The 55776-nt window shown below is 66.1% G+C and carries 51 protein-coding genes, 3 tRNA genes and 1 pseudogene (1 of these 55 only partly in view); 27 read left to right on the forward strand and 28 right to left on the reverse strand.

The window, feature by feature from the left end; translation table 11 throughout:
- On the forward strand, window positions 1-268 hold the 3' portion of the coding sequence (locus ACUSIJ_RS09730; protein WP_449308188.1) for an FAD-dependent monooxygenase. Its footprint begins 983 nt before the window's first position; the window shows 268 of its 1251 coding nt (coding positions 984-1251); the start codon falls outside the window, past its left edge; it ends in the stop codon at window positions 266-268.
- Between the two features lie 13 nt (window positions 269-281).
- Here the strand turns inward: ACUSIJ_RS09730 and ACUSIJ_RS09735 are convergent, their stop codons facing one another.
- Window positions 282-1910 (reverse strand): phosphoenolpyruvate carboxykinase, encoded by a 1629-nt coding sequence (locus ACUSIJ_RS09735; RefSeq protein ID WP_449308189.1) that lies wholly within the window; start codon window positions 1908-1910, stop codon window positions 282-284.
- 134 nt (window positions 1911-2044) lie between these two features.
- Entirely contained in the window at window positions 2045-2857 is an 813-nt protein-coding gene (locus tag ACUSIJ_RS09740) for a HugZ family pyridoxamine 5'-phosphate oxidase (protein ID WP_449308190.1), read from the reverse strand.
- A 312-nt stretch (window positions 2858-3169) separates the two neighbouring features.
- Here ACUSIJ_RS09740 and ACUSIJ_RS09745 point away from each other — a divergent pair, with 312 nt between their 5' ends.
- From ACUSIJ_RS09745 to ACUSIJ_RS09760, 4 genes are all read left to right on the forward strand, one after another.
- Window positions 3170-3871, forward strand: a complete 702-nt coding sequence (locus ACUSIJ_RS09745) for a response regulator (RefSeq protein WP_449308191.1) — start codon at window positions 3170-3172, stop codon at window positions 3869-3871.
- A gap of 607 nt (window positions 3872-4478) precedes the next feature.
- Window positions 4479-4886, forward strand: a complete 408-nt coding sequence (locus tag ACUSIJ_RS09750) for a hypothetical protein (protein WP_449308192.1) — start codon at window positions 4479-4481, stop codon at window positions 4884-4886.
- Between the two features lie 242 nt (window positions 4887-5128).
- On the forward strand, window positions 5129-5410 hold the full coding sequence (locus ACUSIJ_RS09755; protein ID WP_449308193.1) for a hypothetical protein: 282 nt from the start codon (window positions 5129-5131) through the stop codon (window positions 5408-5410).
- A 230-nt stretch (window positions 5411-5640) separates the two neighbouring features.
- Window positions 5641-5717, forward strand: a tRNA-Pro gene (locus ACUSIJ_RS09760).
- Window positions 5718-6133: 416 nt separating this feature from the next.
- Here the strand turns inward: ACUSIJ_RS09760 and ACUSIJ_RS09765 are convergent.
- Window positions 6134-6715 carry a hypothetical protein gene (locus ACUSIJ_RS09765; protein ID WP_449308194.1) on the reverse strand — a complete coding sequence of 194 codons (582 nt, stop codon included), beginning with the start codon at window positions 6713-6715 and terminating at the stop codon, window positions 6134-6136.
- Between the two features lie 348 nt (window positions 6716-7063).
- Here ACUSIJ_RS09765 and ACUSIJ_RS09770 point away from each other — a divergent pair, with 348 nt between their 5' ends.
- From ACUSIJ_RS09770 to ACUSIJ_RS09805, 8 genes are all read left to right on the forward strand, one after another.
- A complete protein-coding gene (locus ACUSIJ_RS09770; RefSeq protein WP_449308195.1) occupies window positions 7064-8806 on the forward strand; it encodes a CocE/NonD family hydrolase in 1743 nt (580 codons plus the stop codon).
- A 291-nt stretch (window positions 8807-9097) separates the two neighbouring features.
- Entirely contained in the window at window positions 9098-10018 is a 921-nt protein-coding gene (locus tag ACUSIJ_RS09775; RefSeq protein ID WP_449308196.1) for a LysR family transcriptional regulator, read from the forward strand.
- A gap of 251 nt (window positions 10019-10269) precedes the next feature.
- Window positions 10270-11442, forward strand: a complete 1173-nt coding sequence (locus ACUSIJ_RS09780) for a hypothetical protein (protein ID WP_449308197.1) — start codon at window positions 10270-10272, stop codon at window positions 11440-11442.
- Window positions 11443-11615: 173 nt separating this feature from the next.
- Window positions 11616-13403: an ABC transporter permease gene (locus ACUSIJ_RS09785; protein ID WP_449308198.1), complete on the forward strand. Its 1788-nt coding sequence runs from the start codon at window positions 11616-11618 to the stop codon at window positions 13401-13403.
- Window positions 13404-13411: 8 nt separating this feature from the next.
- Window positions 13412-14539 (forward strand): ABC transporter ATP-binding protein, encoded by a 1128-nt coding sequence (locus ACUSIJ_RS09790; protein WP_449308199.1) that lies wholly within the window; start codon window positions 13412-13414, stop codon window positions 14537-14539.
- 72 nt (window positions 14540-14611) lie between these two features.
- On the forward strand, window positions 14612-15367 hold the full coding sequence (locus ACUSIJ_RS09795) for an SDR family NAD(P)-dependent oxidoreductase (protein WP_449308200.1): 756 nt from the start codon (window positions 14612-14614) through the stop codon (window positions 15365-15367).
- Window positions 15368-15419: 52 nt separating this feature from the next.
- Window positions 15420-16802, forward strand: coding sequence for an MmgE/PrpD family protein (locus ACUSIJ_RS09800; protein WP_449308201.1), 1383 nt, complete (start codon window positions 15420-15422; stop codon window positions 16800-16802).
- A gap of 72 nt (window positions 16803-16874) precedes the next feature.
- Window positions 16875-17423: a carboxymuconolactone decarboxylase family protein gene (locus ACUSIJ_RS09805; RefSeq protein WP_449308202.1), complete on the forward strand. Its 549-nt coding sequence runs from the start codon at window positions 16875-16877 to the stop codon at window positions 17421-17423.
- A 97-nt stretch (window positions 17424-17520) separates the two neighbouring features.
- Here ACUSIJ_RS09805 and ACUSIJ_RS09810 read toward each other — a convergent pair whose 3' ends face one another.
- The 4 genes from ACUSIJ_RS09810 to ACUSIJ_RS09825 form a co-directional block, all read right to left on the reverse strand.
- Window positions 17521-18471 (reverse strand): D-2-hydroxyacid dehydrogenase family protein, encoded by a 951-nt coding sequence (locus ACUSIJ_RS09810; protein WP_449308203.1) that lies wholly within the window; start codon window positions 18469-18471, stop codon window positions 17521-17523.
- A 328-nt stretch (window positions 18472-18799) separates the two neighbouring features.
- Entirely contained in the window at window positions 18800-19975 is a 1176-nt protein-coding gene (locus ACUSIJ_RS09815) for an ABC transporter substrate-binding protein (RefSeq protein ID WP_449308204.1), read from the reverse strand.
- A gap of 453 nt (window positions 19976-20428) precedes the next feature.
- Window positions 20429-21073, reverse strand: coding sequence for a 3-oxoacid CoA-transferase subunit B (locus ACUSIJ_RS09820; RefSeq protein ID WP_449308205.1), 645 nt, complete (start codon window positions 21071-21073; stop codon window positions 20429-20431).
- 18 nt (window positions 21074-21091) lie between these two features.
- Window positions 21092-21796, reverse strand: a complete 705-nt coding sequence (locus ACUSIJ_RS09825) for a CoA transferase subunit A (RefSeq protein ID WP_449308282.1) — start codon at window positions 21794-21796, stop codon at window positions 21092-21094.
- A gap of 225 nt (window positions 21797-22021) precedes the next feature.
- Here ACUSIJ_RS09825 and ACUSIJ_RS09830 point away from each other — a divergent pair.
- Window positions 22022-22106, forward strand: a tRNA-Leu gene (locus tag ACUSIJ_RS09830).
- A 202-nt stretch (window positions 22107-22308) separates the two neighbouring features.
- Window positions 22309-22863: an N-acetyltransferase family protein gene (locus tag ACUSIJ_RS09835; protein WP_449308206.1), complete on the forward strand. Its 555-nt coding sequence runs from the start codon at window positions 22309-22311 to the stop codon at window positions 22861-22863.
- Window positions 22864-22974: 111 nt separating this feature from the next.
- On the opposite strand, the gene ACUSIJ_RS09840 is transcribed toward ACUSIJ_RS09835, so the two are convergent.
- From ACUSIJ_RS09840 to ACUSIJ_RS09870, 7 genes are all read right to left on the reverse strand, one after another.
- Window positions 22975-23739: a methyltransferase domain-containing protein gene (locus tag ACUSIJ_RS09840; RefSeq protein WP_449308207.1), complete on the reverse strand. Its 765-nt coding sequence runs from the start codon at window positions 23737-23739 to the stop codon at window positions 22975-22977.
- 95 nt (window positions 23740-23834) lie between these two features.
- Entirely contained in the window at window positions 23835-24347 is a 513-nt protein-coding gene (locus tag ACUSIJ_RS09845) for a TIGR00645 family protein (RefSeq protein ID WP_449308208.1), read from the reverse strand.
- Window positions 24348-24576: 229 nt separating this feature from the next.
- Window positions 24577-25128, reverse strand: a complete 552-nt coding sequence (locus ACUSIJ_RS09850) for a class I SAM-dependent methyltransferase (protein WP_449308209.1) — start codon at window positions 25126-25128, stop codon at window positions 24577-24579.
- 133 nt (window positions 25129-25261) lie between these two features.
- Window positions 25262-25336 (reverse strand) — tRNA-Gly (locus ACUSIJ_RS09855).
- 419 nt (window positions 25337-25755) lie between these two features.
- Complete coding sequence (locus tag ACUSIJ_RS09860) at window positions 25756-25959, reverse strand: hypothetical protein (RefSeq protein ID WP_449308210.1); 204 nt, start codon at window positions 25957-25959, stop codon at window positions 25756-25758.
- A gap of 360 nt (window positions 25960-26319) precedes the next feature.
- Entirely contained in the window at window positions 26320-27324 is a 1005-nt protein-coding gene (cysP, locus tag ACUSIJ_RS09865; RefSeq protein WP_449308283.1) for a thiosulfate ABC transporter substrate-binding protein CysP, read from the reverse strand.
- A gap of 151 nt (window positions 27325-27475) precedes the next feature.
- Window positions 27476-28615, reverse strand: coding sequence for a 2'-deoxycytidine 5'-triphosphate deaminase (locus tag ACUSIJ_RS09870; RefSeq protein ID WP_449308211.1), 1140 nt, complete (start codon window positions 28613-28615; stop codon window positions 27476-27478).
- A 238-nt stretch (window positions 28616-28853) separates the two neighbouring features.
- Between ACUSIJ_RS09870 and argE the strand changes: the two genes are divergently transcribed.
- Window positions 28854-30014 carry an acetylornithine deacetylase gene (argE, locus tag ACUSIJ_RS09875; protein ID WP_449308212.1) on the forward strand — a complete coding sequence of 387 codons (1161 nt, stop codon included), beginning with the start codon at window positions 28854-28856 and terminating at the stop codon, window positions 30012-30014.
- A 144-nt stretch (window positions 30015-30158) separates the two neighbouring features.
- Here argE and ACUSIJ_RS09880 read toward each other — a convergent pair whose 3' ends face one another.
- Window positions 30159-30482 carry a YnfA family protein gene (locus ACUSIJ_RS09880; RefSeq protein ID WP_449308213.1) on the reverse strand — a complete coding sequence of 108 codons (324 nt, stop codon included), beginning with the start codon at window positions 30480-30482 and terminating at the stop codon, window positions 30159-30161.
- A 184-nt stretch (window positions 30483-30666) separates the two neighbouring features.
- Here ACUSIJ_RS09880 and ACUSIJ_RS09885 point away from each other — a divergent pair, with 184 nt between their 5' ends.
- Both ACUSIJ_RS09885 and ACUSIJ_RS09890 read left to right on the forward strand, forming a co-directional pair.
- Window positions 30667-31263, forward strand: coding sequence for a biotin transporter BioY (locus ACUSIJ_RS09885; protein ID WP_449308214.1), 597 nt, complete (start codon window positions 30667-30669; stop codon window positions 31261-31263).
- Window positions 31264-31298: 35 nt separating this feature from the next.
- The gene (locus tag ACUSIJ_RS09890; RefSeq protein ID WP_449308215.1) at window positions 31299-31739 is read left to right on the forward strand and encodes a DUF1284 domain-containing protein; all 441 of its coding nucleotides are present in this window, start codon (window positions 31299-31301) and stop codon (window positions 31737-31739) included.
- Between the two features lie 36 nt (window positions 31740-31775).
- Here ACUSIJ_RS09890 and msrB read toward each other — a convergent pair whose 3' ends face one another.
- Window positions 31776-32201, reverse strand: coding sequence for a peptide-methionine (R)-S-oxide reductase MsrB (msrB, locus tag ACUSIJ_RS09895; RefSeq protein WP_449308216.1), 426 nt, complete (start codon window positions 32199-32201; stop codon window positions 31776-31778).
- Here msrB and ACUSIJ_RS09900 point away from each other — a divergent pair.
- Window positions 32194-32349 carry a hypothetical protein gene (locus tag ACUSIJ_RS09900; protein ID WP_449308217.1) on the forward strand — a complete coding sequence of 52 codons (156 nt, stop codon included), beginning with the start codon at window positions 32194-32196 and terminating at the stop codon, window positions 32347-32349. The two genes, msrB and ACUSIJ_RS09900, sit on opposite strands and share 8 nt — an antisense overlap.
- Window positions 32350-32383: 34 nt before the next feature.
- Here ACUSIJ_RS09900 and ACUSIJ_RS09905 read toward each other — a convergent pair whose 3' ends face one another.
- The 6 genes and pseudogenes from ACUSIJ_RS09905 to ACUSIJ_RS09930 all read right to left on the reverse strand — a co-directional run.
- Window positions 32384-32977 (reverse strand): ABC-type transport auxiliary lipoprotein family protein, encoded by a 594-nt coding sequence (locus ACUSIJ_RS09905; protein WP_449308218.1) that lies wholly within the window; start codon window positions 32975-32977, stop codon window positions 32384-32386.
- A gap of 65 nt (window positions 32978-33042) precedes the next feature.
- On the reverse strand, window positions 33043-34158 hold the full coding sequence (locus ACUSIJ_RS09910) for an MlaD family protein (RefSeq protein ID WP_449308219.1): 1116 nt from the start codon (window positions 34156-34158) through the stop codon (window positions 33043-33045).
- Between the two features lie 65 nt (window positions 34159-34223).
- Window positions 34224-35066, reverse strand: a complete 843-nt coding sequence (locus ACUSIJ_RS09915) for an ABC transporter ATP-binding protein (RefSeq protein ID WP_449308220.1) — start codon at window positions 35064-35066, stop codon at window positions 34224-34226.
- Window positions 35067-35088: 22 nt separating this feature from the next.
- Window positions 35089-36237, reverse strand: a complete 1149-nt coding sequence (locus ACUSIJ_RS09920; protein WP_449308221.1) for an MlaE family ABC transporter permease — start codon at window positions 36235-36237, stop codon at window positions 35089-35091.
- Between the two features lie 138 nt (window positions 36238-36375).
- Entirely contained in the window at window positions 36376-37410 is a 1035-nt protein-coding gene (locus tag ACUSIJ_RS09925; RefSeq protein WP_449308222.1) for a glycosyltransferase family 4 protein, read from the reverse strand.
- Between the two features lie 176 nt (window positions 37411-37586).
- A pseudogene (locus ACUSIJ_RS09930) lies at window positions 37587-38414 on the reverse strand (UDP-2,3-diacylglucosamine diphosphatase); the annotation flags it as partial.
- A gap of 410 nt (window positions 38415-38824) precedes the next feature.
- Here ACUSIJ_RS09930 and ACUSIJ_RS09935 point away from each other — a divergent pair.
- Window positions 38825-39874 carry a DMT family transporter gene (locus ACUSIJ_RS09935; protein ID WP_449308223.1) on the forward strand — a complete coding sequence of 350 codons (1050 nt, stop codon included), beginning with the start codon at window positions 38825-38827 and terminating at the stop codon, window positions 39872-39874.
- Window positions 39875-40011: 137 nt separating this feature from the next.
- Complete coding sequence (gene aat, locus ACUSIJ_RS09940) at window positions 40012-40779, forward strand: leucyl/phenylalanyl-tRNA--protein transferase (RefSeq protein ID WP_449308224.1); 768 nt, start codon at window positions 40012-40014, stop codon at window positions 40777-40779.
- A gap of 36 nt (window positions 40780-40815) precedes the next feature.
- Here the strand turns inward: aat and ACUSIJ_RS09945 are convergent, their stop codons facing one another.
- The 3 genes from ACUSIJ_RS09945 to ACUSIJ_RS09955 form a co-directional block, all read right to left on the reverse strand.
- Window positions 40816-41487 (reverse strand): DUF2155 domain-containing protein, encoded by a 672-nt coding sequence (locus ACUSIJ_RS09945; protein WP_449308225.1) that lies wholly within the window; start codon window positions 41485-41487, stop codon window positions 40816-40818.
- A 14-nt stretch (window positions 41488-41501) separates the two neighbouring features.
- Window positions 41502-41912, reverse strand: coding sequence for an NADH:ubiquinone oxidoreductase subunit NDUFA12 (locus ACUSIJ_RS09950; RefSeq protein WP_449308226.1), 411 nt, complete (start codon window positions 41910-41912; stop codon window positions 41502-41504).
- A gap of 147 nt (window positions 41913-42059) precedes the next feature.
- A complete protein-coding gene (locus tag ACUSIJ_RS09955; protein WP_449308227.1) occupies window positions 42060-48296 on the reverse strand; it encodes an apolipoprotein A-IV repeat region-like domain-containing protein in 6237 nt (2078 codons plus the stop codon).
- Between the two features lie 351 nt (window positions 48297-48647).
- Here ACUSIJ_RS09955 and ACUSIJ_RS09960 point away from each other — a divergent pair, with 351 nt between their 5' ends.
- Together ACUSIJ_RS09960 and ACUSIJ_RS09965 are read left to right on the forward strand one after the other, a co-directional pair.
- Window positions 48648-48968, forward strand: coding sequence for a 2Fe-2S iron-sulfur cluster-binding protein (locus ACUSIJ_RS09960; RefSeq protein WP_449308284.1), 321 nt, complete (start codon window positions 48648-48650; stop codon window positions 48966-48968).
- Window positions 48969-49077: 109 nt separating this feature from the next.
- On the forward strand, window positions 49078-49503 hold the full coding sequence (locus ACUSIJ_RS09965; RefSeq protein WP_449308228.1) for a universal stress protein: 426 nt from the start codon (window positions 49078-49080) through the stop codon (window positions 49501-49503).
- Window positions 49504-49586: 83 nt separating this feature from the next.
- Here ACUSIJ_RS09965 and ACUSIJ_RS09970 read toward each other — a convergent pair whose 3' ends face one another.
- The gene (locus tag ACUSIJ_RS09970; protein WP_449308229.1) at window positions 49587-50123 is read right to left on the reverse strand and encodes a Spy/CpxP family protein refolding chaperone; all 537 of its coding nucleotides are present in this window, start codon (window positions 50121-50123) and stop codon (window positions 49587-49589) included.
- A gap of 335 nt (window positions 50124-50458) precedes the next feature.
- Here ACUSIJ_RS09970 and ACUSIJ_RS09975 point away from each other — a divergent pair, with 335 nt between their 5' ends.
- Complete coding sequence (locus tag ACUSIJ_RS09975; protein WP_449308285.1) at window positions 50459-51997, forward strand: YifB family Mg chelatase-like AAA ATPase; 1539 nt, start codon at window positions 50459-50461, stop codon at window positions 51995-51997.
- Window positions 51998-52165: 168 nt separating this feature from the next.
- Window positions 52166-52423, forward strand: a complete 258-nt coding sequence (locus ACUSIJ_RS09980) for a hypothetical protein (RefSeq protein WP_449308230.1) — start codon at window positions 52166-52168, stop codon at window positions 52421-52423.
- Between the two features lie 40 nt (window positions 52424-52463).
- Here ACUSIJ_RS09980 and galE read toward each other — a convergent pair whose 3' ends face one another.
- Window positions 52464-53441, reverse strand: coding sequence for a UDP-glucose 4-epimerase GalE (gene galE / locus ACUSIJ_RS09985; RefSeq protein WP_449308231.1), 978 nt, complete (start codon window positions 53439-53441; stop codon window positions 52464-52466).
- 142 nt (window positions 53442-53583) lie between these two features.
- On the opposite strand from galE, the gene ACUSIJ_RS09990 reads away from it, so the two are divergent.
- Window positions 53584-53928, forward strand: a complete 345-nt coding sequence (locus ACUSIJ_RS09990) for a DUF1491 family protein (protein ID WP_449308232.1) — start codon at window positions 53584-53586, stop codon at window positions 53926-53928.
- Between the two features lie 209 nt (window positions 53929-54137).
- Here ACUSIJ_RS09990 and ACUSIJ_RS09995 read toward each other — a convergent pair whose 3' ends face one another.
- Entirely contained in the window at window positions 54138-55058 is a 921-nt protein-coding gene (locus ACUSIJ_RS09995) for a LysR substrate-binding domain-containing protein (protein WP_449308233.1), read from the reverse strand.
- A gap of 224 nt (window positions 55059-55282) precedes the next feature.
- Between ACUSIJ_RS09995 and ACUSIJ_RS10000 the strand changes: the two genes are divergently transcribed.
- The gene (locus ACUSIJ_RS10000) at window positions 55283-55702 is read left to right on the forward strand and encodes a DoxX family protein (protein WP_449308234.1); all 420 of its coding nucleotides are present in this window, start codon (window positions 55283-55285) and stop codon (window positions 55700-55702) included.
- Window positions 55703-55776 lie beyond the last annotated feature (74 nt).

Here is a 55776-nt window from a genome sequence, read left to right on the forward strand (position 1 = left end):
CGACAGCGTGCGGCTCGGCCTCGATCCGGCGGCGGCGCGGGTGCTGGAGACCTTCGAGCGGGCGCGCCGCTTCGATGTGGTGAGCACGGGTGCGGCCATGGATGCCATGAACCGGCTGTTCGCCAACGACATCCTGCCGGTGCGGCTCGCGCGCGACCTCGGCGCGCGCGTGGTTGACCGGCTGCCCGGCCTCAAGCGGCTGCTCGCCCGCGAGGCGGCGGGCCTCACCGGCGCGCCGCCCCGGCTGCTGCGGGGCGAGGCGCTCTGACCGGCAGCGCAGACTACGCCGCGAGCTGCGAACGCGGCCCGGCGGCGCTGACGTCGGGGTCGACATGGGCCTCGAACGCGGCGAAGTTCTCGCGGAACATGGCGACGAGGCGCGCCGCCGTCTGCGCGAACTCGGCCTTGCTGGCCCATGTCTTGACCGGGTAGAGGAGGTGCGGCTCGACGCCGGGCACGGAGGTCGGCACTGCGAAGCCGAAATAGGGATCGAGCCGGTAGTCGGCCCGGTTCAGCGAGCCGTCGAGGGCCGCCGTCAGCAGCCGGCGCGTGACGCGGATGGGCATGCGCCGGCCGACGCCGTACTTGCCGCCTGTCCAGCCCGTGTTGACGAGCCAGCAATCCACGCCGTGGCGGGCGATGAGGTCACGCAGCAGGTTGCCGTAGGCGGACGGATGGCGCGGCATGAAGGGCGCGCCGAAGCAGGTGGAGAACGTGGCTTCGGGGTCGGTAACGCCCTTTTCGGTACCCGCCACCTTCGCCGTGTAGCCCGACAGGAAGTGGTACATCGCCTGCGATGGCGTGAGCTTGGCGATCGGCGGCAGCACGCCGAAGGCGTCGCAGGTCAGCATGATGATGTTCTTGGGCACGCCCGCCCGGCCGGTGGCGCTGGCGTTGGAGATGAAGTCGAGTGGATAGGCGCAGCGCGTGTTCTCGGTCCGCGAGGCGTCGTCGAAATCGGGCACGCGGGTGGTGTCGTCGACGACCACATTCTCCAGCACGGTGCCGAAGCGCTCGGTGGTGGCGAAGATCTCGGGCTCGGCCTCGCGCGACAGGCGGATGGTCTTGGCGTAGCAGCCGCCCTCGAAGTTGAAGATGCCTTCCGGAGACCAGCCGTGCTCGTCGTCGCCGATCAGCGTACGCACCGGATCGGCGGACAGCGTGGTCTTGCCGGTGCCCGACAGGCCGAAGAACACGGCGGCGTCGCCGGCGTCGCCGACATTGGCCGAGCAGTGCATCGGCATGACGCCCTGGTCGGGCAGCACGAAGTTCAGGTAGGTGAAGACGGATTTCTTCATCTCGCCCGCATAGGACGTGCCGCCGATAAGCACGATGCGGCGGGTGAAGTCGCAGGCGATCACGGTCGGGCTGCGCACGCCGTGGCGCGCCGGATCGGCCTGGAAGGAGGGCAGGTCGATGATCGTCAGCTCGGGCGAGAACGCGGCCAGCTCGCGCTTGTCGGGCCGGATCAGGAGATTGCGGATGAACTGCGAGTGCCAGGCGTATTCGGTGTAGACGCGCGTGCGCACGCGGTAGGCCGGGTCCGCGCCGGCGTAGAGGTCCTGGGCGAACAGTTCCCCGCCCTGCGCGTGGGCGAGGAAGTCCTGCAGCAGGGTATCGAAATTCTCGCGGCTGATGGCGCGGTTGTTGTCCCACCACACCGTGCCGTCGGTGAGCGCGTCGCGGACGACGAACTTGTCCCGGGGGCTGCGGCCGGTGTGCACGCCGGTATCGGCGAGAAGCGCGCCGCCGGCCGCGAACGTGGCCTCGCCGCGTCGCACCGCTTCCTCACTCAGCACCGGTGCTTCGAAGTTCCAGTAGACGCGTTTGAGGCCGGTGAAGCCCGGCAGTCCGTCCGGGCCCAATGTCTGCGCGCCTGCGGCGCTGTTGAATACACCAATGTTCTCCACGGCATGCTCTCCCTGATCGTGCAATCGCGCGAGGTCGTCCGTTCCGGCATTGTGAGTGTGACCGGTTGGCTACAGTAGTTACTGATGTGACGACACTTTGCAATTCGCGATTGGCTTGACGTCGGCCATACCGTCTATGCGCCGGACGCATCCCGCTCGCGGGCTTCGCGCGCGAGCGCCACCAGCGCCGGGCGCAACTGGCCGGCTTCGGTGAGCGGCTGCGGGTACCAGACGCGGGCGGCGTGCGCGCCGTCGAAGAGGTCGATGCCCTCCGCGTCGAGCCCCGTGGCGCGCCATGGGCCGGGCGGCGCCCCCGCCAGCACGGTGGCGTAAAGGCCGAGCGCATCGGCGTGATCCTCGTTCATATGCGCCACCGCCCCGGCCTCGATCGGCGCCAGTTGCGCGGCGACGCCCGGTTCGCTCAGCACCTCTGCCGGCGACAGACCGGTGATGCGTCCAAAACCCGCGACGAGGTGGATGTGTTCCGGCGTCAGGCGGTAAAACGCGAAATCCGCGAAATCGGCATAGGCGGCCGCGTGCGGGTGGCGGGCGAGGAAGCGGCGCCGGTCGTCCGGATCGGCGGTGACTTGCGCCCGTCCGGTCAGGCTGATGCGCGGGTGGTTGGCCGGATCGTCCGCGCTGTCGGCGCCGACGGGATGGGCGAGCAGCAGCGACACCCGCGTATCGCGGGCGATGTTCTGCGTGTGCACAGCGAGCCGGGAGATCAGCGTCACCGGCGTGCCGTCGAGGCCCGATGCGACATTGACCAGCGAGGCGAAGGGTGCGCCGTCCTCGCGCAGCGTGGCGAGCGAGCCGAAACGCAAGCCTCGCAAAAGCTGTCTCGTGCAGAAGAGAGGATCGAAGGTGTCGCTGCCGGACAGGCCGGGCGCCTGCGGCGCGGTCGCAGGTGTCGGGTCGGGCGCGATCGATTGTATCCTGTTCGGCAACGGTGTACCCTTAAGTGCCTGATCGGGGAGGCCGTATCCCAGTGAGCCGGCGATATGCGACTAAGTAAAGGATAGAGCGTTTTCGGAAAAAGTGCATGTCCCTTTTTCTGTGCGTGAATGCGCCGGGCGCATGGACGCGAAACAGGGTGAGCGGTTCGATGAAACGTAGGAATGCCCTGGCGTACGGAAGCCGAAGCTGCTTCGCCGGCGCGGCCGGAGCGAATTAACGGGTGTGCAAGTGGTCGTGATGCCACAATTTGACCTTGCTTGGTCGCAAAAAATACAAGCCCGTTTCGAGGAGAGCGACATCGTATGCCAACCATCGCCCTTGTAGATGACGACCGCAACATCCTGACATCTGTATCCATCGCGCTGGAGGCGGAAGGATACCGTATCCAGACTTATACCGATGGCGCGGCGGCGCTCGAAGGATTGGCCAACGATCCGCCGGACGTCGCCATTTTCGATATCAAGATGCCGCGCATGGACGGCATGGAGCTGCTGCGCCGCCTGCGGCAGAAGTCCGATCTGCCGGTGATCTTCCTGACCTCGAAGGACGAGGAGATCGACGAGCTGTTCGGGCTCAAGATGGGCGCCGACGATTTCATCCGCAAACCGTTTTCCCAGCGCCTGCTGGTGGAGCGCGTGCGTGCCGTGCTGCGCCGCTCCGCGCCACGCGATCAGGCCGTCCCGCGCGAGGCCGACACGTCGCGCGTGCTGGAGCGCGGCCTGCTGAAGATGGATCCGGAGCGCCACACCAGCACATGGCGCAACGAGCCCGTGACCCTGACGGTGACGGAGTTTCTCATCCTGCAGGCGCTGGCCATGCGGCCTGGCGTGGTGAAGAGCCGCAATGCGCTGATGGACGCCGCCTATGACGACCAGATCTATGTCGACGACCGCACCATCGACAGCCACATCAAGCGGCTGCGCAAGAAGTTCAAGGCGGTGGACGACAGCTTCGACATGATCGAGACGCTCTACGGCGTGGGCTATCGCTTCAAGGAAGCCTGACGCTTCAGTAAACCTGACATTTGCGCCAATGGTGACAGCCGCTTCGATGGAACCAAGCTCCCGGCCCGTGAATTATCCCCCTGCCAGAGCGGCTGCCCCGCGGCGGGGGATATTGTCCGTTCCGGCGGCTTTCGGCCTGATGCCGGAGCGTGTCCATGGCGGGCATGTCACGTTGATGACGTTTCGCCTGGTTGATGGAACAAGATTCATGGGGATATGATTCGATCGTTGTGGGTAAGATGCTTTAATCCGGGGAGCGTTTCATTAGGTTAACCGGTGCGGTATCGAATAATATCGCAGGCTGTCTATTTCGCCGGATGTATGGCGGTATTCCGATCGACGCTTCAAACCGTCGATTTCATATCGGCGCGGATGGCGAGGTGCAGCCTGGATAACGGTAGAGCATTGAGTTGACGTTCTTTTTTGGAAGCATGTCTTCTTGTCGAAACGAGTCCTGGCGGGCCTTCACACCGGTCCGTGCCTGCAACCATCCGGGCGGTTTGCGCCCCGAACCTCATTGTCGCCGCGAGGGTTCGCCCGGATGGCGCGGCGATGGCGGGAGCGAACCGGATCGGACGACTGGCCGCAACGAATTCGGAGCATCAGAATGACTTCTCTTACATCGCACGCCGAGCATGACCAGCAGAACACGGTATCGTCTTTCGGTTTACGCTGGGCGGCGCTGCGCGGCATGCTCGATTCGCCGCTGATCAACGCCGAGGATCAGCGTTCTCTGCGCGAGGAACTGCTGCGCGAGCTGAAATCGATCGAGCGGGCAGTCGGCGGTCTGGCGGCGCGCAACGAATACGAGGTCGCCGCCAAGCTGGAGATCATCCGCCAGAGCGTGACCGAGTCGGTGGGCAAGGAGCAGGTCTGGCTCGTCGATCTGCTCGACAGTGTCGGGCAGGACGTCACCTTGCTGTCCAAGCGTTACCGTGCCGCTGCTTCCGGGGGCACGAGCACGCCGGCCCAGCAGCCCGCTTCCGCCTCGCGCTCCGCGTCGGGCGCGGCGTGAGCGTCGGCGCGGTCCCGGACGCTTCGCTTTCGGGATGGGCCGGTCCGGTGGAGGCGAACAGGAGAGCGGTTTGCGCCTGTCGGCGTGTCCTGCCGCCTTTCTGTTCGGGGGCAGGTTCGGATGTCGGACGATTGGCGTCGCGAGAATCGCGGACTTGCTGTATGAGAGGCCACGTGTGGCCCCGCCGCGATCCCGAGAATGGTGCTGGGATTGGAGTGGCGCAGGGATTGAGGTGAGGAGGCATGATGATGCGCAAGACTTTGCTCAAACTTTCGATTGTTTCGCTGATGGCCGCTGGCCTGGTTGCCTGTAACACGAGCAACCCGACGGACAGGGCCGTGGGCGGCGCGCTGATCGGTGGCGCCGGTGGTGCGCTCGTCGGCGGTCTTGCTTCGGGCAGGGCCTCCGGCGCTCTCGCCGGCGGTGCGATCGGCGCCGCGGGCGGCGCGATCGTCGGCGCGGCGACGGCGCCGCGTTGCGAGGAATACTGGTACAGGGGCCGCCGCTACCAGCGCTGCAACTGACGACATCGGGCCGCGGTTCGGCGCATTCATGCAACGCCGGACTGCCCTGTTTTCTCGAAGGCCCGCACGGTTTTACCGTGCGGGCCTTCGGCTTTATACAAGGGATTTCGACCGTCCACCGGTCTTTGAATAATTTTCCCGCAGACGCTTGCGGAGCCGAAATCCGGGCGTTATAAGGCAAACTCTGTCGGGTGCCGGCGACGATTGGTTGTGGCAGGCGGCTGGAGTGTCGGAGCGTAGCGCAGTCTGGTAGCGCACCTCGTTCGGGACGAGGGGGTCGGAGGTTCGAATCCTCTCGCTCCGACCATTAAAACCAACATCTTATCACAGTCCGGTTATCCCTCACTCCGCGGACCTGACGGTTTCGGTGCCGTGCTGATATTGCGGCCGGTGCACCTTTCTGGTGGTTGGGCGAATGGTGCCGGTAAATCCGATCCCGCGTCTCCACTGACATGCCGCCGAATCCGCACCCTCGGAGATAGATGCGCCGTTTTGGGGGATCCACGTTGCGGCGGTATGTCTCAGGGTGTGGGGCACAACATCTGGGCTGAAGCCGGCTGCCGCGTGGAACGCCTTGTTGATTCGCGTGACTGGTTGCCCGTTCCATTCCACGACATGCCGCTTGGATATGCCCATCGTTCCCACCGCCGCAGATGCACGAGCAGACGGTCCGGGAGGGTGACACGGGGCTGCCGTTTCTTGGTCTGTCTCGCGCCGGGTACCTTACGGTAGAAGATGCAGTCCGATCGCATGGCGTCGCGGTACGGCCCGCCTTTGCCCCGCTTGACCTGGATCAGCATCCCCTCGCTGTCGACGTCGCGCACCTTCGATGCCGGGCACTTCGCCCGCAAGGGTGCCCAATACCAGCGGTGCGGCAACGCTTGCGACGCCCATCCACAGGTTGATGCAGATCGCGTGGATCGTGCGGTTGAAGACGTCGCGGCCGAGATGATCGCGTGGCGAAGGGGTGCTGGGCGGAAGGCGCGACGAGCAGCGCCTCGAAATCGATCGCGCTCGGATCGAACGGCGAGACGTGCGGCGGTGCTGACGGGAGGCAGGAAGAGGTGGTGCAGGTAGCCGAAAAAACCCTTCGCCGTCGTAGCCGCTGACCGGGAGCCAACCCAATTCCACCCCGAAATAGCGCGACATCATCAGCGCCAGCCAGAAGACTGGGAAGGTCATGCCGACGATGGCACCGAAGCGGGTGGCCTGGTCGAGACAGCGGCTGGAATTGGCGATCTCGATGAATTCGGCGCCCGCGTTCTTCGGATAGCGCCTCCTTCCATCTCTGCGAAAAGACCGCACCGTCAGATCCCGGGATCAAACACCCGCGCGGCCAAGCCCATGCTCGATCGCGCCGCGTGGCTCAGAATCACAGCCCCCGCAGGTCGGAGCCGCTATCGCATAATGCCGCGATTGTATTGGAATGCCCGGCGCTTCTTCTCTTAAGTAGCGAAAATCCGAGCGGGAAATCTGAAGTGCGTCCCAATTCTGCATGAAGGCTGCCAGCAGAACCATGGACCTCACGCCATGGAAGAGCATGGACCGCGAGCCCATCCCGGGAGCACTGCAAGCCGCTTCCACCGCAAATAACCTGTGTTCGGCAATGAACTGATCACGGATCCAGGAATCGTGTCACAGAGGAGACGCAATGTGACAGAGAAAAGCGAAGTCAGGGATGGCATGAGGATCGACTGGGACGTGATGATCACCATGGAGGACGGCGTCGTTCTCCGGGCAGATGTCTTCCGCCCCATCGCAGACGGCCGCTATCCCGCAATCCTGACTTATGGCCCTTATGGAAAGGGGCTCTCGTTCCAGGAAGGATACAAGACGGCCTGGAGTGTCATGGAAAATGACTATCCTGACGCTGTCGCAGGCAGTTCCAACAAGTACCAGAACTGGGAAACGCCTGATCCGGAAAAATGGGTTCCGGACGGCTATGTCTGTGTCCGGGTCGACAGCCGCGGCGCGGGTCGCTCCGAAGGGTTCCTGGAGGTCCACAGTCTCCGCGAAACCCGTGACTTCTATATCTGCATCGAATGGGCTGCGGCCCAGCCATGGTGCTCCGGCAAGGTGGGGCTGAGCGGAATTTCCTATTATGCGGCCAATCAATGGCGCGTAGCCGCGATGCAGCCGCCGCACCTCGCGGCAATCTGCGTCTGGGAAGGCTTCGCTGACAACTACCGCGACGCGACGCATCATGGCGGCATCCTGTCTGTGTTCCGCAAGAACTGGCAGGACATGCAGGTGAAGACGGTGCAACATGGGCTTGGCGAACGCGGGCCAAGAAGCGCGGTCACCGGCGAACTGGTCTGCGGCCCGGATACCCTGACGGACGAGGAACTGGCTCGCAACCGCGCCGACATGCCGGCGGACCTGTTGCACCACAATCTTGATGGCGAGTACTACTGGTCGCAGGCTGGCGACCTGAGCAAGATCGTGGTGCCGCTGTTCAGCGCGGGCAACTGGGGCGGCCAGGGTCTGCATCTCCGCGGCAATATCGAAGGCTATCTCGGCGCTGCATCGAAGCAGAAATGGCTGGAAATGCACGGCGGCCCGCACTGGGTCGAATACTATACCGACTACGGCGTTGACCTGCAGAAGCGGTTCCTCGGCTATTTCCTGAAAGGCGAGGAGACCGGCTGGGACAAACAACCCAAGGTGCAGTTGCAGATCCGCCGCCCGGGGCAGACACGCTTTCCCGTACGCGCCGAGAACGAGTGGCCGCTCGCCCGGACGCAATGGACCAGATTCTACCTTGATGCTGAGACCAAGGCGCTGACACGCGAACCCGTTCGGGCCGAGGCTGCTATCGAGTACGATCCCATGGGCGAAGGCGTGACCTTCCTGACAAAACCGTTCGAAGAGGATACCGAAATTACTGGGCCCTCCGCCGCGAAGCTGTTCCTGTCATCGGCCACCACTGATGCCGACGTCTTCCTGGTGCTGAAGGTGTTCGATCCCGCCGGCGAGGAAGTGGTCTTCCATGGTGCGCTGGACCCGCATACCCCAATTGGGCAGGGGTGGCTGCGGGCCTCGCACAGGAAAGTCGATCCAGTCCGATCGACCCCTTATCGGCCCTATCATCCGCATGATGAACTATGGCCGCTGCGGCCGGGCGAGCCGGTCGAACTCGACATCGAGATCCTGCCGACCTGCATCGTGGTGCCAAAGGGCTACCGGGTCGGTCTCAACGTGCGCAGTCGCGACTATCAATGGTCTGGCGCGCCGACGCAGCTTTCGAACATGAAGAATCCGATGACAGGCTGCGGCCCCTTCGTCCACGACGATCCGGACGATCGCCCTCCTGCCATTTTCGGCGGACCGAACACATTGCATTTCGGTCCCACAGGGCAACCCTTTCTCCTTCTTCCGATCGTCCCGGAGAAATAGCACCAAGGCTCGACCACCACGCTGGCGAATGGTGTGTCAAACGAGATGGCTGGGAGCCACCTGATCCCGGCCTTCTGGTCTTTTCCGTCCGGACTCCCCTGTGTCTGGGATGCCTCTCCGGCGGCGGAATGATTTTCTCCCGTTTCGTCGAATTGCTTCCCCATTTTGCAGCCGAGGACTACAATAAACAGGCCTTTGCGCCTCGTTTGGCGTCGGGCGGCATCGCGGGCGACGCTTTGGGACTGCGGCCGGATCGGCCGTCCGGCTCAGGGTCTCATGGCGGAGGTGGGCTTGAACGGCAAGCAGCTTGAATATTTCGCGACGATCGCAGACCTCGGCAGCTTCCGTCGTGCATCGGAAGAACTGCGGATAGCCCAGCCAGCCCTGACGCGGCAGATCAAGAAGCTCGAGGACGAACTGGGCGTCGAACTGCTCAATCGCGGTGGGCGGACGATCACCCTCACCAATGCGGGAACGACCCTGTTGGACCGCGCCAGGTTCATCTTGCGCCAGATCGAGCAAGCCAAGGCGGATGTGATCGCCGAGGGAACGGTGCCTACCGGTATTGTCGGCTTTGGCGCCCCGGCCTCCATCGCGCAAATCCTATTCAGCAACGTCGCCAAGAGCTATCTCGGCCAGTACCCTCAGGTTGGCCTTCGTTTCTTCGAGGGTGTCGGCCATCTGTGGAAATGGTTGCAGGCCGGAGAGATCGATCTAGCAATCCTGCCGGATACCGGCCTGCTCGCCGGCGGCAATCTGGGATCGCATAAGTTTGTCAGCGAGCCTGTTTATCTGGTCGGCCCGCCGGAGGATCCGACGCTGCAGACCGGCTGTTTGTCCGATGAGTTGTTCGCTCGGCCGCTGATCCTTGCCAAGCCGCCGAGTGCGGTACGGGCTTGGCTCGATGCGACGGTGTCCAAGGCCGGACGGCAGCCGACGATCGTGGCCGAGGCCGAAGGCGTGCAGATCCAGAAAGACCTGGTGAGGGCCGGACTCGGGTATGCTCTGCTGCCGCATTCCGCCGTCTATCGCGACTATGAGGCCGGGCTGCTGACGTTGTCGCGCGTGCGCGAGTGGAAGCTGGGTCGGATCCTCGCTTGGCGCATCGATCGGCCCCTTACCCCCGCAGCGCGGGAAATGGTCCGCGTCGTCCGCATCGAGATGCAGAAACTGAAGCAGCAGGGGGCGTTCGGTGCGCCGGACCGCGACTGATAGAAAGATGAAGATCCCGCAGACGCCGCTCCAGTCTGCCTAAAACGGGTACTGTGTCGGGCCGCCGATACCTTCTCGCGAGCAACATCGGCAGGTGCCGGCACAGGCATCGCATAATGCCGCGATTGTATTGGAATACGTCGTTTAAGTAGCGAAAAATCTGAAATGCCTTCTGACTCCACCGGAGCGGGCCAGACGTACCGGCGAGGGCCTCCATGTCCGCCGGTTCAAATAATAACAGGGAGGTTCAGATGACTGCACATTTGTTGGGAAGCAGTATCCTGAAACGGGCACCGATCGGTGTGTTGGCGTTGACGCTGTTCGCCGCCTTGGGCGATGCGGGGATTGCCCAGGCACAGCAGCCGACGCATACGGCCGCACACGATCCGGCGGATGCCGGCTTCAAGACCGATTATGCCTCTATCGTGGCCGCGGCCGAGCAGGAGCCGCCCCTTCACTTCTGCCAGACTTTCACCGATGAGGAATGGGAGGCCTTCATCGCCGGCTTCGAGGCGATGTTCCCGAAAATCCCCCGGATCGAAATCTCCAACTGCAATGGTACAGAGCCGCGCGAGCGCGTGATCGTGGAGTGGCAGGCGAACCGGAACGATGTCGACATCATGAATGTCGGCGAGGACCTCATGAAGCGTATTGCCGATGAGAAGATCGGCGCGGCACCGGACTGGTCGGTGTTCGACGGAACGCCTCTGCAAATCGATCCGGGCGACATCGCTCCTGGCGGTCGCGTCGTCGGCATCGGCAGTTCGACCGACGCGATCGTCTTCAACAAGACCCTCGTCAGCAAGGACAAGGTTCCACGTAGCTTCAAGGAATGCGCCGAACCGCAATACGCCGGCCAGTTGATCGTGGACGTCCGCCCGGGCACGCGCTTCGCGATGATGCCGCATTTCCTGGGCGATGAAGGCATGATCGAATGGGCCAAGGGCGTTGCCGCCAACCGCCCGCTGTGGGCACGCAGTTCCGCGCCAATCACCACTGCCCTGATGCAGGGCGAGCGTCCGATCGCCTGCGGCGTCCAGATCCACGGCATTCTGCGCGGTTTCGCGCAGGCGGCGCCTGGCGGCGTGCTTGCCGAAGGATCCATCCTCGACTTCGTGGTGCCAACCGACCACAGCAATTCCCCGGGTTATGTCGCGCCCGTGATCTCCAAGCACCCGAATGCACCCAATACCGCCCTTCTCTTCGTTGCCTATGCCGCCTCCAACCCCAAGGCGATCGACGCCGTGAACCCCGGCTACGGCTCGCCTTTCATCAAGGGAAGCTGGAAGTCCGAATATTTCGCGACAGCCGAAGTCAAGCCGAACGAGCCGCCGGAAGGCCGTTGGGCGGTGCCGCAGCACGCGGAGCGCGCCGCGGAACTGACCCTCGGCGCGTGGGGATACCCGCAACCCGCGGTCCAGTGACCAGCATCGCGCTTTGCGGTGCAGATGCGTTGCGCCGGTGCATCACAATCCTCGCATGATAATCCTCGCATGATCATGAGACGTCGTGCCCAGGCAAATCGTTCGGGCGCGGTGAACTTTCCGGCAGCAGACCGGGGCGAGACGGCAAGCCGGAAGGGAGGGAACGAAAACGAATGAGTTTCAGGCAGAATCTAACCACCGGGTCAGGCGTCGATCAGGGGGCGATGCGCGGATCGGAGCATCGCTCGCTCCAGGAGAGACTCCGAACCCTCCGCCGCAACTGGCCGTTCATCCTGGCGGTCGCCATACTGCTCCTTCTGGTGCTGGTTCCGCTGGCGCTGCTCGTCGTGTCGAGCCTCAAGACCGGAACCCCGGGCAACCTCGGCGCCTGGACGCTCGACAACTACGCCCGCGTCTTTCAGACGGAGGAGACTTATCGGGCACTCAAGAACACACTTTTCGTGGCGGCCGTCAGCACCGTGATTAGCCTTTTTTTCGCGATCGTCTTCGCCTGGCTGATCGAGCGGACGGACATGCCGTTCCGCAATCTGTCCTGGTCTATCATGCTGCTGCCGATCGCCGTTCCAAGTATCATGTTCGTGCTGTCATGGACGGTGCTACTCTCGCCGAGAGCCGGCCTGCTCAACGTCTTCCTGCGTGAAAACCTCGGACTGTTCGAGGGCGACACGGGTCCGCTGCAGCTCTATGGATTGGGGGGCGTCATCTTCCTCGACAGCGTGCGCGGCGTCACTACCAGCTTCCTGATGCTGATAGCGGCGTTCCGGTTGTTCGATCCCTCGCTTGAGGAAGCCGCCAAGGTTGGCGGCGCCAACGTGATCCAAACGCTCTGTCGGGTGACGCTGCCGGTGCTGACCCCCGCGATCCTCTCCGCGGCAATGTATTCGTTTATCTCCAGCATGGACCAGTTCGAAGCGGCCCTCGCCGTCGGTCTGCCAGGCGGGGTCTTCCTGCTGAGCACCCTGGTCTATTTCAGCGTCTCGTTGCGAATCCCGGTCGACTATGGCCTCGCCGCCGTCTACTCGGTCCTTTTCATGGCGATCATGCTGCTGCTGGTGGTGGTATACCGGCGGATCATCCGGCATTCGGAACAGTTCGCCACGGTCTCCGGCAAGGGCTACCGCCCCCAGCGTGTGTCCCTCGGACGTTGGCGATATCCCGCTTTTAGTCTCGTCGCCCTGTTCGGCATAATCACCGTATTCCTTCCGATAGCGGTGATGGTTTGGTTGTCAGTGCGGCCGCTTTATGCCCCGATCGGGCTCAACGTGGACGTGCCGCTCACTCTCAAGAACTACGACAATCTCTTTAGCGGCCGCGCGCTTTGGAAGGTCGCCTGGAACACCGTGACCATGACGCTCGCCACGGCGACTGTCACCATGGCGCTGGCATTCCTGGTTTCCTGGTGCATCGTGCGCGGATCGGCGCGGGGCCGCGCCCTGCTCGACGGGCTGACCTTCCTGCCATATGCGTTCCCGGGCATCACCATCGCCATCGCGATGATCTTTGTCTTCCTCAATCCGCCACTGAACATCCTGCCTGTCTATGGCACGGTGGGCATGCTCGTCATCGCGCTGACCACCCAGTACATCGCCTTCGGCACACGGCTTCTGAATGGCGCGATCGTGCAGGTCAAGAAGGAGCTGGAGGATGCAGGCAATGTCGCGGGGGCAAAGCCCTTCGCCGTCATGCGTCGGATCACGTTTCCGCTGCTCATTCCGGCGGTGGTGTCCGGCTGGATCTGGGTTGCCGCCAGCTCCATGCGCTCCTTCTCGGTCCCTGTCATTCTCGCGTCCCGGAACAACGAGGTGTTTGCTTCGCAGATCTGGGGCCTTTGGCAGATTGGCAGATTCAGTGAAGCAGCCGCCTACGGGACCATGCTCGTCCTCGTGCTTCTGCCCATGACGCTGCTGCTGCGGCGGCTGATGTCGCGTACCGGAAATTAGGATCTACCGTGAGCACGCTAACCGTTACTCATCTCAGAAAGAAATTCGAGGCCGAAGGCCGGCGGGTCAACGCGGTCGACGACGTGTCGTTCGAGATCGGGGAAGGAGAGTTCTTCACCCTGCTCGGCCCGTCCGGATGCGGCAAGAGCACAACCTTGCGCTGCGTCGCGGGGCTTGAAGGGGTTGATGACGGCGAGATCGCGATCGACGGACAGGTTGTCGCCTCGAAATCGCATTTCGTCACAGCCAGCGATCGTCCGATCGCCATGGTGTTCCAATCCTATGCGATCTGGCCGCATATGACGGTAATAGGAAACGTCACGTTTCCCCTTTCTTATCGCGGCGGTGCCAGAAACAAGGGGGGCATCCCCCGCTCCGAGCGCCGCGATCGCGGAATGGAAGCGCTGAAAATGGTCCAGCTCGATCATCTGGCCGACCGGCGCGCTCCCTATCTTAGCGGCGGCCAGCAGCAGCGGGTGGCGCTGGCGCGCGCGCTGGTCGTGCGGCCGAAGCTGCTGCTGCTCGACGAGCCGCTCTCCAATCTCGACGCCAAGCTGCGCGAGGAAATGCGCTTCGAGATCAAGGAGCTGACCAGCAAGCTCGGCATCGCGACAATCTATGTGACGCATGACCAGGGCGAGGCGCTGTCAATGTCGGACCGCATCGCGGTGATGTCGGACGGCAAGATCATGCAGCTCGGCACGCCACGGGAGATCTACCTGACCCCGGTGACGGGCCGCGTCGCCCGGATCGCTGGTGCGGCGAACCTGCTGCGCGGCGAACTGGTGAGCCGGGGCGACGGCCTCGGCATCGTCAAGACGGGCAGCGGTCAGGTGCTGCGCTGCCTGGTGGTCGGGGAACATGGCGTCGGCGGCAGTCTGGATGTGATGTTCCGCCCGGAGCTCGTGCGGGTCATTGCACGCGGCAAGGCTGCTTCCGGCGCTCCGGACGGTGAAGACTCGGACAACATCCTCCCCGGCGTGGTGCGCGGCGTCGTGTTCACCGGCGACCATATCGCGTGCCACTGCGAAACTGGCGACGGTGTGATCGCCGCCAAGCTCCCGCCCGACAGTCTGATCGCACAGGACGATCCGGTGGACGTAGTGATTTCTGCCAGGAGCTGCATCGCATCCTGATCATTTTCCGGTGGCCGGCGTCGGTCGGCCGTCGGTGTAGTTGCAGCAAAAAGAAGAGAGGGAGCGCATCGCATGGATCGGACAGTTCTGGTGACGGGAGCGAGCAGGAACATCGGCCGCTTTCTCGCGCAGCGCTACGCCGCGGACGGCTACCGCGTCGTCATCTGCGCCCGCACGGGCAAGGCGGTCGAGGACCTGGCCCGGGAGATTCGTGCGGCCGGCGGCCAGGCGTTTGGCATGGCGGCCGACGTCACCCGGCCGGATCAGGTCGCGGCTCTGATCGATGCCGCCGAGAAGGAATTCGGCGGCATCGACATCCTGGTCAACAATGCCGTGGTCCGGGTGGTGCGGAAGTTCGACGATATGACGTTCGAAGAGTGGAAGCTCGCGTTGAACGTCATCCTCGATGGCGCCTTCCTCTGCACCAGGGCAGTGGTCCCGGGCATGCGGGCGAAGAAGTGGGGCCGCGTCGTCAACATGAGCGGCATCTCCGCGCTGATCGGCGCTCCGGACAGGATCGGTGTGGTTACGGGGAAGTCGGGGCTGATCGGCTTCACCCGAAGCGCCGCCCGTTCGACGGCCGCGGACGGCATCACCGTCAACGTGATCGCCCCGAGCCAGATCGATACCGAGCGGGGCGAATGGACGGCCATCGGCAATGTCGAAAAGGTGCTCGAGAACTACGCCCACGGACGCTCGCAGATCCCCGTCGGCCGCATGGGGACCCTCGACGAATTCTATGCGCTGGTCAGCTTCCTGACCTCGGACGCCAGCGCCTTCATCACCGGCCAGACCATCGCCATCAACGGCGGCCTCTACATGTACTGAACCGACCCTGCGCCGGCCGGTGGATTGAGCACGGCCACGGAGAACAAGCGGAATGACGATATCCGAGACGACGCCCACAGCGGCGCTGGCTGACTACATGGTCCGCGCGCGGGCGGTCGACCTGCCTGGCGACGTCACCATGCGGGGAAAGCTCCATATCCTCGACACGCTCGCCGCCATGGTATCGGGCACGACTTTGCCGGTCGGGCAAATGGCTCTCAGATATGCAGGGCTCCAGGGCACCGGTTCCGATGCGACGGCGCTTGGTCTCAGGGGACTCTGCAACGGGACCGTCGCGGCACTGGCGAATGGCATGCTCGCCCACGCCGACGAGACGGACGACTCCCATGCTGCGGCAGGCATGCATCCCGGCTGTGCGATCGTGCCCGCCGCCCTTGCCATGGCGGAGAAGAACGGCAAGAGCGGCGCCGACCTGTTGAAGGCGGTGGTGCTCGGCTACGACGTCGGCGCCCGGCTGATGCGGGCGATCGGCGCCAGCCTGCGCGAAAAGAACCGCCGCTATGACTCTCACGCGGTCGGCGGCGTATTCGGGGCTGCCGCCGCCGCCGGTGCGTGCACGGCGTCCCCGCTGAATGTGCTGCAATCCCGGTATCTGCTCTCCTATGCCGCGCAACAGGCGTCGGGGCTCGCGTCCTATCCGATGGATTCATCCCATGTCGAGAAAGGCTTCATATTCGGCGGCATGCCGGCCCGTAGCGGCATGACCGCCGCTGCCATGCTGGAGGCCGGCTTCACCGGCATCGAGGACGACCTCGAAGGCTACAACGGCTTCCTTCCCTCCTATGGGGCCGAAAAGGCCGATGCCCGGCAGCTTTCCGCCGGGCTCGGCGAGCGCTTCGAGATCATGGCCACCAACATCAAGAAATATTCGGTCGGATCTCCCATTCAGGCGCCGGTTGATTGCCTCGCGAACATCATCCGCCGGGATGGTGTCGGGCCCGACGACTTCGCCGAGATGATCGTCCACACCCATCATGGCGAGGACAGGATCACCCGGTCCGACCAGCACATGAGCAGCCTCAACCTGCGCTACCTGCTCGCCGTCACCCTTCTCGACGGCGGGCTCTCGTTCCAGGCCGCGCACGACGATGCGCGCGTGCACCGGCCGGAGGTGGAGCGGATCAGCAGCCGGATCTCGATCAAGGCCAATCCCAGCCTGTGGTCGGCGGAAAGCCCGCGTCAGGGGATTGTCGAGTTCGTCACCCGCGACGGCCGCACGCTGACCGACCATGTGGTCGCCGTGCGTGGTGCAATGGAAAATCCGATGTCCACTGACGAGGTCGCGGCGAAGGCGCGTGAACTGTTCGAGGTGGCGCTGCCGGCCGACCGGGCCGACAGGGCGATCACCGCGATCCTGGATCTCGAATCCCTGCCGGATATCGGTCGCCTCATGCGGCTGCTGAATCCGGGCTGACGGAACGGCCCTCCGCTCGAAAGAACCTTTCAACTTCTCCTATCCCCAACAGCCATCGACAAGGAGCAAACAATGGCCCGTCTCGAACTCCCCGTCCGCGAAAAGCTTTCCACCGAAGAACAGTCGGCCTATGACCACATCATGGGCAGCCGCGGCCATATCGGCGGGCCGTTCACCGTGCTGGTCTACAGCCCGGAACTCGGCAAGCGCGTCTGTGATGTGGGCGCCTACGTCCGCTTCGAATCTGACCTGCCCGCGGATCTGCGCACTATCGCGGTGATGACCGTCGCGCGCGAGTTCAACTGCCGTTTCGAATGGGCGGGCTGGACCAAGCAGGCGCGTGAGGCTGGCGTCTCCGAGCGTATCATCGAAGCGATCCGGGACCGCCGGCCGCTGGAGAACCTGACGCCCGACGAGCAGTTGGTCGTCTCCTTCGGCGCCCAGCTGATGAGCCCGAAGCACCGGGTTGACAAGGATGTCTACGACGCCGCCATCGCGCGCTTCGGCGTCAAGGGTACGGCCGACCTGTCGGCGACCTACGGCTATTTCGCCATGCTCAGCTTCACGATGAATGCGTTCGAAGTCGACGTGCCGGAAGGTGAGGACGTCCTTCCCGACTGATTTCGGCAGAGCCCGGGCGACTTCCTGAGCTTGGAAGACGCTCCTGGCGATCTGATACCAACGGTCGGGAATGCTGACGCACTCCCGACCGTTGGTATTACGACAGTGCAGAGACGATGCGGACTGGCGCTCCCTTTAGCCAGGCAGCGATGTCTTCCACCACGTCGCGGTAGAATACGGCAAAGGTTTCCTCGGTCACGAAGCCGACATGGGGAGTACCGATCAGCCGGGCAACACGTCGAAGCGGACTGTCGGCCGGCAGTGGTTCAACATGAAACACGTCGAGGGCCGCCCCGGCGAGCCGATTTCCGTCTAGCGCGTCAATCAATGCGTTCTCATCGACCAGAGGCCCGCGCGAGGTGTTGACCAGGAAGGCGGTCGGCTTCATCAGTCCGAGTTCGCGCGCGCCGATAATACCGCGCGTCTCCTCGTTCAATCGAAGGTGAACTGACACGATATCCGACGTTCGAAGAAGGTCGTCGAGCGACGCCGCGGCGGTTGCGCCTTCTGCTCTCGCCCGCTCCTCCGTGATGTTCTTGCTCCAGACCGTGATCGGCATGCCAAAAGCGGCGGCCACACGTGCGACACGAACGCCGAGCCGGCCGAAGCCGAGCACGCCCAGCCGGCGACTGGCGAGGCTGTGGCCGAGCCGCGGCTGCCACGTCCCGCCGGCCTTGAAATCCCTGACCTCTGCCGGAATGTGGCGGGCCAACGCGAGAATGAGCGCCCAGGTCAGTTCCGCTGCCGCACCGTGAACATCCCCCGTCGAGCAAACCGTGATGTCACGCGCCGCGCAGGCGTCCATGTCGATCGCCGCATTGTAGCGCCCGGTGGTGACGATCAGCCGGAGCTTCGGCAATGCAGCGATCACTTCGGCATCGAGGCGGGTACGTTCCCGCATGCAGACCACGATGTCAAAATCACGGAGCGTGGCGATGCGCGCTTCGCGTGTCGGGAGAAAATCATGAAACGCAACGACTTCGACTTCGGCTGTGATCGGGCTCCAGTCGGCGATCGAGAGGGCAATCTTCTGGTAGTCGTCGAGCACTGCGCAGCGTAGCACCACTTCCTCCAATATCTTTCAAACATTATCTTCTCGGAAATCTGCCTCGCGATCTGTCGCGATGAGCCATTCCGGTCGACTGGTCTGAAGTTGCGTTGTCATTCCCGGGCGAAGCAAAGCGTGCCTCGCCGGGAACGACTGTCGGGTCGGCTGCGGCGGACCGAGAAGTCCATCGCAGCCGAAGTACTCATGCCAATGGCCGGGAATATTGACGCATTCGGCCGTTGCAGTCATCATGGATGTCCTATTGGCGCCAGAGGCATGCGACATTCGCAAGCGGGATGCCAAGGGGCATTTTCAATGCCTCTCGGTATCACTTGACAGCGGGTTGCGGATAACCCCAGGCGCCGAGAATCAGTTCAGCTGCGCGTTCCGAATGTTGCGGAACCGCCCAGCGGCCTTCCGGCGGCTGGTTCGGCGTGACGCCCGCGTGCGCATAGTAGTCGGCCTTCCAGCTTCCCTTGGTATAGGGCGAGCCATAGCCGGGATTGACGGCGCTGATCGCGTCTGGGCTCGACGCGGCATAAGCGACGAGAAGCAGTGCCGTGTTCGGCGCGGCGGGATGCTTGCCGATCAGCGGTGCGACATAGCCTGGCGAGTTGCTCTGGTCGGTGGGCACCACGAAATCGAGATCCGTGCCCTCGGCCAGCACGCCGCTGGGCGCGGCCGTCGCAAATCCGCGCAGGACGCCGTGGATCTGCAGGCCGCAGGCAATCGGGCGTTCGCCCTGCAGCAGCGCGGTGGTGACGGGTGCGGGGCTGCGCGCCCAGAGCGGGTCGTTAGCGGCGAGCGCCTTCGCCCATTCGACCGCGCCTTCGTCACCCAGGATCATCGGCATCATGGCAAAGGCGATGCCGGGCCGCACGTCGACGATGATCTTGCCCTTGTACTTCGGATCCGCGCATTCCTTGAAGCTGTGCGGCACCTGATCGGCGCTGACCATCTTCTTGTTGAAGACGATCGCAGCGGTTGCGCTGCCAACGCCGACGATCCGGCCGCCGGGCGCGATATCCTCCTTATCGATCTGCAGCGGCGATCCGTCGAACACGGACCAGTCCGGCGTGGCGCCGATGTCCTCATCCTCGATCCGCTTCATCAGGTCTTCGCCGACATTCATCATGTCGACGTCGTTCCGGTTCGCCTGCCACTCGACGATCACGCGCTCGCGCGGCTCGGTGCCGAGGCAGTTGGACGTCTCCACGTCCTTGATATTCGGGAAGGCCTTCTTGAAGCCAGCGATGAAGAGGTCCCACTCTTCCTGGCTGAAGGTCTGGCAGAAGTGCAGCGGCGGCTCCTGTTCCGCAGCGGCGACGATCGAGGCATAGTCGGTCTTGAAGCCGGCATCCGCCGGCTTATGGTTTATGGTCCGCGCTGGCTGGTTGTTCTGGGCTGACGCGTCTGTGGCGCCGAACAACGCGATCGGCGCAAGAAAAACTCCCTTCAGCGCAGCTTTTCTGATTGCGCTCCTCAAGCAGACATGCCTGGCCATCCGCACTCCTCCCTGTTACAGCCCATTGTTTCCGCTTGACGGTCCGATAGGACCGAAGCGGGGGCGCTGGTTCGGATCGAACGCGCCTCAGGCTTTCTACTACTTAGTGGGAGGAAGGATGCGCACTCCAATATAATTGTGGCATTACGCGATATCACGTCGCGTATCTGGAGGCGCCGGGTAGGGCGCGGTCTCGATCATGGTCAGACGCGTCCGCGAACAGCGACCAGATCGCGGATGGTCGCGACGATCATCTCCGGGCGCGCCTCTTGTGACCCTGCCTTCGATCAGCGCGTCGTAGTCCCGTTCGGGAATGACCCCGCCGGCCACGACCAGGAGGTGCCCCGCAATATGAACCGCCGCCTTGCCGCCTCCGGCCCGTCGCCGGACAGGCAACCGAAAGGACAGGGGGCGGCATCGTGCCGTCCCCCTGTCCTTCTGACGGCGTCGGCATCACGCTGCGAGGTTTTCCGCCACCTCGAACAACGCGGCGGTGCCGGCCTTGACCTCGTCGAGCGTCACGCCGTCGGCGAGTTCGATCAGCTTCAGGCCGTTCTTGTCGACCTCGAAGACGGCGAGATCGGTGATGATGAGGTCGACGACGCCCTTGCCGGTGAGCGGCAGGTCGCATGCCTCGAGGATCTTCGGCTCGCCCTTCGCCGTGTGCTCCATCACCACGACGACGCGCTTGACGCCGGCGACGAGGTCCATCGCGCCGCCCATGCCCTTCACCATCTTGCCGGGGATCATCCAGTTGGCGAGGTCACCCGTGCGGGAGACCTGCATGGCGCCCAGGATCGACAGGTCGATGTGCCCGCCGCGAATCATCGCGAAGCTCGTCGCCGAGCTGAAGAAGCTCGACTGGGGCAGGGCGGTGATCGTCTGCTTGCCGGCGTTGATGAGGTCCGGGTCCTCCTCGCCCTCATAGGGGAAGGGGCCCATGCCCAGCATGCCGTTCTCGCTCTGCAGGGTGACGGTGATGTCGTCGGGGATGTAATTGGCGACGAGCGTCGGAATGCCGATGCCGAGGTTGACGTAGAAGCCGTCCTCGAGCTCGCGGGCGGCGCGCTCCGCCATCTGTTCACGTGTCCAGGCCATTGTCGCTCTCCCTCTCCCTCAGGCGGCGCGCGGACGGGTCGTCACCCGCTCGATGCGCTTTTCGTAGTTGGTGCCGTGGACGATCCGCGTCACGAAGATGCCCGGCGTGTGGACGGCGTCGGGGTCGACGCCGCCGATATCGACCAACTCCTCGACCTCCGCCACAGTGACCGTCGCCGCGGTCGCCATCTCGGGATTGAAGTTGCGCGCGGTCTTGTTGAAGATGAGGTTGCCCTCGGTGTCGCCTGTCTGGGCCTTGATGATGGCGAGATCCGCCGTGAGCGCGCGTTCCATGACATAGGCCTCGCCGTCGAACTCGCGCACTTCCTTGCCCTCGGCCACCAGCGTGCCGACGCCGGTCTTGGTGAAGAAGGCGGGAATGCCCGCACCGCCGGCGCGGATGCGCTCGGCCAGCGTCCCCTGCGGGTTGAACTCCAGCTCCAGCGCGCCGGAAAGATACTGTTCGGCGAACAGCTTGTTCTCGCCGACATAGGACGAAACCATCTTGCGGATCTGCCCGCGCTCCAGCAGCTTGCCGAGGCCGGCGCCGTCGATGCCGCAATTGTTGGATATGACCGTCAGATCCTTGACGCCGCTTTCCGCGATCGCATCGATGAGCTTTTCCGGAATGCCGCACAGCCCGAACCCGCCGGCCATGATGGTGATGCCGTCGCGCAGCAGGCCGTCAAGAGCGGCCCGCGCATCAGGATAAACCTTGTTGATTGCCATAAGCGTCTCTCCCACGAATGGACGCACTTTCCAACCATGGCGCTGAAAATGCAAGGGCGCTGCAGGACAAGAACATGGGAGCGCGCCGAAGGAGCCGGGAAGGGGAGGAGCCGGACGCGGCGGAGCCATGTGGAGAGCCGCCGAAGGGGCTGGACTTTCACCCGCCACGTATGGCAATAACACAACCTGTTGTCCCGTCCCGGCTTCGGGAGGGGACAGGCGGGTGTGGTGGAACTGGTAGACGCGCCGGACTCAAAATCCGGTTCCGAAAGGAGTGTCGGTTCGAGCCCGACCACCCGCACCACGCTTCGCCTTCGGCTACGCGTGGTGCAGCCACCGGAGCGCTTTCCGATCCAATGGAATCACTGGATCGGAAAGAATTCTCCAGGCGCCGATCTTGGGCGAAGCGGTGCCCGGCGACGCCTTCAGGCGGAGACGGGCTGGAGCCGCGCCATTGGTATGTTTGCCCCATCCGCAGTATGGTTGTATCGGAACAAGAAAACGGAATGCTGATCAGGCCGGCGACCGAGGCGGATGTTCGCGGAATCACCGCGATCTACAATCATGCCGTCGCCAATACGACCGCCATCTGGAACGACACGATCGTTGACGAGGCCAATCGCGCCGCCTGGCTGGCGGCCCGGCGATCGGGCGGCTTTCCGGTGCTGGTCGCGGTCGCCGACGAGCCGGGGGCGGACGGCGTGTACGGCTATGCGTCCTTCGGCGAGTGGCGCGCGTTCGACGGCTATCGGCACACGGTGGAGCATTCGGTCTACGTCCACCCTCATCACCAGCGCGCGGGGATCGGCAGGCTGCTGCTGGAGCGGCTGATCGAGGAGGCGCGCGCGCAAGGCAGGCACGTGATGATGGCCGCGATCGAATCGGGCAACACGGCCTCGCTCGCGCTGCATTACGGATTCGGCTTCGAGGAGGCGGGCCATTGCCGGGAGGTGGGGACGAAGTTCGGCCGCTGGCTCGATCTGACGTTGCTGCAATACGTCCTCGACGGGAACCCGCCGGACGGGCGGGCTGACGTGCCCGCGTCGTCCCAGTCCGCCTGAATCGAAGCACGCGACGGGACGCGCCCCCTTGCTGACAAGTGGCTCCCCATCGGCGCGGCGGGCAGAAAATCTGCACCGGTGCCGCCGCGCTGTCTCCTTGTCTGAGCAATTTTAACGCGCCGGCTTGACGGCGACGAAGCGCAGCCGGACATAGTCGGCAAACCATGTTCCCCGCTCATCGCGCAGGTGCACCAGGCGGCGTTCGGTGTCCTCGATGACGGTTCTCGTCGCTGCCGCGTCCAGCCCTGCGAAAAACGGTGCCCCGAACGTTCCGAGCCACCCGGCCACGCCGGTGGGCAGCGGGGTGGGGCGAGGGATGAGGGATATGTCCCGAACGGAGAATCCGGCCCGTTCCAGCCGGGCCGTCTGCAGGGCGGGTGTCGGGAAGTCCCAGGGGGTAAAGCCCGGATCGGACCGGCCCGCCGCCTCCAGGCTGGCATTCAGGGCGACGATAACGGCGGCCACGTTTCCGAAGCCGCCCTGCTCTGCCACGAGGCGGCCGCCGGGACGCAGCGCGGCGAAGGCATTGGCCAGAACGATCTCGGGCGCGCGCATCCAATGAAGGGCGGCATTGGAGAAGACGGCATCATACCGCTCCTGGCCGAACGGGGCATGCGCATCCTGTTCGATGACCGTCAGGCCGCGCTCGCGCGCACGGGCAGCCAGAGACGGATCGGGTTCGAGCCCGACGACGTTGGCGCCGGCGCCGGCGATGCGCAGCGTGAGCGCTCCGTCACCGCAGCCGATATCGAGAATGGCTTCGCCCGCTTCCGGTGCCAGAAGCACGAACGCATCCTGGCCGAGGGCCGACACGAATCCGGCGTTGTTGATGTACGTCTCGGCATCCCAGATTTGTCCGGCTGCGGGGCGGGGCACGGTCCTTCTCCTCGTTCGAACGTCCTCATGCCGTTCGTACCAGCGGAAGCAGCCCCCATCAAGACGACCGGAAACGAGCGCCGCCGCGCTCGCGCTCAGTTGCCGTTGTGGTGGTCGCCCGACAGCCTCTCGGTGAGGGCGAGCAGCGGACCGGTTATGACGAAAATGATGTGCAGCCCCACCATCCACATCATCTGCCTGTCCGAATACTCGGACACGTCCATGAAGTTCTTCAGCAGCTGGATGGACGAGATCGCCACGATCGACGACATCAGCTTCAGCTTGAGGCCGGTGAAGTCGATCCTGCCCATCCACTCCGGCCAGTCGGTCCGCTCGCCCGTGGAGACGGTGGAAACGAAGTTCTTGTAGCCCGAGAAGATCACGATGACGACGAGGGCGCCGATGAACGCCAGGTCGATGAGCGTGAGAACGCGGAGCACCATATAGGAATATGGCGGCGGCGAGTAAAACACCACCGGCAGAAAATCCAGCATTTCCCTGATGGCCGTGATCAACAGCGCGACCAGCGCGACGAGCAGCGCCAGATAGAACGGCACCAGCAGCCACCGGCTTGCGAACAGTATACGCCTAACGCCCAACCCCAACATGCGACCTCTCCGCAAAATCGGCGGCCCGCTCTCGGGCACCACCGCAGACCGTCCAGTGTCTATGAAGCGTCACCGGCGGGGGCCATGACATGCGTCAATACCCGCGCGGGCCTCACCCTGTACGCCCTTCGTGTGCGGCCCGTGTGACACGGTGCGCCTCGCAACGCGCGGCTCACGATGAGGGCGAGACGGCCTCGCCGATGCAGCCAGCATCGGCCTTGAGGTTTTGTCAGGGGTTCTTAATCCGAGACTTTCCTGATCCACACTTGCAGGCCGCGGTCCAGAACCTCGACCTTGTGGGCATAACAGGCCAGGAACGCATCGATCGCGAGCTTGGGCGTTCCATGTTGGTTGAACGCGGGATCGTTCCACTCATAGTCGTCGAAGCCGATGATGCCGCCCACCTTGACCCGGCGAAAGGTGAGGATGGCATCTTCAAGCACGTCGCATGACCAGTGGCTTCCGTCAATGTAAGCGAGGTCGAACGCGCTTGGCGGGAGTTTGGGCAATACCTCGCTTGACTCCCGATCTTGATCGTCGTCTTGCCATGCCCGCCGGAGACGCCGAGGTTCGCCCGGAGCACCGGCTGTTCGAAGATGTCTACACATACGAGCCGCGCGCGACGATGGGTCAGGACGTTGGTCAGCAGCCACGTTGCCGAGCGTCCCTCATGGGTGCCGATTTCCAGCGCACGAACCGGCTGCCCGGCAAACTCAGCCAGCAGCCGCTCCCATTGCGGGATATGGCCGCTGAACCAGTCGTGGGCGAACTGATACTCCATAGGCCGGGCTTGTACCACCGGCCATACTGTCGATCAAATTTGGGCAGGCGGCAGCAACCAGCTATCGAGCCGGGCACTATTGATTGCCGTGGAAAATTTTTGAAATCAATGAGTTGCGTCGGTGCGCGATAATTGGAGCGGGCGATGGGAATCGAACCCACGACATACAGCTTGGGAAGCTGTCGTTCTACCACTGAACTACGCCCGCGGCCGGACCGCCTGCGTCGACCATGCAAATGACCGGCGCGCGATCGAACTGGCGGGTGCATCGACCCGAACCGCACGCGCTAGAACTAGCGCGTTTTCGCGATCCGGCCAAGCGAATTCGTTGGGTGAACGGTCGTTCGAACCGCCGCCTGTGGATCGTGGCGCGCAATGCTCGCCGGCAGGCTTGCCGGTTCATTGCGAAAAAAAGCGCGGGACGCCGCCGGCGTCCCGCGCATTCTGCCTTTCCGGAGCCGGCGGAGACCACCCCGGCCGGCAATACGCCTCGGAAAACTCAATAGACAACTTCTACCGTCGGCGGCCGACCTTCAGCCGGCGCCGACCGGAAATCGCACAAGCAATCGGTCCCTGGCCGTGCGGGCCAGACCGGAGGCCGATGAGCAGCGCCCACCGGCTTCGCCGTCACGCAGCGCGAACGGCGGGGCGCTGGGCCGTGAAGTGGCCGCACCAGTCCTCAGCCGTCACGACCGGCCACAGCGACTTGGCCACGTCGTCGGCCTTGGGCGCCGGGGGGTTGAAGCGGCACACGCCCGTGTCAGCCATGGAAGCCGTCTGCTTGGTGCTGTCGTCAAAGAAAACGCAGCCGGTGCAGGAAGTCGTGTTCATCGGAAATCTCCTCAGTCCAATCAGGTGGCGAGCGTCAATCGTCCGCACATACCCCTCGATCTGTGCGCGCTCATTGGAATAAATATAGATTAGATTCGTTCCAGAAAGCAAGCGAAAAAACGCCGCTCCCTGTGGAATAGCGTACCCTGCCGATCGAGACAGGATCATTTCATGTGATTTATCATATGGTTATTCTTTTTTGGGGGGCGTCCGCCGCCCCAATGCAAAAAAATCGCACACCCGAAGGTGTGCGGCGATGGTCGGTCGGCGATCCTTGCCCGCCCCAAATCAAAAACTGAGAGCATGTCATCATGTCCGTGAAATGATGACATGCTCTAGCGCGGGCAGGCCGGGCCGGGCTCAGTTGCGCGCGAAGAGGGTGTCGAGCGTCTTGCCGGCGGCGAAATGCTCTTCCGAGATTTTCTCCCAGCCGCCGAAGACGTCCTCGACTTTCAGCAGACGCACCTCGGGGAAACGGTCCTTGTGGCGTGCGGCCACGTCCGGATGATGGACGCGATAGAAGAAGTCGGCGAGGATCTCCTGCCCCTTCTCGCTGTAGAGGAATTCGAGGTAGCCGGTCGCAGCCTCCGTGGTGCCCTTGGCGGCGGCCACCTTGTCGACCACGCTGACCGGAAATTCCGCCAGGATGCTCACCGGCGGCACCACGACCTCGAAGCCCTTGTCGCCGTATTCGCGGCGCACGCCATTGACCTCCGACTCGAAGGTGATCAGGACATCGCCGAGCCCGCGCTCGACGAACGAGGTCGTCGCGCCGCGTCCTCCGGTGTCGAACACCGGAACGTTGGCGAAGAGGCGCTTGATGTCGGCATGCACCTTCTCGACGTCGCCGTTGTACTCCTCCAGCAGCGCGGCATAGGCGGCAAGGTAGGTGTAGCGTGCGTTGCCCGAGGTCTTCGGGTTGGGGAAGATCGGCTGCACGCCCTCGCGCGCCAGATCCGCCCAGCCCTTGATGCCCTTGGGGTTGCCCTCGCGGACGAGGAACGCGGGGAACGAGTAGAAGGGCGAGGCGTTGTTGGGCAGGCGCGCCTGCCAGTCGGCCGCGACCAGATCGCCCCGGTCGTGCAGGATCTGCACGTCCGTCACCTGGTTGAAGGTCACCACGTCGGCCTGCAGACCCTCGAGGATGGCGCGCGCCTGCGCGGACGAACCCGCGTGCGACTGCTTGACGGAAACCGTCTGGCCCGTCTTCTCCTTCCACTCCTCGATGAACACCGGATTGATCGCCGCGAACAGCTCGCGGGCGATGTCATAGGATGCGTTCAGCAACTCCACCGGCGGCTTGTCCGCCGCGGGCGCCGTGCCCTGCGCCGCCGCCGGGCCTGAAAGCGCCAGAAGCGCTGCGATGGCCAACCCCCCAAACCATTTCATATGCAGGTCCTTTCCGGTTACGGCCGTCCTGGCCGGGAAAACACCCTAATTCACGATATTTTATCGAGAAGGTCAACTTTTATCGCATAAACGACGGTAAATTATATAATTCACATCATATCCTGTGTTATATGCCTCCGGCTTGCGCCCCGGGGTTCCGGAAATCGCTCCGGAAGTGCTTGGACAGCTTCAGCCCCTGGGCCTGATAGTTCGACCCGGCATCCGCGCCGTAGAGCTTCAGCGGGCGCTGCGCCATGCGCTCGTAGACGAGGCGGCCGACGATCTGCCCGTCCTCGATGAGGAAGGGGACATCGCGCGAGCGCACTTCCAGCACCGCGCGCGCGCCGGCGCCGCCGGCCCCGGCGTGGCCGAAGCCGGGGTCGAAGAAGCCGGCATAGTGCACGCGGAATTCGCCGACCAGCGGGTCGAATGGCACCATCTCGGCGGCATAGTCCGGCGGCACGTGCACGGCCTCCTTCGAGGCGAGGATGTAGAACTGGCCGGGGTCGAGGATGAGCTGGCCCTCACCGTCGGCCGCGAGCGGCTCCCAGAAGTCCGGCACGGCATAGGCGTTGACCCGGTCGACATCGACGAGGCCGGTGTGGCGCTTGGCGCGATAGCCGACGAGCCGCTGGCCGCCGCCGGCGGGAAAGCCGGCGAGATCGACGCTGACCGCGACGCCGCCCTGGATCGACACGTCGCCGCCGACGACGACCTGCTGGCTTTCCTGCAGGGCGGAGAGTTCCGCATCCGTCAGGCGGCTGGCGCCGGCGCGGAAACGGATCTGCGACAGGCGCGAGCCCGTGCGCACCAGCACCGGGAAGGTGCGGGGCGAGATTTCCGCATAGAGCGCGCCGCGATAGCCGGCCTCGACCGCGTCGAATTCGCGCGAGCGGTCGGTGATGACGCGGGTGAACACGTCGAGCCGGCCGGTGGAGCTCTTGGGGTTGCACGAGGCGGACAACCCGGCGGGAAGCGCGACGCTCTCCAGCAGCTCGGCGATGTAGACGCAGCCCGATTCGAACACCGCCCCGCGCGTGAGGTCGATCTCGTGCAGTGCGAGCGTGGCGAGGCGGCGGGCGACGTCCCTGTCATGGCCCGGCAGGAAGCTCGCCCGCACCCGCCACGCGCGCCGGCCGAGGCGCAGGTCGAGGCTTGCCGGCTGCACCTGTCCGTCAGCGGGCGGCACGGCGAAACCGATGACGCCCGCCTGCGCGAGCGCGTGGATCGATTCGGCGGACTGGATACCGGGGAGGATGGCGCTCATGGTTGCCTCTGGGTGCCTCGAAAACGTGAAACGCATGAAACCACCGTCGCGCGGGCGCCGGCAGGCGGTGGAAAGGGTGGGCGTCGCTTGTCCTGATCGGGTCAGGGTGTAGGATCATCGTTGCGCGGCGGGTCCGTTCTGTCCAGCGCGCGCCCTATCATGACTCCGCCGGCGGCGAAAGTGCGGTAGGCTGTCAACAGCGCATGCACAAGCGACACCCCGGCAAATCGGAGCGATCATGACCGGTCGACGCCTCAGCCCCCTTGAGATGCTGGCCCGGCTGGTGGGCTTTCCGACGATCAGTTCGGAATCGAATCTCGATCTCGTCGCCTTCGTCGAGGCTTATCTCGCCGGCTGGGGCGTCGCGAGCGTGCGCATCCCCGACGCCACCGGCACGAAGGCCGCGCTCTTCGCCACCATCGGCCCCGCCGACAGGGGAGGGGTGGCGCTCTCCGCCCATACCGACGTCGTGCCCGTGGCGGGACAGGTGTGGGCGAGCGACCCGTTCCGCCTCAGGGTGGAGGACGGGCGCGCCTACGGGCGCGGCGCGGTCGACATGAAGGGCTTCTGCGCGCTGGCGCTCGCCGCGGTTCCCGATCTCGTCGCCGCCCGGCTCAAGACGCCGATCCACATCTTTCTGTCCTACGACGAGGAGGTCACCTGCCTCGGCGTGGTGGACGGCATCGGGCGCTTCGGCCGTGACCTGCCGCGGCCCGTCGCCGTGATCGTCGGCGAACCCACGGGGCTCGAGGTCGCGGACGCGCACAAGAGCATCGCCATGTACACCACGACCGTGCACGGCGCGCAGGCGCATTCGTCGAATCCCCGGCTCGGGGCGAGCGCCGTTCACGGCGCGGCGCTGATCGCGGCGGAACTCGACCGGCTGTCGCGGGAATACGAGGCGCGCGGCGATTCGTCCGGCCGCTTCGATCCGCCGTTCAGCACCGTTCATGTCGGGGGTCTCAACGGCGGCGTGGCGCGCAACATCCTCGCCAGCGAGGCCGCGATCCAGTGGGAGGTGCGCGGCCTGCCCGATCTCGACATCGAGGAGGTCCCGTCGCGGCTCGCGGCCTTCGTCGAGGCGGAGATCCTGCCGCGTTTCCGGCGCACCTTCGCCGGGTATGGCGTGGAGACGGGTTTCGACGGCCTCGTGCCGGCGCTCGCGCCGTCAGTCGATCCGCTGGCCCGGTCGCTGGCGCTGAAGGTCGCCGGGCGCAACCGCACCGTCACCGTGTCCTACGGCACCGAGGCGGGGCATTTCTCCAACGCCGGCATCCCGACCGTGGTCTGCGGTCCCGGCTCCATCGACCGCGCGCACAAGGCCGACGAATACATCACGCTCGACGAGCTCGCCGCCGGCGAGGCGTTCCTGCGCCGTCTGGCGGCAGAGCTTTCCTGAATGTCTCACTTCTTTGTCCTGAGCGAATTCTGATCGGAAAGCGCTTTGTGGTATCGAACCGGAAAGTGCGTACCTTTTTGGAAAATTTGATGCGTTAACAAATGGATAGAGAGAAATAGCGATTCAGGTTCAATGCATTCTTCTCTATCGCGGACCGGCAAGAATGACGGCCGCGCCGACAAGGCAGATGCCTGCGCCGGTGAGGTCCCAGCGGTCGGGGCGCACGCCCTCGATCGTCCACAGCCAAATAAGGGAGGCGGCGATGTAGATGCCGCCATAGGCCGCATAGGCGCGGCCCGCCGCATCGCTCTCGACCAGCGTCAGCAACCAGGCGAAGGCCATGAGCGACAGTGCCCCCGGCACCAGCCACCATATCGGCTTGCCGAGCCGCAGCCAGGCCCAGAACGAGAAGCAGCCGGCGATCTCGGCGAGCGCCGCGGCGGGATAGATCAGGGCGTGCTTGAGCATGGGCGGTGTCCGGGTCGGGAAGCGTCACCGCTGCGGCCGGTGTCGCGACTGGCGAGGGGCTGGAATGGGGTGCAAAGCCTGCTATAAGCGAGCAATATCGGATATGCGGCTGTCCATCAAATGGCCGCCGCAAACAGCCGCCTGAACGATGCGCTCGGGCGGCGGCGTCAGAAAGGGTGAATACATGTCGGGAACTCTGTCCGCTGGGGTCGCAAGGCCGTCCTTCAGTCCGCTGCGCCTGCAGGAGCGCACCCTCGCGCTGCAGATCGCCGCCGTCGTGGCCGGCACGCTGTTGCTGGCGCTGTCGTCCTACATCGCGGTGCCGATGGTGCCCGTGCCCGTCACCATGCAGACCTTCGCCGTCACGCTCATCGGCGCGCTCTACGGCTGGCGGCTCGGTGCGGTCACGGTCGTGGCGTGGCTCGCCGAGGGGGCGGTGGGCCTGCCGGTGTTCTCCAATGGTGCGTCCGGGCTCATCGTCTTCGCCGGGCCGACGGCCGGCTATCTCTTCGCCTTCCCCGTCATGGCCGCGCTCACCGGCTGGCTCGCCGAACGCGGCTGGAACGGACAGCGCCCCTGGCTCGCCTTCACGGCTGCGCTCGCCGCCAACCTGCTCTGCCTTGTCATCGGCGCATCGTGGCTTGCGACGATCGTCGGCATCGAGCGGGCGATCGCGGCCGGCGTGCTGCCGTTCCTCGTCGGCGCGGTGCTGAAGTCCGGCCTGTCGGCGACCGTGCTGGCGGGCATCGCCCGCGTGCAGGCAAGGAAAGTCCAAGGCTGACGGGTCTTGGCTGACGGGTTGGCTGACGGCCTGCCGTGACGGTTCGCCTGCGCGGCCATCACCTGCTCTGCGTGCTGACTTACGTCGGCAAGGGCTATACGCCTGCTTTCACCGCCAATCTCGATCGGATCGCCGGACGGCTGTCGGAAGGCGAGGAGGTGTTGCTGGTCGACGGGCCGGACGACATATGCGCGCCGATGGCGTTCGCGTGCGGCGCGCACTGTCCCTCCGACGACATCCGCCTGCGCGACAGCGAGGCGCTCGCCGCCGTCGGCCGGACGCTGGGGCGCGCGCTTCAGGTGGGTGGACGGCTGTGCCTGACGCCGGCCGTTGTCGCCGGCATGCGCGCGGCCTTCGCCGGGGCCCGTGCCGGCGAGGCCGGCCTGCGCCGGGCCTGCGGCGGCTGCGAGTGGTCGTCGCTATGCACCGATATCGCCGGCGGCGGCTATCCGGGCGTCAGGCTGCGGATGCGATAGAGTCCGTTCCGAGCTCGGGGTGATCCGCCGGGACGGTCAGGCGCCGCGCGCGTCCGGGCCCCCGGCATCGGACTGGTCCAGCGGCACGAAGTTCAGCGCCAGTCCGTTGATGCAGTAGCGCAGGCCGGTGGGACGCGGGCCATCGGGAAAGACGTGCCCGAGATGCCCGTTGCAGTTGTTGCAATGCACCTCGATCCGCAGCATGCCGTAGGAGCGGTCCTCCTGCGTGCCGACCGCGCCCGCCACCGGCTCCCAGAAGCTCGGCCAGCCGGAACCGCTTTCATATTTCGTCGTCGATTCGAACAGGACCTGCCCGCAATCGGCGCAGACGAACTGGCCTGCGCGCTTCTCGTCGTTGAGCGGGCTGGTGAACGGGCGCTCGGTGCCGTGCTCTCGCAGCACGGCGAATTGCTCGGGCGTCAGAACGCCACAGAAGCCGGGAACGGCGCGTGTCATGGTCATGCTCCCTGAAAATATTGTCCTGTTCCAGATGGGGGCGGACGACCGGATTGTCAAAGCGGCGGGCCTGATTGGTGGGTCCCCCAGAGCGTTTTCCGATTTCGTGAATTCGGAAAACGCTCTGCGCTTCTTTGAGTTGAGCGCATTCTGATCGATCAGACGGTTCCGTCTGACCGGAAAGCGCTCTAAGCCCACGCCACGAGCGCGGCCAGCACCTCGGCGAGCGCCGCCTCGAGCGCCACGGCGGCGCTCGCTCCCGTCACGCCGCCGCTGACGGGGACGCGGGCGGTGAACACCCGCGCGCGCACCACGTTGCCGGACAGGCTCTCGACCACGCGGGTGGAGATTTCCACCACCGCCGTGCCCGCCGCGCTGTCGATGTTGAACTGGCGCAGCTCCGTGTTGAGCTGGCGCGCGGTCACCAGTCCGTCGCCGGGGCGCCCCACCCGGCCGAGGCGGCCCGCGTCCTCGAAGGCGCGCACGATCCGCGTCTGCACGAGGCGGGGCAGCCGGTCGGCCCATTGGGCGTCGGAGAGCATGGTCAGCTCGCCCGCGCGCCCGCGCACGACGATGGTATTGCCGTCGAAGGTCTGCAGCGCCACCGGCTCGGCGATGGTCAGCGCCTCGCCACTGCGGGCGGCGGGCGTGCGGATGCTGGTGTGGGTCGTCAGGTCGAAGGTGGTGACGGGCTTCGTCCCGCATCCGGCGAGCGCGGCGAGCGCCAGCATGGCGGGAACGACACGGAACAGGCGCCCGGATGATCGTCTTCTGGCTGTCAAGGCGCGCTTTCCCTCGGGTTCGCGTGTTGGGGTTCGCGTGTGGGCGGTGCTGTCACGAAGCATTGTCAGCGTTGGCCCTGATATTGCGGCAGCGGCGGGCGGTTGCCGAACAGGAACTGCTGCGGGTTGCGCTGCACGTCCTGCAGCAGGCGGGTCAACTGGGCCAGCGCCTGCCGGCCCTGCACCGCCAGCGCCTGATACTCGCGCAGGCCCGGTCCCGCGAAGCTGTTGATGCCGGCGGTGATCTCGGCGGTGCGCGTGTCGAGATTGTCGGCGAGCGTGCGGAAGGAGCGCGCCGCCTCCGCGACCTGCTCGAAGGCGCTGTCGCCGCCGGCCGACGACAGGAAGTTCTTGAGCTGGTCGAGCACGCCGCTGATGCCGTCCGCCGCGACGCGCAGCTTTTCCGTGAGCGCAGCGGTGTTGGTGACGATCTCCTCGACACCGCCGCTGGAACTGCCGATGGCGTCGGTGAAGCGGTCGATATTGCCGACGATCTTGTCGACGCGCGCCGGATCGACCGCCTTGACCAGCGCATCGACATTGGTCGCGAGTTCCGTAAGGCCCGCCGCGAGCTCCCCGGAGTTGGCGAGCAGGGAGGCGATCTTGTCGGAATTGTCGCCGAGCGCCCGGGAGAACTGCTCGACGTTGCGCACTGTGTTGACGACCGGCTCGCGCGACTGCTCCACAAGTTGCTGCAAGTCCTCGATCATCGAGGTGGCGCGGGTAGCGAGCGTCTGGACGGTTTCGAGCATGTCCTGGAAGTCGGACCGCTCGCCGTAGAGGGTGGGCAGGGGCTGGCCGGGGGTCGCCTCGAGCCGCGGCGCGTCCGGCGCGCCGCCGGAGAGCTGGATCGAGGCGATGCCGGTCACCACCTGGAATTCGAGCTGGGCACGGGTGTCCTGCTTGATCGGCGTCGACCTGTCGATGGCGGCGATGGCCACCACATGGCGCGGATCGTCCGGCAGCAGATGCACGTTCACCACCTCGCCGACGCGCAGGCCGTTGAACAGCACCAGCGAGCCGCGCGACAGGCCGGCCACGGAGCCGGTGAAGATGATGCGGTAGCTCTCCCGCGAGGCCGCGGTGTTGGCGCCCGAGAACCAGTAGACGAACACGAATCCGGCGAAGATGACCGCGAGCGTGAACAGGCCGATCAGGGCGTAGTTGGCGCGTGTCTCCATCGTCTCTAACCCTTGGCCCCCGTACGCATCGCCTCAACTCTACTCAAACCCCGTCCGGTTCGGACTCAATTCTCCTCGCCCGCCCGCACGGCCTCGCCCGCCGCCGCGCGGGAGCGCTTGCCGTGGAAATAGGCGCGGATCCACGGATGATCCGACGCCAGCATGGTCTCGATCGGCCCCTCGGCCAGGATCCGGCCTTCCCCCAGCGCTGCGATCCGGTCGCATACCGAATAAAGGCTGTCCATGTCATGGGTTACCATGAAAACGGTCAGCCCCAAAGTTTTCTGCAACGTGGCGATCAGATCGTCGAACTCCGCCGCGCCGATGGGATCGAGCCCCGAGGTCGGCTCGTCGAGAAAGACGATTTCCGGATCGAGCGCCAGCGCCCGCGCCAGCGCGGCGCGCTTGATCATGCCCCCCGACAGGTCCGAGGGGAACTTGTCGGCCGCATCGGGCGCGAGGCCGGCCATCTCGATCTTCATCATGGCGACCTCGTCGAGCAGGCGCTCGGACATGTGCAGGTATTCCCGCATCGGCATCTGCACGTTCTGCTTGACGGTCAGCGCCGAAAACAGCGCACCGTGCTGGAAGAGCACGCCCCAGCGCCGCTCCAGCAGCCGGTGCTGGGCCTCGGATATCCTGTCGAGATCGTAGCCGAACACCTCGATGGTGCCGGCGCGCTTCTTGATCAGCCCGAGAATGGTGCGCGTCAGCACCGACTTGCCCGTGCCCGATCCGCCGACGAAACCCAGGATCTCGCCCCGGTAGATGTCGAGATCGAGGCCCTTCATGATGGTTTTCGGGCCGAAGCCGACCTCGAGGCCGCGCACGCCGATGAGGACCTCGCGGTCCTTGTTGTCGCCCGCTTTCCCTGTGGGCACGGTGGCGTTTTCGGGCGGCTGTTGCATGAATGCCTCGGACAAGGGCGCCTCAGAAGTCGATTGCCGCGAAGAACACGGCGAACAGGCCGTCCATGACGATGACCATGAAAATGGACTTCACCACCGAGGATGTCACCTGCTTGCCGAGCGATTCGGCCGATCCGCCCACGGCCATGCCCTCGCGCGAGGCGATGACGCCGATGACGAGCGCCATGAACGGCGCCTTCACGATCCCGACCATGAAGGTGGGGAAGTCGATCGCTGCCTTGAGGCGTGACAGGAAGATGTCGGGCGTGATCCCGCCATAGACCCACGCGACGAGGCCGCCGCCCAGCAACGCCGCCATGGCGGCGAGAAAGGCCAGTATCGGCAGCCCGATGAGCAGCGCCAGCACGCGCGGCACGATCAGCACTTCCACGGGATCGAGGCCCATGACCCGCAACGCGTCGATCTCCTCGCGCATCTTCATCGAGCCGATTTCGGCCGTGAAGGCGCTACCCGACCGGCCGGCGATCATGATGGCGGACAGCAGCACGCCGAGCTCGCGCAGCACCAGGATACCGGTGAGATCGACGACGAAGATCGCGGCGCCGAAGCGCTGCATCTGGAAGATGCCCTGCTGCGCCACGATGCAGCCGACGAGGAACGAGATCAGCGTGATGATCGGCACGCTGCGGAACGCGGTCTGCTCCACCTGGTTCACGAACGCGGGCACCCGGAAGCGCCACGGCCTGATCAGCAGGCGGGCGAGGCCGGCGACCACCTCGCCGAGAAAGCTGGTGCCCCGCGCCATCTCGCGGCCGAACTCGACCACCCCCTCGCCGACGTTTGCCAGGAAGTCGATGACCTGCGAGGTGCGCGCCTTCGGCTCGGCTTCGATGTCGCGATAGAACACCTTCTCCAGCAGCAGCCGGTGCTCGCCGCGCGCGTTATCGAACGGCACGTCGCCGGCGTCGCTGTCCTGCCGCGCCCTGTCGAGCACCCATGCGCCGACGGTGTCGAGCCGCCCGACCTGGCCGAGATCGATCGCCGCGCATTGCTTCCGGCCGTCCCGCAGCGCCTTCGTCAGCACGGCGGCCTGCCGCTCCACGTCCCCGGCCTGCGCCGAGACCCAGTCGCCTGTCAGGACGGCCGTGCGCCCGGCCGGCGTATCCTGGAAAGTGACGGTCGGGCTCGCGACATTCGGGTCCGTTGTCATGAGGCGTTCTTCAAACCGTCACGCGGGATGCCATCGGGGCCCCGCGCGGGCAGTGACGCGGGCCATTTATTCATATCTTTCAGTACAGGCAAACCCGATGCGTGTCGAGAGCGGGGGCAAGCGGCAGCGTGCTGCCCGTCACGCGGCGATGTCGCTGATGGCGGCGCTCTGCGGCGACTGGACGCGGCGGATGTTGTCGAGGAACTGGCGCGCGCTCGCCTGCCAGTTGAAGGTCAGCGCATGGGCGCGGCACAGATCGCGCGGGATGTCGAGCGCCGCGAGAGCGGCCGCGCGCAGATCGTCGTCGAGAACGCCCGTGCCGCTGTCGCCCACCACGTCGACGGGTCCCATGACGGGGAAGGCCGCGATCGGCAGCCCGCTGGCGAGCGCCTCGAGCAGCACGATGCCGAACGTGTCGGTGATGCTCGGGAACACGAACACGTCGGCAGAGGCGTAGATCGCGGCGAGATCCTCGCCGGTCTTCACGCCGAGGAAATGCGCCTGCGGGTAGCGGACGGCGAGCTGGGCGCGGGCCGGGCCGTCGCCGACCACCACCTTGCTGCCGGGCAGGTCGAGGGCGAGGAACGCCTCGATGTTCTTCTCCACGGAGACGCGCCCGACATAGAGGAACACCGGGCCGGGGAAGGCGTGCGGACGCTCGGCGCGCGGATGGAACAGATCGGCGTCGACGCCGCGCGACCAGCGCACCAGGTTGCGGAAGCCGCGCGCGGCGAGATCCCGCTCCAGCGTGGGGGAGCTCACCATCGTCGCCGCGCCGGCGTTGTGGAAGCGGCGGATGGCGGCGTAGGACCAGCGCTCCGGCACCGGAGCCCGCGCGGCGAGATATTCGGGAAAGCGCGTGTGGTAGCTGGTGGTGAAGGTGTGGCCGTCCGCGAGGCAGATGTGGCGGGCGGAGAGGCCGATCGGCCCCTCGGTCGCGATGTGGATGAAATCCGGCTTCACGCGGTCGATGATGCGCCGCACCTGCCACGGCATGGCGAAGGCGAGCCGGATCTCGCGATAGGTGGGCATCGGCACGGTGCGGAAGGCATCGGGCGTCAGGAACTCGATCTCGGCCCCCAGCGCCGGCGCTTCCTGCGCCAGATGCTCCAGGGAGCGAACCACACCATTGACCTGCGGACGCCACGCATCCGTTGCGATGAGGACACGCATCAGGCTGCCCGCCGCGCGCGCGAGCCACCGGAGGCGGGCGCCGTCTGCGCCGGCGCTTCCGCACCGTTCTTCTGCGCCGTCACGGGGGCGCGGGGATCGTCATAATCCCCCTGCGCCGGAGCGGGCCGGGCGAGGGGGGGCTCCAGCGTGGGCGCCGGGTCGGGCGCGGGCAGGGCGGGCGGCGCCTGCGTGCGGGCGCGCTGCTTGCGGGCGGCGCGGCGCTCGGCCGAAATCTCGACCTGCCGGTTCGTCCAGCGCAGGATCTCGAAATTGCCGTCGTAGTGCTCGACGACGGCCGAGCAGGACTCGACCCAGTCGCCGGTGTTGATGTAGCGCACGCCGAACCTGTCGTGCATGGCGGCGTGATGGATGTGGCCGCAGATGACGCCCTGCACGTCGAAGCGCTGCGCTTCCGTCGAGAGCAGTTCCTCGAACCGGCCGATGAAGTTCACGGCGTTCTTCACCTTGAGCTTCGCCCAGGCGGACAACGACCAGTAGGTGAGGCCGAGCCGCCGGCGCACGATGTTGACGTAGGTATTGGTGGCGAGCGCCGCGCCATAGGCCCAGTCGCCCAGGAAGGCGAGCCAGCGCGCGTGCCGCACCACCATGTCGAACTGGTCGCCGTGGATGACGAGATAGCGCCTGCCGTCCGCCCCCTCGTGGATGGCGTGGTCCAGGATTTCGATGCCGCCGAAATTGCTGCCGACATAATCGCGCAGGAACTCGTCGTGGTTGCCCGGCAGATAGATGATGTGGGTGCCCTTGCGTACTTTGCGCAACAGCTTCTGGACGACGTCGTTGTGGGTCTGCGGCCAGTACCAGCCGGCCTTCAGCCGCCAGCCGTCGACGACGTCCCCGACGAGATAGATGGTGTCGGCCTCGTAGTGGCGCAGAAAATCGATCAGCAGATCAGCCTGGCACCCCTTGGTGCCGAGGTGAAAATCCGACAGGAAAAGGGTTCTGACGCGGATGATATCTGGTTCTGTGGACACCGAACTACCCATCACTTGTCATTAGATGATCTATCGAAAGCTTATTACCATTGCATTTTGATGACGAGCGTTTTTTTAGCAGCGGATAAGGTGTAACGTATTACGTGGAAAGAAAACTTTCGATGTCAATATCGGCTGTTATTTGACGGATTTTGCATCTGTAAAGCAGCGCCGGCCGGCGCGGACTGATTCTCCGGCACCCTCGCGCGCTCTTGGCTGTCCTGCGGGCGACGATGCTGCCGGCACCCGGGGTGGCGCCATGCAGTAAACTTTAGTTTACCATGCCGCGCATCGACGCCTCCGCGAACGCATGACAGCAATGCCGGAAAAGCCATTCAAGGATGGGCGGCTGCGACATATGTTCCCGGCAGGCCGTGACTGCGGAATTGATCCGACAGCGGCCCTCTTTTTGGTGTCGTGCCGTGAATCCCCCCCTCGCAGTCTTCCTCAAGGTCGTGTCCGCCCTGGTGTTCACCCTGATGAGCGCCGGCGTGAAATACGTCAGCGATCGCGTGCCCGTCGGCGAGATCGTGTTCTTCCGCTCGTTCTTCATGCTGCTGCCGCTCATGGTCTGGCTCATGCTGCAGGGACAGGTGCTGGAGGCGTTGCGCACGCGCAACGTCCTCGGACATTTCCGGCGCGGCATCATGTCGAGCTCCAGCATGTTCCTGAACTTCCTGGCCCTGGCGTATCTGCCGCTGACCGACGCGGTCGTGCTCGGCTATACGTCGCCGCTGATTCTCGTCGTGCTGGCGGCGGTGCTGCTGAAGGAGACGGTGCAGGGTTACCGCTGGATCGGCACCGGCGTCGGGTTTCTCGGCGTGCTGGTCATGCTCGCCCCGCATCTGGCGGGCGGCGATCTGCTCGCGGGCGGCGCGTCCACCATCGGCATCATGATCGCGTTCGGCGGCGCGTTCCTCACCGCGGGCGCGATCGTCCAGATCCGGCGTCTCGTCGACACGGAGACCACCGGCGCGATCATCTTCTATCTGGCGCTGTTCACCTCGGCGCTGGCGCTGCTGAGCATCCCCGCCGGCTGGGTCATGCCCACGACCGAGGAGGCGATCGTGCTGATCGGCGTCGGCGTGCTGGGCGGGCTCGGGCAGATTCTGCTGACGATGAGTTTCCGCTACGGCGATGCCTCCCTGCTCGCGCCCTTCGAATATTCCACCATGCTGTGGGCGTGCATGATCGGCTGGCTGGCGTTCAGCGACTGGCCGGAGCCCGCCGTGTTCGCGGGCGGGGGCATCGTGATCATCGCCGGCATTTTCGTGCTGTGGCGCGAGCAGGCGGAGACCGCCCACCGCCGCGAGGCGCCGCGCGGGCTCGCGCCCGAGACCGCGGCCGTCGTCGCCACGGTTCCGGTCGCCGCCGGTTCCGCCGAGCCCGGCCAGGCCAAACCGGAACAGATGACGCCGGAGCAGGTGAAGCCGGGCCAGGTCAAACCCGGCTCCGCCCGCCCGCTGGGGTGAGCCTTCGCGTGATCGGGGTCGCGCGCGCTTCCCGATCCGGCCATTCCATCGGAACCGTCCCGCAGAACCCGGGATTGGGGATGGCCGGGCGCGTCGCGTCGATGGGGGCTTGATCGTTCGGCCCGGAACGGGAGATCATGGCCGGGCGTCCGACGTCGGGACGAGCCGAAGAAGAGTGCCATCGTTTGCCCGATACCCATATCACGCCCGAAATCCTGTTGCGTGCCTATGCGGCGGGCCTGTTTCCCATGGCCGAGAGCGCCGAGGACACCGGCCTGTTCTGGGTCGAACCGCGCGAACGCGGCATCATCCCGCTGGATGATTTTCATGTCGCGTCGCGGCTGGCGCGCACGGTGGCGGGCGACCGCTTCGAGATCCGCGTCGATACGGACTTCGATGCCGTGATCGACGGCTGCGCCGCCTCCGCCGAGGGGCGCGAGGAAACGTGGATCAACCAGCGCATCCGCATGCTCTACGGCGAGCTGTTCGACATGGGGCTGTGCCATACGGTCGAGGCGTGGCGGGAGGGCCGGCTGGCGGGCGGTCTCTATGGGCTGGAGCTCGGCGGCGCGTTCTTCGGCGAGAGCATGTTCCACGTCGACCGCGACGCCTCCAAGGTGGCACTGGTGCATCTCGTGGCGCGGCTGCGGACGGGTGGCTACCAGCTTCTCGACACCCAGTTCGTGACGCCGCATCTGGCCCGCTTCGGCGCGATCGCGATTGCGCGAAACGACTATCTGCGCCGGCTTGCCCGGGCCATCAACGCGACGGGCGACTGGTGGCGCTGGCCGCGCGGCCGGCAGATCGGCGGCGCGGAGGCACTCGCGGCGCTGCCGCCGCAGGTGAGGAGCGGGCACCGACTGGCGGATGGATGCGACGCGCGGAAAATGGACCGGGCCGGATAGCCCCGGCGCACGATCCGCTCGGGCAGCCTCGAGATATCACTCGCCGATGGGGGCGAACAGCGGGTCCTCGAGCGCCAACGGTTCGTCGGACAGCGCTTCCAGCTCTTCGGCGGGGGCCGAGGCGTCCGGCCGCCTGCCGGGGCGTTCGGGCGGCAGCGGGGGGGCGTTCGGGTCCGGCGTGCCGGCTCCGCCCTCAGCTGCGCCGCCTTCGGCGCCCGCATCGGGGGAGGGAACCTCCGGGGGCGCGTTGGGGTTCTCGCAATCCGTCAGCCAGATGTCGTAGACGGGGTGCTCGATGCCGTGCAGGCCGGGGCTCGCCGCGAACACCCAGCCCGTGAACAGGCGTTCCGCCCGGCCGTCGGCGTCGACCTCGTCCACTTCCAGAAAAGCCGTGGTGTTGGGCGTCTCGGTGGCCGGGCGCGTATAGCAGGCGCGCGGCGTGAGCTGCAGGGCGCCGAACTGCACCGTCTCGCCGATGCCGACCTCGAAAGACACGATGCGCCCGGTGATCTTGTCGAGACCGTTGAAGACGGCGATCGGATTCTCGATGCGCTGCGCCAGCGCCGCAGGTGCTGCCAGCAGGGAAAATGTTGCTGTCAGCAGAAGAAATGCCGCCGCCAGCGGGGGGGAACATGCCGCCGGACCGAGCGTCCGGGCGGCGCGGGCGTCACGCCGCACCTTGCCGCGGGTTGTCGTCGTGCGCTGCATCGGAGGCCGACCGATCAATTGCCGGGAACCCATGCCTCGTAATCGCCGGTCGCCGACGGGCGGTGCCCGGTGGACAGCGTCGAGCCCAGCGGGCGGTAGGCGGCAGGCGTGCCGGTGAGATTGGGCTGATGGGGCAGTTCCCACTCCTTCGCCACGTATTCCTCCTTGCTCGGAGGGACATCGACGGTGTGGTGCAGCCAGCCGTTCCAGCCGGGCGGAACGTTCGACGCCTCGGCATAGCCGTTGTAGATCACCCAGCGGCGTTCGATGCCGAGCGCCGGATCCTTCTTGCCGTCACGCGTGCGGTAATAGCGATTGCCGTACTCATCCTCGCCCACGAATTCACCGTAGAGGCGGGTCGTGCGCAGGGTGCCGAAGGTTGCGCCATTCCACCACGTAAAGACGCGCAGCAGGAAATCTTTCATGAACTGGTCCCGATTGCCACGTTCCGTTCAGGGGCATGCCCGAGGCCGCGCCCTCGATGGGCGACCGTCTGCACCTTATGCAGCTTCCCTCATGCGATGTCCAGATCATCGCATGAGGGAACGCAGGATTTAGAGTGTCATGCCCGTTTAAGTCAGGCGTCCGGTGGCGTGCGAGAGCATGGTATAGACCTTGCCCGCCTCGGATGTCAGATAAGTGCGCGCCAGCGCCTGCCCCTGATCGCGCTCGCCGATCTTCGCCAGCAGGTTGTCGAACTCGGCCACGTAGCGATCCACCGTCTCGCGGAAGTCCGATTCGCTGCGGTATCTGCGGCCGATCTCGTCGAATATCCGCTGTCCCTGCAACGTATAGAGCCGGCGGGTGAACACGTTGCGCTCGCCGTCGCGGTAGCGGTCCCACAGCTCCACCGCGGTGTCGTGGTCGATCATGCGGGCGATGTCCCCGGAGATCGCGTCGAGCACCGCGAGGCTGTCGTGCTGCCGCTGTCCCTCGCCCTTCTTGGCCGGCGGGGTTTCGTCCTCATGCGAGGCGCGGATGAGCAGGTCCGTCAGCCAGCTTCCGCCGGAGGCCCGCGCCTCGTCATGATGGGAAGCCTGTTCCGGAGCGGACGGCGTGGCGACGACCGGCCTGCGGCCTGCGGGCTTGGAGAGGGAGGAACTGGCGAAGGAGAGGTGCGTGGCCGCCCGGATCGCGGCCGCCGCCGCGTTGTCGGGCGCGGCGGGGCCGCCCTGCGGCTGGGCAGGGGAGGCCGCGCGCGCGGCGGCCGGACGGGGACGCGTCACCTCGCCGACGCTGCCGGCGCGCGCCACCACCTGCGTCAAGGCGTTGATGGCGCTGATCTGGTCGGCGATCACCCGGCGCATCGAGGTGGTGCTCTCGGTCGCCTCGCGCGGCAGGGCCTCTAAGCCGGCCTGCATCACGTCGCGGGTGTCCTCGAGCTCGCGCCGGATGGTGGCGATCGTCGCCTGCATCCCGCGCGCCGCCTCCTGGAACTGTCCCGTGGCCGCGTCGAGATCCGTCCGCATCTCGGCGATGACGGTCTCGTAGGAGTCGCGCAGTGCGGCGATCGTGCGCTCGCGCTGGTCGGCCGCCAGATCGTCGAGCTGCTGCAGCTGGCCGGCGATGCCGGCGCTGGCGGTTTCCGTCGTCTGGGTCAGGTTCTCGCTCACGAGCCGCGCCTTTTCGTCGAGCGCCGCGAGCGAGCGGCCGAGCACGTCGTCGAACTGGCGCGTGATCGTCTCGATGTCCTCGGCGCGGGAGCTGAGGTTCGCGACCGTCTCCTCCAGTGTGGAGCGGCGGGCGTCGAGCGCCTCGCCGATGCGCTCCTCGACCGCGGCGAGCGCCTTGGCCGCATTGGCGAGAGCGCTGACGTGCTCGAAGGTGGAGCGCGACACCTCGGTCCCCTGTTCCGCCAGGCCGCCGGCGACCTTCTCCGATTCGGCGATGGCGCGGGCGGCGGCGTCCTGCAGGGCCCCGATCTGCTCCTGCAGCCCGGTGGTCGCCTGCGTGCCCTCGCGGGACAGCGCTTCCAGAACTTCCTTGAGCGACGACACGCGTTCCGACAGATCCCGCTCGATCTCCGACAGGTTGCCGCCCGCCGATTGCGCCAGCCGCTTCAGGGAGATGTTGGCGTCGGAGACGCGGCCCACGACGCTGTCGAGCTCGGAGCGTATGCGCTCGCTCGCTCCCGCCAGCGCCTCGACCGCGCGCGTCGCGCTGCCGTCGATGGACTGGGCGAGCTCGTCCCGGAGCTCGGCCACGCGCACCGACAGGTCGTCGCTGCGTTCGCGCAGCGTCTCGACCACCGCGCCGCCCTGCTCCTCGATGGAGCGCACCACCGCTGCGCCGGCGGCGGCGAAGTCGGCGGCAAGGGCTTCGCTGTGCTGCTCCAGCGTCGCGACGAGACCGGTGCCGCCGGTCCTGAACAGCGCGCCGAGCTCCTGCACCCGGTTGCCGAGCGTGGCGTCGAGGCTCTGCACGTAGCGCACCAGGCCGGAATCGATGGCCGAGGCCTGATCGGCGAGCCGCTGCGCCAGCGCGTCGCCGTGCCCGCCGATGATGGAACCGATCTCCTCGGCCTTGCCCGACATGGCTTCGACAGTCTGCCTGCCGCCATCGGCGAGCGTCCGCGCCAGATCCGTGGTGCGGTCGATGAGCGACTGGTTGAGCGCGATGGCGCGGGCGTCGATGCGCGTCTCGATGCCATCGATGAGCGTCTCGAGCGTCTGGCCCACTGCCTGGGCGCGCGCGTTGACGCGCTCGTCGAACGCCTCGACCTGCCCTTCGAGCGATTGTGCGGCTTCGCGCGTGCTGGAGGCGATCCGCTCCGCCGCCTCGCGCGCCGGGCCGGCGATCCGCGCCTCGATGTCGCCCAGCCCCGTGTCGACGATCGCCGACAGCGTCTGCGTGTCGCGGGCGATGCGGCCCGCGATGTCGCCGCCGCGGCGCACCACCGTTTCCTCGAGCGCGGCGAGCTTCTCGCCGAGCAGGTTGTCGAGCTGCTGGCCGCGGGTGTCGACGATCTCCCGCAGCGCCGCGAGCCGGGCCATCAGGGCGGAATCGAGCTCCTGGCCGCGCGAGGCGATGGCGGTCTGGAAGCTTTCGAGCCGCGCCGACAGCGGCCCCTCGATCTCCTGGCTGAAGGAGGCGATGCCGGACTGGAAGGCGGCGAGGCGCTCGGTGAGCCGCTCGTCGAGCGCCTGGGCCTGCACGCTGAAGCCGGTCTCGAAGCGTCCGAGGTGACCGGTGAGCGCGCTGCCGATCCTGTCCACGCCGCCGCCGACGGCCGCGTCCACGGAAGCCGAGAGCTTGCCGACGGTGTCCTCGACCGAGGACGCGAGCTTGTCGACCGCCTGGTCGATCAGCGTCTGGCCTTCGCCGAGCGTCTCGCGCAGGTTGTCGAGCCGCTCGCCGAGCCGCGCGTCGAGCGCCAGGCTGCGCTGGCCCACGGCATCCTCGAAGCCCGAGATGCGCGCATCGAGCACGGTCTCGATCCTGGCGGCGCCGTCGTTGATGGTGCCGTCGATCGAGGACGACAGCGTCTCGATGGCGTTCTCGAACGCGACGCTGCCCCTGTCCAGCGTGTGGCGCAGGTTGTTGAGGCGCGCGGCGAGCTTGTCGTCCAGCGCCCGTGCGCTCGCGGCGACCGTCTTCTCGATGCCGGACAGATGACCGGTGAGCGAGTCCTCGATGCGCGTCGCGCAGGCGCCGACCGCGCCGTCCACGGACGACACCAGCTTGCCGACCGTGTTCTCGATCGCGGCGCCGCCCTGGTCGAGGGTCTCGCGCAGGCTGTAGAGACGCGTGGCGAGCTGGCCGTCGAGCGCCTGGCCGCGCGTGGCGACGGTTTCCTCGAAGCCCGAGAGCCGCGTGTCAAGCAGCGTCTCGATCTTCCCGGCGCCAGCGCCGATGGTGCCGTCGATGGACAATACCAGCTTGCCCATTGTGGTCTCTAGCTGCGCGCCGCCCTGGTCGAGGGTCTCGCGCAGGCTGTAGAGGCGCGCCGCGAGCTGGCCGTCGAGCGCCTGACCGCGTGTCACCACCGTCTCCTCAAAGCCCGAGAGCCGTGCGTCGAGAATGCTCTCCAGCTTGCCGGCGCTGCCGGCGATCGACTGGTCCACGGTTTCGACAAGCTGCTTCGTGATGCCGCCGAGCGCATGGACGCTGCGGCCGAGCGTGTCGCGCAGGCCGGCGACGTGGCCGTCGAAATGGGTCGACAGTTCCTGGCCCTTGGCGTCCAGAACCCCGCCGAGCTCCTTGAGACCCTCGCCGAGCGTCGTATCGAGCTGCGCCCTGCCGGCCGCGAGCGTCGCCTCGAAGCGGCCGTGGGCGGCATTGAAGCCGCCCAGCGTGTTCTCAAGGCCGCCGAATGTGGTCTCGAAACGACCCAGCGTCGCGGTGAAGCCGCCGAGCGCCTCGCCGAGTCCGCCGAGCGCCTTGTCCAGGCCGCCGGCGAAGCTGTTGAAGTCCTGCAGCCGCGCGCTGAACAGCCGGTCGACGGCCTGCGACCTGTCGCCGACCGCCGATTGCAGGTTGCCGATCTGGGTGGCGAAGACGGTCTCAAGGCTCCTGTTGCCGTTTTCGAGCACGTCGTTGAGGCTGCTGGCGCGTTCGCCGAAGGCGGTCTGGAGCTGGTCGAGATGCTGCGCCAGCGTCCGGTCGAGGTGTTCGCCGCCCTGCCTGACGGAGGTGTCGAACGCGACGAGGCGCCGGTGCAGCGCCTCGTCGACCTCCTTGCCGCGCTGGCCGATGGTCTGCGCGACCGTCTCGGCGCTGTCCGCCAGCGACTCGTTCACCCGCACGCCCTGGGTGGCGATGGCCAGCACCACCTCGCGGCCAACCGAGGCCAGCGTGGAATGCGTGGCCTCGACCTGTTCCCGGATGATGTCGTGCAGCGCCGCGGTCTGCTCCGAGAAGGTGGTCACGAGCTCGCTGGCGTTGTCCTCGAAATGCGTCCGCGCCGTCTCGACCTGGGCCGAGAGCGTCTTCGACAGGCGCTCGCCGGTTTCGGCGAGGTTCGATTCCAGCACCTTGCCGTCGTCCACGATGACCTTGCGGATGGTCTCGCCGGTCAGTGCCAGGCGCTCGGCCAGGCTGGCCCCGCTCGCGTCGATGGCGCCGGAGATCTCCTGCCCCGTCTGGGTCAGCCGCTGGTTGACCTCCGCGCCGTGCAGGCTGAGCGAGACGGCCAGCGAATCGCCGGTCGATTTCAGCACCTTGTTCACTTCCTCCGCCCGCTGGGCGATGGATTTCGCCACCGTCAGGCCGGTGTCGGAGAAGGCCTTGGTGGCGTGCGTGGTGCTCTCTCCCAGCACTTGCGCCAGTTGCTCGCCGGTCTGCGACAGCTCCCGGCTGATGTCGCGCGTCCGCTTGTCGAGCGAGGTGGACAGCTCCTCGCCGATGCCGGACAGGCGTTCGTTGACGTTCTGGCTCACGTCGGCGAGCCGGGCGGTGAGCTGCTCGCCCTGCGATTCGATGTTGCGGATGACGCGCTCGCCCGCCTGCGTCAGCGACTGGGACAATTGCTCGCCCTTCGCCCCGATGGCCTCCGCGATCCGCGTGCCGACCACCGACAGCGAGACCGTCAGCGTGTTGCTGCGCGTCTCCATGTCCTTGACGAGCGAGCTCTGGGCGGCGGCGATCGCCGTCTGCGCCCGGTCGGCGCTGCCGACGATGGCGTTGCGCTGGGCCACCAGCTCGTCGATGAGGCTGCGGATCCGCACCTCGTTGTCGGCATAGGAGCGTTCGAGCGTCGCGATCTCGGTGCGCACCAGCGTGTCGAGCTCGCCGGCGCGCGCCAGCGCCCGCTCCACGCCGTCGCCCATCGCCACCATCTCGCGCCGCACGGCCTGGGAGAGGCTCGCCACGGAATCGGCGGCCAGCGTTTCGGGCTGCGCCAGCCGCACGGCGACGCCGGTCATGGCGCGCGCCACCTGCCGCAGCTCCTGGGTGCGGGCATGCAGGGCGGCAAGCACGAAAGCCAGAATCACCGGCCCCGCCACCGCCCCGGCGAACAGCGCCCACGTCAGTGGATCGAGCCCGGCGGCGGCCGCCGACCACCCGAGGGAGGAAACGTCGCGCTGGAGGAAGAAGAACAGCGTCACCGCGGCGGTCCAGAACGCCGAAATGCCCGCCGCCGCCCAATAGGGCGTCGACGAGGGCCGCCGCTGCAGGAGCTGCAGCAGGGCGCCGACCGCTTCCCTGTCGTCGTTGGCGGGCCGCACCGCGCCGGGCGTGACGACGGTCCTCGCGCCCTCGCGCGCCTGCTGGTCCCGCGCCGCCGCGGGCTGCCGATCGGCGGAACCGGCCGGCTGCGGCGGCAAGTCCGTGCGGGAAGGCTCCGTGCGGGAAGGCTCCGTCCGGGAAGGCTCCGTCCGGGAAGGCTCCGTGCGGGGAATATCCGTGCGTGGAAGCTCGGCGCGCGGAAGCCCCGCGCGCGGCGCTCCGGCATCGTCCACCGGCGCGCTGCGCCGGTCGGCGAGGTTCTTCGCAGCATCCGGCGTCGCGCGGCTGTCGGCGGCCCGGCCTTCGCCCTGGGCGGCAGGTTCGCGGGCGCTGTCCTCGCGGGCGGCCTCCCCGGCGGCGGAAGGCGCAGCCGATTTCTGCGCCGGAGGCTGGCCGGCGGGAGGTTGATGACCGGCCGCGGCCTGCCCGGTGCCCTGGGCGGCGGGCTTGGCCTGCTGACCTCCGGCCTGCTGGCTCCCGGCGGGCTGGCTTTCGGCGGGCGATGGCGAGGCCCCTTTATCCGGCGATGCCGGGGCGGCGGGAGCCGGTTGCTCCTTCGGCGTATTTCTGAGGTTCAGCGCCTCTTCAATCGCGGACAGGGCCTCTGCCGTCGTATCGATACGCTTGCTGTTCTGAACCATCTCACCGCCTCGTCCGTGCGCCTGACGCATCTCGGCGCCGCGCGCGATATCGGAAGCCCTCCGGCTTCGCCGCACATCTACCAGTGACGTAAGATTAAACTTTGCAAGCCCTAAAGAAAACCCGGCCGGCCACCTTTGTCGTATTTCATTAACCAGATATTAAGCCTATGGTAAATGCGGCCGGGCCGGCGGAGAGAGCGCTTGAATCCCAAGGTGTTGCGTACCGGAGCCGATACGGGATACAAACGCGTCGGCCGGCCATGGCCCGACGACCGGAACCAGTGTGGCAATAACATCACCAATAGAGGCGCTGATTCCGCTCGCCGGACGGGGTGCACAGCAGGATCGTTCATGCCAGTAATAACCTATATCGACGCAAGTGGAAACGCCATGGCTGTTGAAGCTGTAACCGGATCTACTGTCATGGAAACGGCTGTCCGGCATTCCGTTCCCGGAATATTGGGAGAGTGCGGCGGAGCGTGCGCCTGCGCGACCTGCCATGTCTATATCGACGATGCGTGGCTCGACATCGTCGGCGATCCTGAACCGATGGAGGAGGACATGCTGGATTTCGCGCTGGACGTAAAGCCGAATTCGCGTCTTTCCTGTCAGATCCGGGTTCGGGACGACCTCGACGGGCTGGTGGTGCGCACGCCCGCGCGGCAGGCGTGAGGCCAAAGGGCCGGTGAGCGGCGCGCAGCCGGTCCGGATTTGACGCATGACAAGGCCGGGGCAGTGCCTTTCCGGTCTACTGGATCAGGCGATAAGGAGAGTGTAGGCCATGTTCAAGAAGATACTCGTCCCCGTCGATCTGGCGGATCTCGACATTGCACGCAAGGCGGTCACGCGCGCCGCGGCGCTGGCGCGGGAGTCGGGCGGCACCATCCGGCTGGTCTACGTGCGGTCCATCCTGCCGGTATCCTTCGTGGAATTCGTGCCGCCCAATTTCGACGAGGAGCAGGCGCGTCTGGCCTCGGAGGAGCTGGAGGAATTCGCCAAGGAGGTGCCGCTTCCGCCCGAGCGTGTCACGACGGTGGTGCGCCTCGGCTCCGTCTATAATGAGGTGCTGGAGGAGGCGTCGGAGTTGGGGGCGGACCTGATCGTCGTCTCCTCGCATCAGCCGGGCGTGTCGACCTACCTCATCGGCTCGAACGCGGCGACGATCGTGCGCCACGCGACCTGCTCCGTGCTTGTCCTGCGCGACTGAACCCGGGCCGGTTGGAAAAGGCGGGCAGGGGATACCCCTGTCCGCCCCGTCATTGCCATGGCCGCGCCCGAGGGCGCGGGCCTTCAGCGGCCGCGATGCGGGCCGGCGCCATGTGCGAAGCGCTGCCAGTGATGCGGCCCTTCGGCCAGATTGTCGCGCAGCAGGATGCCGAAGCGGCGCTTCTGGGCATCGTCGAGGCTGTCGAACAGCGGCTTGGCGGCTTCCGCCACCGTGGTGAGGCGGTCGGCCCGTCCGCGCAGCCCCTCGGCCTGGCGGCTGAGGGCCTCGAGCGCATCGGGACGCGAGCGCTCGCCGCGCTGCTGTGCACGTTCCTGGCGCTGTTCGGCGCGTTCGTCGGAGAGGGAGCGTAGGGCCGTTTCCAGCGCGGTCCAGTGCGTCTCCTGCTCGGTGGTGAGTTGCAGACCGGCCTTGAGGGCCGCGAGGCGGGCGGCGGTGAAGGCCGCGCGGTCTTCGGCGCTGAAGCGCGGCCCGCGCTGACGATCCTGCTCGGACCGCTCGGCGGCGGGCTTATCCTGCGTGTCCTGTTGGGCGAAGGTCGGGGCGATGCCACCCACGAGCAGGGCAGCGGCGGCGGAGGCGGCAACGAGGGTCTTTCTCATGTCCCATGATCCTTTTCAGCTTGCGCATTGTTGCGGCGAGATGAGGATGGGATCTGCGGCATCGATATTCAAATTAAATTTCCTTAAGGTGCTTACCTCAATATTGCCTTAATTGTTAAAATAGAAATAAATTCATTTAATAACAATTAATGATAGCGTATTCCTTATATAAATTTGTGATTGAATTGTGGCTTGTCATATATGGTTATTTTTTATGAACGAAAATATGCTTATTTTTTCTCCGTTCTGATATATGTTCCTTTATTGTTCTTGAGTGGAAGGTGGTTCTGGTCTATGGTGCCTGCGGGTTCCGTGGATGGTATCGGGTGGGGCGTATGGTAGCGCGCGTGGCGACGGTTGCTTTCGAGGGGATCGAGGCACGGCCCGTCGACGTTCAGGTGCTGGTCGCGTCGGGTGCGGTGGCGTTCTCCATCGTCGGCCTGCCGGACAAGGCGGTGGGCGAATCGCGCGAGCGGGTGAGGGCGGCGCTGGTGGCCTCGGGGCTGGCGATGCCCGCCAAGCGCATCACGGTCAATCTCGCGCCCGCCGACATGCCGAAGGAGGGATCCCATTACGACCTGCCGATTGCGCTCGCCATCATGGCCGCCATCGGCGCCATACCGGCCGATGCGCTCGCCGGCCATGTCGTGCTCGGGGAGCTGGGGCTCGACGGCGCGCTGACGCCGGTCGCGGGCGTGCTGCCGGCGGCGATGGCGGCGGCGGGGCGCGGGCTCGGCCTGATCTGCCCCGCCGCCTGCGGGCCGGAAGCGGCCTGGGCGAGCGGCGATCTCGACATCGTCGCGCCCGCCTCGCTCGTGCAGCTCGCCAACCATATCCGCGGCGTTCAGGTGCTGTCGCGGCCGCAGCCGGGCATGGACCGCACCGACGGCGCGATGCCCGATCTCAAGGACGTCCGCGGGCAGGAGAGCGCGCGCCGCGCGCTCGAAATCGCGGCGGCGGGCAATCACAACCTGCTGCTGCACGGCCCGCCGGGCAGCGGCAAGTCGATGCTGGCGAGCCGGCTGCCGTCGATCCTGCCGCCGCTCACGCCGCGCGAGCTGCTCGACGTGTCGATGATCCACTCGGTCGCGGGGCTGCTGGAGGATGGCGCGCTCACGGACCGGCGGCCGTTCCGCGCGCCGCATCACTCGGCCTCCATGGCGGCGCTGGTCGGCGGCGGCATCCATGCCCGGCCCGGCGAGGTGTCGCTGGCGCACAACGGCGTGCTGTTTCTCGACGAGTTGCCGGAGTTCCAGCCGCAGACGCTCGACGGCCTGCGCCAGCCCATGGAAACCGGCGAGGTGCTGATCTCCCGCGCCAACCGCCGCGCGGTCTACCCGGCGCGTTTCCAGCTCGTCGCGGCGATGAACCCGTGCCGGTGCGGCAACGCCACCGAGCCCGGCTTCGCCTGCCGCAGGCAGCCCAACGACCGCTGCATGGCGCAGTATCAGGCGCGCCTTTCCGGCCCGCTCATCGACCGCATCGACCTTGTCATCGAGGCGCCGGCGGTGACCGCGTCGGACCTGATCCAGCCGCAGCCCTCGGAGCCGTCGGCCGTGGTTGCGGCGCGGGTGGCGCGGGCGCGGGAGCTGCAGGCGCGCCGCTTCCGGGCGCTCGGCCTGCCCGCCGATACGACGAATGCCCATTGCCCGGCGCCGGTGCTGGAGGAGACGGCGCGTCCCGACGAGGCGGGCCTCGCCCTGCTGCGTGACGCGGCGGAGGCCATGCGCCTTTCCGCCCGCGGTTATCACCGCGTGCTGCGCATGGCACGCACCCTCGCCGACCTCGACGGGGAGGAGCGGGTGAGCCGCGGGCACGTGGCGGAGGCGCTGTCCTATCGCGGCGGCATCGGCCGGATCGCCGCCGCGGCCTGACCGGCGTCCGCGGTCCCGGGACGGGGTGTTGCCCGCCCGCAACATCCTGTGACCAACACGCGCATTCCGTCTCGTGTTAACCGCATTGCAATAACTCACTGGCTGCGGCCGCCTCATGCCCCTATGATGAAAAGGTGAGAACAGACGACGCAGCCGGAAGACGCAAGTATGATCATAGACCACAACGAATCGGGCGATCTCCATGACGTGATGGACGAGAAGCGGGCGGCGCTGTTCTATCTGAAGGAGGCCTTCGCGGAGGCGCAGCTCGACGGTCTCGACGAGGATTGCATCGCGCATGCGGCGCTGTTTGCGGCCTTTCACAGCCTGGTGACGATCTACGGCGAGGAGGCTGTCGCCGATTTCGCCCAGCGCCTGCCCGATCGCGTGCGCGCCGGCTGCTTTTCCTCCCGCCCGCGCCATTGAGCGCATTCCGATCACCTCGAAGGGCTGAAGCGCGCGGGTTTCACCGCTGGCGGGCGAGCCGCTGTTCCCACTCCCAGGCGTGGCGGATGATGACCGGCAGGTCGTCGAAGCGCGGCTTCCAGCCGAGTGCGGTGATGCGTCCGTTGGCGGCGATCAGCGACGCCGGATCGCCGTCTCGCCGGGCGGCATCGCGGGCCGCGAGGGGCCGGCCGGTGACGGCGCGCACGGTGGCGAGGACGTCGTGCACCGATGCGCCGCGTCCGTAGCCGCAATTGAGCGTCAGGTTGCCGCCGCCGCCGCGCAGATGCGCGAGCGCCAGCGAATGGGCGCCGGCGAGGTCGGAGACATGCACGTAGTCGCGCAGGCAGGTGCCGTCCGGCGTCGGATAGTCCTGGCCGAAGACGTCGACGTGCGGCCGCCGCCCCAGCGCCGCGGCGAACGCGACCTTGATGAGATGGGTCGTGGGCGTGGACTGGCCGGCACGCCCCAGCGGATCGGCGCCCGCGACGTTGAAATAACGCAGGATGGCGAACTGCAGGCCGTGAGCGCGCGCGGTGTCGCGCAACATCTGCTCGACCATGAGCTTCGACCAGCCATAGGGGTTGATCGGCGCAAGCGGCGCCTCCTCCGGGATGGGCGACACGGCGGCGTCGCCGTAGATGGTCGCGGTGGAGGAGAAGACGAAGCGCCTCACGCCGTGCCGCACCGCCGTGTCGATGAGCGTGCGGGTCCCGGCGGTGTTGTTGAGGTAGTAACCCAGCGGATCGGCGACCGATTCGGGCACGCTGATGCGCGCGGCGAAGTGGACGATCGTGTCGACGGCGTGCTCGCGGACGATGCGCGTGGTCAGTTCCCTATCGGCGATGTCGCCCTCGAAGAACGGAACGCCGGCGGGAACCGCGCCGCGCAACCCCGTCGACAGGTTGTCGAGCGCGACGGGCGTTTCGCCGCCGTCGAGAAGTTCGAGCACCATGTGGCTGCCGATGTAACCGGCGGCGCCCGTGACAAGAACGGCCATTGAGGCTCCCGCGCCATGCGTTCATTGTTATGCGCCTGCCCACCGGCCGGACGAGTCCGTTCGATCGGAAAGCGCTCTGGTTCATGCGCATGGTTTAGAGTGCGTGTGGGGAAAAATCACCCCATTAATGAAAGGTGTGGCGATGCGGCTCAAGAGCGGGATCTGGGTGGCGGCCTATCTGCGCCGCTGCGCGGTGGAGGGGGCGTTCGCGGTGCTGCGCCGGCGCGGCGCGGAGGAGGCGGGCGCGATCTTCGTGCTGGTCGACCGCCTCGACGGGACGGTGGCGCTCTACGGCCCGGCTCCGCAGAGCCTTGCCGGCGAGGAAACGGGCGTGCGGCTGTTCGCTCCCCTGCCGCTGAAGCCCGAGCCGACGCCCGCCGCGGCCCAGGCGCGGCTGCAGCGGGAACTGGAGTTCGATTCCGATCTGTGGATCGTCGACGTCGAGGACCGCCAGGGGCGGCATTTCCTTGATCTGGCGCGGGAGTAGAGCGGCGGGCATTCGGACGGAATCGTTCCGCCGTTCTATCCATTTGTTTACGCATCAAGTTTTCCCGAAAGGTGCACACACTTTCCGGCTTGATGCTGTAGAGCGCTTTCCGATCAAATGGGATCATGTGATCGATGAGAATTCGCTCAAAGGGAAGAAGCGAGAGAATTTCACGGTTTCCGTGAAATGGTGAAACCCTCGGGCGCCCGTCACACCGGCAGGCCCTCGTCCCACGGCGGCGAGGGCGAGAATCGGGCCGTCAGGAACTCGACCAGCGCGCGCACCTTGGCCGGCGGCCGGCGGTCGTGCGGAAAGACCGTGTAGACGCCGCCCGCCTCCACCACCGGGTGGTCGAGGGCGATGACCACAAGGCGTCCGGCGCGCACCGCATCGCCGACGAGGAAGGTCGGCTGGTAGATGATGCCCTGTCCGGCCTCGGCCGCGATCACCAGCACGTCGCCGTTGTTGACGCGCAGATTGCCGGACACGCGCGCCGTCTCGCCCGACGGGCCGAAGGGCCAGCGGTCGGTCCCGACGCGTTGCGACAGCGTGTAGCCAAGGCAGTTGTGGCGGCCGAGCTCACCGACGGAGCGCGGCGTACCATGGCGGGCGAGATAGTCCGGCGAGGCGCACAACAGGTTGCGGCACGGGGCGAGCTTGCGGGCGATGAGGCGCGATTCCGCCAGCATGCCGATCCGCACCGCGATGTCCCAGCCCTCCTCGATGAGGTCCACCACGCGGTCGTTGAGGCCGAGTTCGATGTCGAGTTGCGGATGCGCCACCTGAAAGGCCGGCAGCAGCGGGGCGATCTGGCGGATGCCGAACGAGAACGGCACGTTGAGCCGCAGCACGCCGTGGGGATCGACATTGCCGGCGCCCGCCTCGATCTCCGCCTCCTCGACCTCGGACAGGATGCGCAGACAGGCCTCATGGAAGTTGCGCCCGGCGTCGGTCAGTGTCAGGCGGCGGGTTGTGCGGTGCAGCAAGCGGGTGCCCAGGCGCGCCTCCAGCGCCGCGACATGCTTCGTCACCATGGTCTGCGACAGGCCCGAAAGCCTTGCTGCCGCAGTGAAGCTGCCCGAGGCCACCACCTTGGTGAAGACGCTCATGCCGGTCAGCCTGTCGAGCATGGGAAACACTCCGTTGCATGATGATCTCACACCAATAGTTATAATTATTATGCACGAAGACGTGATTAACGTCAGCCGTGCAATAGACCATATTGCATTGCAGTATAGTTGAGCGATGGCGCGCCGCCCCGCGCCGTCCCGGACGGAGGCATCTGCGACGTCCGGCTTCCGCGGCCTGCCGGTCGCGCATCTTTTGCCCGCATTCCTTGCCAAGGAGAATTGTGATGTCCCTCACCGCGAAACTTGATTCCTACAGGCCGCAGGCCCTTGCCGTCCTGCGCATCGCCTCGGGCCTTTTCCTGCTTCAGCACGGGCTGTCGAAGCTGATCCGGTTCCCCTATGTCGAGGCGCTCGCCAACGTGCCGCTGCTGTCACAGCTCGGCATCGGCGGTATCATCGAGGTTGTCGGCTCCGTCCTGATCATTCTCGGCTTCTATACGCGCCCGGCGGCGTTCGTTCTCTCCGGCCTCACCGCCGTGGCCTATTTCCAGTTCCATGCGCCACGCGGCTTCTATCCGCTCACCAACGGCGGCGAGCTGGCGGCGCTGTTCTCGTTCGTGTTCCTCTATCTCGTCTTCGCCGGTCCCGGCGCGTGGAGCCTCGACGGCAAGCGCGAGCAGGGACAGCTGGCGCTCGCCCGCTGAACGTCGGACAATGCCGGGTGCGCATCGTGCACCCGGCACGGGGTGCCGGCCGTCATATAAAAACGTGGAGGGTA

Source organism: Pseudochelatococcus sp. B33 (assembly GCF_053570585.1).

Excerpts from the sequence above, each read along its gene's own strand:
- ACUSIJ_RS09745 (WP_449308191.1), top strand. The coding sequence starts at position 3,170 with ATGCCAACCATCGCCCTTGTAGATGACGACCGCAACATCCTGACATCT.
- ACUSIJ_RS09750 (WP_449308192.1), top strand. The coding sequence starts at position 4,479 with ATGACTTCTCTTACATCGCACGCCGAGCATGACCAGCAGAACACGGTA.
- ACUSIJ_RS09755 (WP_449308193.1), top strand. The coding sequence starts at position 5,129 with ATGATGATGCGCAAGACTTTGCTCAAACTTTCGATTGTTTCGCTGATG.
- ACUSIJ_RS09780 (WP_449308197.1), top strand. The coding sequence starts at position 10,270 with ATGACTGCACATTTGTTGGGAAGCAGTATCCTGAAACGGGCACCGATC.
- ACUSIJ_RS09785 (WP_449308198.1), top strand. The coding sequence starts at position 11,616 with ATGAGTTTCAGGCAGAATCTAACCACCGGGTCAGGCGTCGATCAGGGG.
- ACUSIJ_RS09795 (WP_449308200.1), top strand. The coding sequence starts at position 14,612 with ATGGATCGGACAGTTCTGGTGACGGGAGCGAGCAGGAACATCGGCCGC.
- ACUSIJ_RS09800 (WP_449308201.1), top strand. The coding sequence starts at position 15,420 with ATGACGATATCCGAGACGACGCCCACAGCGGCGCTGGCTGACTACATG.
- ACUSIJ_RS09805 (WP_449308202.1), top strand. The coding sequence starts at position 16,875 with ATGGCCCGTCTCGAACTCCCCGTCCGCGAAAAGCTTTCCACCGAAGAA.
- ACUSIJ_RS09815 (WP_449308204.1), bottom strand. The coding sequence starts at position 19,975 with ATGGCCAGGCATGTCTGCTTGAGGAGCGCAATCAGAAAAGCTGCGCTG.
- ACUSIJ_RS09820 (WP_449308205.1), bottom strand. The coding sequence starts at position 21,073 with ATGGCCTGGACACGTGAACAGATGGCGGAGCGCGCCGCCCGCGAGCTC.
- ACUSIJ_RS09835 (WP_449308206.1), top strand. The coding sequence starts at position 22,309 with ATGCTGATCAGGCCGGCGACCGAGGCGGATGTTCGCGGAATCACCGCG.
- ACUSIJ_RS09845 (WP_449308208.1), bottom strand. The coding sequence starts at position 24,347 with ATGTTGGGGTTGGGCGTTAGGCGTATACTGTTCGCAAGCCGGTGGCTG.
- ACUSIJ_RS09850 (WP_449308209.1), bottom strand. The coding sequence starts at position 25,128 with ATGGAGTATCAGTTCGCCCACGACTGGTTCAGCGGCCATATCCCGCAA.
- ACUSIJ_RS09860 (WP_449308210.1), bottom strand. The coding sequence starts at position 25,959 with ATGAACACGACTTCCTGCACCGGCTGCGTTTTCTTTGACGACAGCACC.
- ACUSIJ_RS09870 (WP_449308211.1), bottom strand. The coding sequence starts at position 28,615 with ATGAGCGCCATCCTCCCCGGTATCCAGTCCGCCGAATCGATCCACGCG.
- argE (WP_449308212.1), top strand. The coding sequence starts at position 28,854 with ATGACCGGTCGACGCCTCAGCCCCCTTGAGATGCTGGCCCGGCTGGTG.
- ACUSIJ_RS09880 (WP_449308213.1), bottom strand. The coding sequence starts at position 30,482 with ATGCTCAAGCACGCCCTGATCTATCCCGCCGCGGCGCTCGCCGAGATC.
- ACUSIJ_RS09885 (WP_449308214.1), top strand. The coding sequence starts at position 30,667 with ATGTCGGGAACTCTGTCCGCTGGGGTCGCAAGGCCGTCCTTCAGTCCG.
- ACUSIJ_RS09900 (WP_449308217.1), top strand. The coding sequence starts at position 32,194 with ATGGTCATGCTCCCTGAAAATATTGTCCTGTTCCAGATGGGGGCGGAC.
- msrB (WP_449308216.1), bottom strand. The coding sequence starts at position 32,201 with ATGACCATGACACGCGCCGTTCCCGGCTTCTGTGGCGTTCTGACGCCC.
- ACUSIJ_RS09910 (WP_449308219.1), bottom strand. The coding sequence starts at position 34,158 with ATGGAGACACGCGCCAACTACGCCCTGATCGGCCTGTTCACGCTCGCG.
- ACUSIJ_RS09915 (WP_449308220.1), bottom strand. The coding sequence starts at position 35,066 with ATGCAACAGCCGCCCGAAAACGCCACCGTGCCCACAGGGAAAGCGGGC.
- ACUSIJ_RS09920 (WP_449308221.1), bottom strand. The coding sequence starts at position 36,237 with ATGACAACGGACCCGAATGTCGCGAGCCCGACCGTCACTTTCCAGGAT.
- ACUSIJ_RS09925 (WP_449308222.1), bottom strand. The coding sequence starts at position 37,410 with ATGCGTGTCCTCATCGCAACGGATGCGTGGCGTCCGCAGGTCAATGGT.
- aat (WP_449308224.1), top strand. The coding sequence starts at position 40,012 with ATGGCCGGGCGTCCGACGTCGGGACGAGCCGAAGAAGAGTGCCATCGT.
- ACUSIJ_RS09945 (WP_449308225.1), bottom strand. The coding sequence starts at position 41,487 with ATGCAGCGCACGACGACAACCCGCGGCAAGGTGCGGCGTGACGCCCGC.
- ACUSIJ_RS09950 (WP_449308226.1), bottom strand. The coding sequence starts at position 41,912 with ATGAAAGATTTCCTGCTGCGCGTCTTTACGTGGTGGAATGGCGCAACC.
- ACUSIJ_RS09955 (WP_449308227.1), bottom strand. The coding sequence starts at position 48,296 with ATGGTTCAGAACAGCAAGCGTATCGATACGACGGCAGAGGCCCTGTCC.
- ACUSIJ_RS09960 (WP_449308284.1), top strand. The coding sequence starts at position 48,648 with ATGCCAGTAATAACCTATATCGACGCAAGTGGAAACGCCATGGCTGTT.
- ACUSIJ_RS09965 (WP_449308228.1), top strand. The coding sequence starts at position 49,078 with ATGTTCAAGAAGATACTCGTCCCCGTCGATCTGGCGGATCTCGACATT.
- ACUSIJ_RS09970 (WP_449308229.1), bottom strand. The coding sequence starts at position 50,123 with ATGAGAAAGACCCTCGTTGCCGCCTCCGCCGCCGCTGCCCTGCTCGTG.
- ACUSIJ_RS09975 (WP_449308285.1), top strand. The coding sequence starts at position 50,459 with ATGGTAGCGCGCGTGGCGACGGTTGCTTTCGAGGGGATCGAGGCACGG.
- ACUSIJ_RS09980 (WP_449308230.1), top strand. The coding sequence starts at position 52,166 with ATGATCATAGACCACAACGAATCGGGCGATCTCCATGACGTGATGGAC.
- galE (WP_449308231.1), bottom strand. The coding sequence starts at position 53,441 with ATGGCCGTTCTTGTCACGGGCGCCGCCGGTTACATCGGCAGCCACATG.
- ACUSIJ_RS09990 (WP_449308232.1), top strand. The coding sequence starts at position 53,584 with ATGCGGCTCAAGAGCGGGATCTGGGTGGCGGCCTATCTGCGCCGCTGC.
- ACUSIJ_RS09995 (WP_449308233.1), bottom strand. The coding sequence starts at position 55,058 with ATGCTCGACAGGCTGACCGGCATGAGCGTCTTCACCAAGGTGGTGGCC.
- ACUSIJ_RS10000 (WP_449308234.1), top strand. The coding sequence starts at position 55,283 with ATGTCCCTCACCGCGAAACTTGATTCCTACAGGCCGCAGGCCCTTGCC.